Raw genomic sequence first — 57,671 nt, forward strand, 5'->3', positions numbered from 1 at the left:
TACTATGTTGGGAGCATATCAGAGAACCTTAGAGTGGGTCACTTCTTTTTTCTTTCGATGTATGTTAAGAGCGTAATAATAAATGCTGCAAACATAATGACATCTGAAAAAGAGAAGTTCATACGGTACACCTCCTTTCTGGAGGAGACCGCACCCACTCAAGGTGTGTTGTACAAGCTAAATTATACCATAGGGGTCTGCATTGAAGCAGGCTCTTTTTTAATTCTATGAGAAGGAGTGGGTCACCTTGGCAATAATTAAAAAAATCGATGTTCAAATTGACTTAACACAACCCGCAGAAGAGCTTATAAACGTGATATCCATAGTACTTGGTTATTTTCCACAGCAATCTGAGCAAATTCTGTTATTCTTAGATCAATCTGTAGGAGAAGCCTTGTTAGCCCTTCAACGTGACGAGGAAAGTAATGTAAAAACTCTGAATGATGAATCATCTCAATGAAGAACCAGAAGTGCTTGATTAAAGGAGATAAACCTATACCTTCACTTGCTACTGCTTCCAACAGTAACAAATACAAAAAAGCTGAACGGAAAACCTTACATTTTCCGGCCAGCTTTTCTAGTTCCCTACTAAATATTGTTACTAAAATATCCCCTTACTTTACCTCTAAATCCTTAACCTCTTCATAAATCGCTTTGAACTCATCGTTAAATTCCTCTGCAACTGCTTTAAAAGCAGTGATGTCAAATTTGGAATCAGTGTCTAGTGGTTTGATGGGGTTATCCTTTGCTACTTTAAGTAGTTTATCTGTTTCCTCAGAAACCTTTGCCCACAATTCTGCTGCTTTATCAAATTTAGGACCTAATTCAGTTATTTTTTGATCATACTCTGCTCTATTTTCAATTGCTTTTTCTATATTTTGAATGACAGTATCGATATCTATCTCTTTGCCATAGTTCCCTGTTCCTTGCTGTAAATACGCTTGAATTTCCGTAAATCCATTATTCGCAATGTCTCTCACTAGAATATTTCTTGCATTTGACATAATGAGTAGATCTCTTTGAATTCGCGCAGGCGAGTTAGGATCATAATCCTCCATACCTTTGCCTTCAGTATTGTTGTTGCTGTCGCTGTCGTTATTGCTATTGCTAGAACTGGTGGACTCCTGATTTGATGATGGAGTATTTGCAGACGATTCTTTAGAATTTCCACAACCCGTTGTTAACACAAGCATACTAGCAAAACAAATAAATAAAATTTTCTTCAATGTTGAAGCACCTCCAAAATATGTATTTGGTTATACTACCAGTATTAGGAGGAAAGTACCATGAATTTTTTGGGTTAAAATGAGAATTTAGACATAAAATCTATGAATGACGAACTATCAATTACAATTACTCACTAAATTTGCCCACAACTTGCCCACAAACCTATGCTGAAATTACATCTTTTATGCCGGATTGCTATTGCAAAAGTGCACAATAATATATTTTTTAAAACTTAGTTTATTCACTTTACAAACTAAGTTCCGCGTGTTACGATGAAGTTGTTAGAGGGTAAGTAATTGGTGTGTTGTTAAATAACAACATACTTCCATAGAACAACTATGAAAGGGCTTACCTAAACCCAAATAATAAATAGGGAGGACTCTATTGTGAGTTATTTCAAGAACGTAAGCAAGATTCAATTTGAAGGTGCAGGCTCCAAAAATCCGTTAGCATTTAAGCATTACAATGAAAATGAAGTTGTAAATGGTAAAACAATGAAGGAACACCTTCGTTTTGCGGTTGCATATTGGCATACATTGACAATGGATGGTAGCGATCCTTTTGGTAAAAGTGTAATGGTTCGTCCTTGGGAAACTGTAAGTGGTCTTGACTTAGCTAAAACTCGCGTAGAGGTTAACTTCGAATTCCTAGAAAAATTGGGCGCTCCATACTACTGCTTCCATGATCGTGATATCGCACCAGAAGGCAGCAGCTTAAAAGAAACAAACGAAAACTTGGATGTTATCGTTGGTAAATTAAAAGAAGGCATGAAACAAACAGGCGTGAAATTGCTATGGAACACTGCAAACATGTTCTCTAACCCTCGTTTTGTTCATGGTGCAGCAACTACTTCTAACGCTGACGTATTTGCTTATGCAGCAGCACAAGTGAAAAAAGGTTTGGAAACTGCTGTAGAGTTAGGTTCTGAAAACTATGTATTCTGGGGTGGACGTGAAGGTTACGAGTCCTTGTTAAATACAGACATGGGTCTTGAGCTTGACAACTTAGCTAGATTCTTTAACATGGCAATCGACTATGCGAAGGAAATCGGCTACACTGGTCAATTTTTGATCGAGCCTAAACCAAAAGAGCCAACAACTCACCAATATGACTTTGATGCAGCAACTACCATTGCATTCTTGCAAAAATATAACTTAGACAAACACTTCAAATTAAACCTTGAAGCTAACCACGCAACACTTGCGGGTCATACATTTGAGCATGAGCTTCGTGTAGCTCGTATTAACAATATGTTAGGTTCTGTAGATGCGAACCAAGGCGATCCATTGCTTGGTTGGGATACAGATGAATTCCCTACAGATATCTATTCTGTAACTTTGGCAATGTATGAAATTTTAGAAAACGGCGGAATTGGTTCTGGTGGTGTGAACTTTGACGCGAAGGTAAGACGTGGTTCATTTGCTCCAGAAGACTTGTTCTACTCACACATTGCTGGTATGGATACCTTTGCTAAAGGCTTGAAAGTAGCAAGCAAATTAATCGAAGATAAATTCTTTGAAAACCTACTTGCTGAACGTTACGCTAGCTTCAAGACTGGTATTGGTGCGGACATCGTTGCAGGCAAAGCAAACTTCAAAACATTAGAAGCTTATGCTCTTGCACAAACTGGCGAAATCCAAAACAAATCCAACCACTTGGAATTAACTAAAGCTCAAATCAACGAATACTTGTACAACACAAAATAAATTTTGGTTGAATTAACTTTGTTCGACTTAATGCAATCATATTGCTTATACAAACTATAAAAGAAAAAGAGGACGCCTGTCGTCCTCTTTTTTAAAGATTAGTGACCTTGATACAGATAGATATAATTAGATAGTCATAGATATAAAGTATAGATATGCACATAGACTTAAATATATAGATATAGATATAGATATAGATATAGATATAGATATAGATAGAGACATAGAGATAGAAATAATAACGGAGAAAAATAACTTAATGCGCAAAAACTTGAGCCTAAAAATATAAAAGGTTTTAAAGTTTAAAGTTTTTTTGGATACAAAATGGAGCGGAGAAACACTTAATTTGAACGGAACAGTTATTTTTAGATGGAGAGTGAAAAAGTATGAGTTATGTGATTGGGATTGACCTTGGAACAAGCTCAGTAAAAACGGTACTCGTTAATAAGCAAGGGGAAATAAAAGCAGAAGCAACTCGTCCATATCCATTAATTCATGAGCGTCCTGGCTACAGTGAGCAAGATCCTCAGGAATGGGTAAACGGCTCGATTGCATGTTTGCAGGAGCTTTTGAAGGAAAATGCAATTTCTCCTGAAGAAATTGAAGGGGTATCCTTTTCTGGACAAATGCATGGCCTTGTATTACTAGATGCGGACAACAATCCACTTCGCCCAGCAATCTTGTGGAATGATACACGTACAACGAAGCAATGTCGTGATATCGAAGCAAAATTAGGCTCACAGTTGCTTGAAATTACAAGAAATGCAGCATTAGAGGGTTTTACCTTGCCAAAAATTTTGTGGGTGCAAGAAAATGAGCCTGAAATTTTTGCTAAGGCAAAGCAATTTGTATTGCCTAAAGATTACTTACGTTACCGTATGACTGGTAAGGTAGATATGGAAATTTCCGATGCAGCGGGAACGTTAATGTTAAATGTTGCAGAAGGAAAATGGAGTGAAGAGGTTGTTACTGCATTTGGTCTGCCAGAAGGCTTTTGCCCGCCAATCGTAGGAAGTACAGAGCTTACGGGTACAGTAACACCAGAATTTGCAGCACTTAGTGGGTTGTCTACTTCGACCAAAGTATTTGGTGGTGGTGCAGATAATGCATGTGGCGCGGTAGGTGCAGGTATTGTCCGTAAAGGGGATGCACTTTCTAGTATCGGTACATCTGGTGTTATTTTGACCTATGAAGAAGATAAAAATAAAGATTTTGCAGGAAAAGTACACTTCTTTAACCATGCACATCCAGGTGCATTTTATGCGATGGGCGTTACATTAGCGGCAGGCTATAGCCTAAGCTGGTTTAAAGAAACATTTGCTAAATCGATTAGCTTCAACGAGATGTTAGCACCTGTTGCTGATGTTAAGGCCGGTTCAGAAGGTCTATTGTTTACACCTTATCTTGTAGGGGAACGTACACCTCATGCAGATCCTGCGATCCGTGCAAGCTTTGTGGGTGTGTCTGGCACACATGAATTAAAGCATTTTGCTCGTGCAGTTATGGAAGGAATTACATTCTCACTCCAAGAGTCCTTGGAGTTGTTCCAACAAGCAGGAATTACAGTGGAGCGTGTCATTTCCATCGGGGGTGGCGCAAAAAATCCAACTTGGCTACAAATGCAAGCTGACATTTTTGGTAAAACTGTAGTTTCCCTTAAAAATGAGCAAGGCCCTGCGATGGGTTCTGCAATGATGGCGGCTGTGGGCTGTGGTTGGTTCGATAGCTTAGAGGCTTGTGCAGATCAATTTATTGAATATGGCGCAACCTATGAGCCTAATGCAGACAATGTAGCAACCTATGCGAAGCTATTTAAATTGTATCAACAGGTCTATACCCAAACGCGTGAGTTGAATGAAGGGTTACAGGAATTCCGTTAAAATATAGGAAAGCTTCTACTAAAATGAGTGGCTTTGAGCTTCAAATTTTAAAACTCAAAAAAACCTTTAAGCCTATTTTGTAGTAGGCTTAAAGGTTTTTTAATGACCTTTTTTACATTAAGATAAGTTATCTTTTTATCTAGCCAAATTAGCATGCTTACACATTTTATTTAGTATTGACATACAGTAAATTTTACCGATTCTCCACGTACCCCAGATTATATGAAATTTCTTTAGCAGTGGATAAAATGTGATCTACAGTAAATCCCTTTTCCTCTTCTTTATACAGATTAGAAGGGATTGCACAAATAATACTCCCTATGACTTTGCTGTTGGCATCAAAAATAGGAGCCCCAATACCGATAGACTCACTTTTACGTTCACTAAGCGTGTAGGAATAACCCTGCTCTCTAATCTCCTGTATGTCCATCCATATCTGTCTACCTTCTTGAGATGAGACTTGCTCCTCCTTCAAAATTAAAGTAATTTCATCCTCACTTAAATAGGAAAGTATCGCTTTGCCACTTGCACCAATATGGATAGGATGAAGCACACCTAAATCTAATCGATATTGCAAAGCGTTTGCGCTATGAACGCCAGCCACAAATGAAAGTTTCTTATGTTGCTGCTGATATAAAGCTAAGTAAACAGAATGATTTACCTCTTTGGCAAGTTCTCTTATATAGGGCTCGGCTATAGACTTTAAACCGAAGTTTGCACTTATAAAAGAAGATAGTCTCATCCATTCATTTCCAATTGTGTATTTGTTGCTCTCAGGAATCACCTGCAAAATATGCTCTTCTTTTAGTGTCTTCAAAATGCGATGAATAGAGCTAGGCGGACTTTCTAAATAACGGGCTAGTTCATTCACGCCCCATACCATTTGTTTATCAATAAAAGCCTTCATTACATTTAATGTTTTAAGTGTTACGTTCGATTTATTTTCCATGTGTACACCTTTCTAAATTCCGAAAACTGTATATTGATTATAATGTAAGCGTATGCTAATATCCTAATTATAATCTTAATCAGTTCCACAATCAAGAATACCATTCCGTTATTCGGAATNNATTCCGAATAACGGAATGGTATAAATTTTTTTACAACAGGGGGATTCATATGAGGTTAGTGAAGTTTCATTATGCATGGGTCATTTTTATTGGATGCTGTCTTATTTCATTTGTTGGATTTGGGCTGACAATTAATACGGCTGGATTATTTTGGGGAGGCATGAGTGCTGACTTAAATTTATCGAGAGCTGAAATCGCTCTCAATGCTACATTTGGTGGTATAGCAGGTGCGATATCTTTATTATTTGCAGGGACACTTTTTAAAAAAATAAATACAAAGCTTCTTTTGACCACTTCTTTTGCAATTACAGGTTTATGCTTTATTGTGTGTTCTTTTATTCAATCCGTAATTCCCTTTTACTCTATTAAAGTCGTATTAGGTGTAGTGCAACAGATTTCGATTATTATTTCTATCCCTATCCTGCTTGGAAATTGGTTTGAGAAAAAGCTAGGCTTGTTATTTGGAATAACCGGAGCATTAACGGCAGTTGGTGGAGCTGTTTTTAATCCTATCGTCAGCTATTTTATTTTAGAATATGGTTGGAGAAATGCATATATTTTTGTGGGTGTAGTTAACCTTCTTTTATTATTACCAGTAGGTCTGCTTATGAAATTCAAACCAGAGAATGGTGTATTACCTTATGGGAAGGAAGTAGTACAAAACGAGGATACTAATCAACATGTACAGCAGGATGAAAATCAAGGTGTGGAATTAGAAGGTATTACATTTAAGCAAGCTTTAAAAATGCCTACTTTTTATTTATTCATTTTAGCAGTTATTTTCTTGCAATCAGCAGGTTCCTTAGTTCAGCATTTACCAACCTTAATCCAAAACTTTGGTTTTGAGCTGACCGTTGGTGCTAGTGTGATGTCTGCCTTACTTATTGGAGCCGCAGCAGGTAAATTTATTATGGGATTTATGATTGATCATGTAAAACCTGTAACCGCTCTCATTGTCTTCACGTTAATAGGTGCTCTAGGATGGTATAGTACTGGAGTGTTTAAACAAGCGATGTATTTGAATGGATCTGGATTTGCCAGTGGTATGGGTCAAGCTATAAGTCTTATTGCTTTGCCGTTATTGATTAGATATGCATTTGGCTCAAAGGATTATAGTCAAATTTTATCCGTTACTTTAATGTTTGGAGCTTTTTCAAATGCGATATCAGTGTATATCCATGGATCACTATTTGATCACTTTGGCTCCTATTCAGTTTCAATTATCATGAATATTACTGCCTATATTTTAGCATTTTTATGTCTTGTCCTAGCTATGAAGATCAGTAGCAAAAATAAAAAGGTTTAGTTTGGAGTGGATTCTGGGATCAGTAAAGGGAGGGGGCTATTATGAAGAAATTTAAGATAGAACCACAGTTATTACCAATAGTAGAAACAATTCAAAATGAAACGGGTAAGGGGGAATATGGAATTGAGGGGGTAGAGGAAGTTATGGTTCCCATGTCTGATGGGATTAATCTACACACCTACATTTATGTTCCGAAACAAGGAAACACTTGGCCTTGTATTCTAATTAGAAATCCCTATCCTCACAATCAACAGTTTCTTGAAGCCTGTTATACGCAGTTTGTGGAGCATGGTTATAGTGTTGTTATTCAGAGTTGCCGCGGAACAGGTGCATCACAAGGAGAATGGGAGCCATTTGCTAATGAACGTCAAGATGGAATAGATACTTTACAGTGGCTTATCAAGCAAACGTTTCAGAATGGAAATATCGCTTTATTTGGTCAATCCTATTGCTCGTTTACAACTTGGGTGATGGCAGACGCTTTTCCTCCAGAGGTTAAGACAGTTTTTTTAGACCTTTTTGGTATTGATCGTTACGGACAAATGTATATGAATGGGATGTTCCGTCATGATATTTATACTTCTTGGGCATTTGCTAATTCTGGGGTTCAGACCCAGTCTGATCCTGGTGAACTGTATCATCAAGCGTTGAAGATTACTCCGCACAATATGGCGGATTCAATTTTGCTCGGTAAGGAGTTACCTTTCTATCAAAACTATATTTCAGAAACGAATCGAACCTCACCATATTGGCAAGAGGGGTTATGGGCAGATTTGTTAAAAATTCCTGCAAAAATCAATATTCCTGTTTTTATGGTTGAAGGTTGGTTTGATCATCATCTTGAAGGAGCAATAAAAGGATATGAACTACTTTCTCCAGAAATAAAAAATGTAAGCCGATTAGTAATTGGACCTTGGGATCATATTGGAAATTCGCCTGGAGAGCTTGATTACCCCAATGCAAATATTTTAGGAACTGCACGAATTAAGGCTGGGCTAGAATGGTTTGATATTCATTTGAAAGGGAAAGAGTCTCAATTAAGTCCAGTCACCTATTATAGGATAGGGGCGAACCAATGGGAAGAACTTGATTGTTATTCAAATACAAGGAAGTCATTGCGAATGTATTTATCCCAAGAAGAGGACTTGCCTGACATAGGGCTCAAATTAACTCATGGTATTCCATCTTCTCCAACGTCGGTTTCCTATGACTATGATCCATCTAATCCTATTGGTACGTATGGAGGCAGTGCGTTATTAGCTTGGATTATGCCAACTTTTAATGGTGCTCCTCATGGATGTTTGTGTCAACCAAGCTACTCTGATCGAAATGATATTCTACGATTTGATTCTGAACCTTTAAAAGAATCGCAATTCATTACAGGGAAAATTAGGGTGAAATTAACAGTGAGTACAGATGCTGAAGATACTGCATTTAGTGTAAAAATACTGGAAGTATTAAGCGATGGTCGTGCATTTAACATCGTGGATGGCATCACCTCCTTAACATACCGCAATAACAGTGATGAGCCAATAGATTATGTACCTAATGAGGCGGTTTCTGTCCTTATAAATATGTGGCCTACAGCTTGGAAGCTACAAGCAGGATCTAAGATTAGGGTTGAAATTACTTCTTCTAATTTTCCTGCCTATCATGTTCATTCAAACATAAAGGGGCAATGGGCATCAATAAAGGAGCACAGAGTAGCTAAACAAACCGTGTATCTCAATACTAAACATAGTTATGTTGAGCTTCCCAATTAAATAATTAATGATAATTATAGGAGAATATGCTTATGTATTTTGTATTAGATATTGGGGGTACATTTATAAAATATGCATTAATGAATTCTGCTGGGGATATTGTTAGTAAAAATAAAACGTTGGTACAAGGAACCAGCCTGCAGGAGCTGCAGCATACCCTTTATTCAATTATTGATTCACAAAACCTTAAGGATATTAAGGGAATTGCACTTAGTTGCCCTGGCACGATAGATGTGGAGACGGGGATGGTTTATTATGGGGGCTCTTTTCCTTCTCTTCATCAGGTTAATCTCATTAAGCTGTTTGAAGATCGTTATCATATGAATGTATCGGTTGAAAATGATGGAAAATGTGCTGCATTAGCAGAGTTGTGGCTTGGTAGTGTGAAGGATGTTAAAGATTCAGTGGTTTTAGTGTTAGGGACTGCCATTGGTGGTGGCATTATTATAAATGGTGAGTTACATCGGGGGAAAAACCTATCTGCTGGAGAGGTTAGTTATGTCATGAGCAACATGTCTGCAATAACCCAGCAAGCAACATTTTTTGGATTGGAATGCTCCACAGTTAAAATGATAGAGGAAATTGGCGCATTAAAAGGGATGAGCCCTCCTATAAGTGGTGAGGCTGTATTTGATTATATTAATGCCGAAGATACTGATGCTATGCAGATATTTGATCAATATTGCTGGAATATAGCGACACAAATTCTAAACCTACAATATATTTTAGATCCGGAGCTATTTGCGATTGGTGGGGGGATTAGTGCGCAACCTATTGTGATTAAGCGTATTAACTGGGCTATATCAGAAATCAAGAAACAAAATCCGTTTCACGTAGCAAATCCCCAAATAACAGCATGTACATTCAGAAATGATGCTAATCTTTATGGTGCTTTATATAACTTCTTTTTAAGACATGAGAAAAAGCAAAAGCAACGCTGAATGTTTATACTGTAGATGCTCATACTTAGGTAAATAATTAATGCCTTCATGATGAGGTACAACCTGCTATCATGAAGGCATTTTAATTTTCCTTCAATAGCTTACTTATCAAGTAACTTTAACGCTGCATCAAGCACTTTCTCCCCGTTCATCATTCCGTAATCCATCATGTTAATCGTTGTTACAGGAATATCTGGATACGCCTTAGAAAGCTCACCTTCTGCATGACCCATTTGTGGCCCTAACATAATAATGTCAAAAGGCTTTTGACTTTCGATATCACTTTCTGCGGCTGCATCAATGACGATTTCTAGTCGTTTATTTTTTGCCGCTTCTTTCATTCGTTCTACCAACATACTTGTAGAGAATCCACCTGCACATGCCAATAAAATTTTTGTCATCTTATTTCACCAAACCTTTCACGTATTGTTCTAATTCCTTACGAGCTTTAGCTTCTTCCACAAGTTCAACAACCAGTTCACGTACTGTTAAAGCATTCATTAAATGGTCTTGGGCGTGGATCATTAAGATCGAAATATCGGTTTTTTCGCCACGACCTTCAGCTTGGATTAATTGCGTTTGTACTTTATGTGCGGCGGTTAAGTTGTCTTTGGCTTCCTTCAAAAAATGTGCAGCTTGCTCGAAATCCCCTTCGTGTGCAACACGAGATGCTTTCAAGCTTTTACTTCTTGCCTCACCGCTATTTGCGATAATTTGCATAATAATATGTTCATAATCCATATGGCTTCACTCCTACAGTAGGTTCTCTATCTCTTTCATGAACTGCTCAAAGCTGGTTACTTGCAGTAACGTTTTACGAATTTCCTCTTTCTCCATCATCAAGAGCAGTAATTTGCTAATTTCCTTGTGGAGAAACAATTGACCTGCCTTTAGATTAATGATGAAAATAAATTGAACTTGTTTCCCCTCATACACGATTGGTTTTTGTAATAAGGTCACATTAATACAATCTTTAACTGCACTCATTCGCATGGGGTGTGGGCCTGCTACACCATTTGTATAGATCGTTGTAAACTTTCCTTCGCGTGCTAATACCTGCTCTACAAATCCTTCCCCTGCAAATCCATGAGCTACAATTTCTTCACAGCGTTTGGTCAACAAGTCCACGTAATGATCAGGTCCACTTAAATGGAACAATTCAGGTCTGAACAGCTCTTTAAAATCGATAAATTTATAAGAAGGTTGTTTATGATTGATTTGAATTGCAATAATCTCTTTAATCCGATGTAATTCTGAATCGTCCAACAAATGTTTAATATGAATGACGGGTTTATCACTCTTATTCTCTTCAAGAGGAACGGTTGTTAAGATGAGATCAATCGGCTTGGACAAAATTTCTGTAATTTCATTTTCTGAAGCTGTAATGACAGAGGCATTAGGAAACACGGATTCTAGCTTTAGCCTAATTAAGTGTGCACTACCGCCACCAGTAGAGCAAATGACAGCAATACGTTTGAATTGCTCCAGCTTTTGTTTCTTCATCCGTTCTAAATGGGTGGCAAAATGAAGAGCAACATAACCAGCCTCATCTCTAGACATCTTAAAGCCGTATTCCTCCTCAATAATCTCTGCAAAGCGAAATGAAATTACAAACACATTCGCATATTGACTATACACATCTTCAACGATTGGATTACTGAGCTGTAAATTATAGTAGAGACGATTAAGCAGTGGGAACATATGCAGCAACAATGCTTCTCTCAGGTGCTCATCCTCATTAAAACTAGTTAAAAATTCTTGATCAAGTCGCTGTAAAATCGAAGTAATACCTTCTCTAAGCTGCTTTTTCTTATCATGACTAATATGCTCGGTAATGGTTTTTCCTGAAATATGCAATGCTAAGTAATCGATTTCATCACTTGGTAGTGAGATTTGGTAAAACTCATGAACCCAGACCGCGATTTTCCCAGCAATATCCCGATATAAAGGATCAGGGGTTTTTGGCATCGCCTGACCAGAAACAATAAAATTGTGCTTTGTTACCCGATAGAGCAAAATAAATAGATGTGTAACAATGTTATTCAGGAAAACATCAGAAATCTTCAAATCCTTTTCTTTTAACACCTGTAAAAGATAAGCCTGTAGTCTCTCCGTATCAAACTCATGTCGGAATTGTTCATACTGCGCAGATGGCATAATAAATTTATTGTTATTTAGAACAAAATGCGAAAACGCTTTCCGATAATTTTGTTCATCTCCTTCAATCCGCATACCATAGTAGACACGACGATTTAAAGTGAGTGAGAAATTGGCTAGCCGTTGCTCTACTTCTTTGAGATCGGAAATAATTGTCGACTTACTAATCCCCATTTGAGAAGCTAGTTTCCCCATAGAGGTATAACTATTATTTTGAAGCAAATAAAATAGTAGATAACGCTGGCGATCCTCCCTATTATCGGGATCAATGAGCTCTGAATTAAATCGTCCTTGCTTGTAATACTGATTGAACTTGTATTCATCTACAATTTCTAGCTGGTAACCTTGGCCGCGGATCACTTTAATGTTAAAGCCATGGCGTATACCAGTTTTTTCAAGAGAGCGAATAACATCTCGCAAGGTTCTTTCTGATAAACCTAACTGAGCGGTTAACTCTGTCATTTTTACAGGAGAATACTGCGCAGATAGTAAAATGCTAATAACTCGATGTTCCCTCATTTCATTCCCTCATTTATTTGATACTAGTATCGTAAGCAACAACGTGCTGGCCATATGTATATCATGACATGTAAGCGATTAATTTGAATAGCCTGTATTCTGCATTTTATAACGGCAAAATATAGAATATATCTTACTTCGGAAATACATATATGATTTAACTATAAAGTTTTTGCACCTCGTTTTGAAGTCAACGGAGAATAGGAGCTGATGGGGGGCGTTTAAGATTAGATATAGAAAGGAATACGGAGTCCTAAAGGGTACTTATTACTGGCTAAGAAAAACTGAGAGGAAGAATACACATGAATAACACTTCAACAAAATTCAGTAAAGTTTTATCTGCGGTTACTGCTTTTAGTAAAAATAAGTATGTGAAGTCCGTTTCAGATTCGATGATGACTCTGATCGGGATTATGGTATTTGGATCATTTGCCGTTATTTTGAAGGCGTTTCCAATAAAGTCAGTTGCCGCTTTCTTTGAGAATATCGGGATTGCACCTTATTTTGGCGCTATTTATAATTTGACCATTGGTGCGATTTCGATTTATCTCGTATTTCTCATTGCGAAAAATCTAGCTTCAAAATTTAATTTTGGCGATGACAGCACGACGGTTGGTTTGATTGCCATTATGAACTTTTTAATATTAACGCCGCTAGGTAACTTTGTTTCTGGGGAATCCAACGTCACTGCGATCCCTTTAAAATGGTTAGGTACAAGTGGGATGTTCTCCGCAATTATCGTTGGTTTACTTGTAGGTAGAGGGTATGTGTTTATTAAAGAGAAAAAATGGACGATTAAAATGCCGCCAGGTGTCCCCCCGATGGTTTCTCGTTCATTTGAATCATTGATTCCGACAATTTTGTTAGGAACATTATCTGCGATTATTGCCTATTTATTTAGCTTAACTACCTTTGGTAATATGCATCAGCTTATGTTTACTGTGCTTCAAAATCCGCTTCAAGGCATCGGCAGCTCCATTTGGGCTATTATGTTAATTATCGCCTTCCAGCAATTTTTATGGTTTTTAGGGATTCATGGAACAAACATAATTACCCCTGTTGTAGCGCCTATTCTAATGGCATTAAATGTGGAGAACCTATCTGCGTATGAAGCAGGAAGAGAAATGCCACATATCGTTACGCATGCCTTTGTAAACATTGTATGTTGGGGCGGTACGGCACTTGGGTTAGTCATTTTGATGTTATTTGTTGGCAAAAGCAAACGATATAAAGAGCTTGGTAAATTGTCGGTCGTGCCTGCGTTATTTGGGATCACTGAGCCAGTTATTTTTGGGACACCGTTAGTATTGAACTTTAAAATGGCAATTCCTTTTATATTTAACAATTCAATATGTTTAGGACTTGCATACTTATTAACAAAAATTGGATTAGTTGCTCAAACAATTGGTGCGCAAGCCGTATTTGGTTTACCGTTAGGGTTCCATGCGAGTGTTGGTGGCAGTGTTTCCATTATCATTTTGCAGCTTCTTATTCAGTTAGTGTTATCTCCAATCCTATGGTATCCATGGTTTAAAATGCTTGATAAAGAAGCAGTAATCGAGGAACAAAAAATTTTAGCACAGTAGGTGAACATAATGTTATATCCAAAAATGAATGAGACTAGATCGTTAATTGATTTATCAGGGTTGTGGAAGGTGCAGATTGAGAAACAGGGGACGAATATTGACCCACGCAAACCACTTCAAGAAACAATATTGATTGCAGTTCCAGCCTCCTTAAATGATCAAGTCATTGATGAGGAGATTCGTAATCATGTGGGGAACTTTTGGTATGAGACAGAGTTTACTTTGCCTTCTAGCATCTACAATGAAAGAAAAGTAATTCGTTTTGCATCTGTAACCCATAAAGCGACTGTATTTATTAACGGAGAAAAAGTGGCTGAGCATGTTGGCGGATTTACACCTTTTGAGGTGGAAATAGATTCGTATGTAAAACTAGGCATCAACAATTTAAAGGTATGTGTTTCTAACATATTAGATGAAAGTACACTACCGTGTGGATTTTATCAGGAAATTAACGGCAAACCCTATGTCACACCACGATTTGATTTTTATAATTATTGTGGGATTCATCGTCCTGTTAAACTGTACACCACCAATCACACTCATATTGATGACATCATCATCCATTATGATTACAAAGATGGAGAGACGAGCGTTACACCAGAAGTAGCGATTAGTGGTGAATATGACAAGGTGACGATTGAAATTTTGGATGAAAATAATGAGGTTGTTGCCAAAGCTAACAGTTTAAATGAGGGCTTAATCATCTCAAATACTCATTTGTGGCAGCCATTACAAGCTTATTTATATAAATTGAGGGTTTCCTTATATAATGCTAACGGTAATTTACTCGATACCTATACAGAGGAATTTGGCGTAAGAACGGTAAAGATCGAAAACAATAAATTTTACATTAATGACAAGGAATTTTACTTCAAAGGTTTTGGTAAACACGAGGATTTCCCTGTGTTAGGCAAAGGCTTTAGTTACGCTGTTACCAATTTAGATAAAAATCTGATGAAGTGGCTTGGAGCTAACTCTTTTAGAACCTCCCATTATCCTTATTCAGAAGAGGAGATGATTTTAGCCGATCGTGAGGGGATTGTTGTTATTGATGAAGTACCTGGCGTAGGCTTATTTACGAATTTTCATGTTGATGTGAACCTGAATACAAATACAAAAAATACGTGGCAAACGTTGCAAACCCATGACAATCACAAAAATGTGATTCAAGAATTGGTCAAGAGAGATAAAAACCATGCGTGTGTAGTAATGTGGGCGATTGCCAACGAACCTGCAAGTCATCAAGAGGGAGCAGGACAATATTTTAAACCGTTAGTGGAATTAACGAAGAAGTTAGATCATCAAAAACGCCCTGTAGTTATCCCAAACATTGTTAATGCAACACCAGAGCTGGATCAAGTCACTGAATTTGTAGATATCATATGCTTGAATCGCTATTATGGTTGGTACATTCAACATGGTAACTTAGATTTGGCAATTGAAGGGCTGCGTAATGAGCTGAAAAAGTGGCATGCAAAATATCCGAATAAACCGATTATGTTCTCGGAGTTTGGGGCAGATACGATTTCAGGACTGCATTCGCTATATCGAACCCCTTACTCGGAGGAGTTCCAGATTGATTTTTATAGACGGAATTTTGAGGTATTAGATGAATTGGATTATATCGTGGGAGAACACCTTTGGAATTTTGCGGATTTTGAAACGGCTGCGAATATCCGAAGAATCGATGGGAATAAAAAGGGAATCTTTACTCGGGATCGTAGACCTAAGTCTATTGCATTTGAGCTTAAACGTAGATGGGAAAAGCTGTAGTTAAAGCTACAATATACATTTCAGACACGACCTAGCCTTCGAGTCTACTCTTTGTAGTAGATAGGGGGCTTTTTTTCATATCTACCTTTCTAATGTTTTCTAATGATACCTTTTTAAAATTATGACTTATTATCGGTTTATCATTTTATATTTAATTTAGTGTGATCCGATTAAAATTTGATCTCGTCATACTTTCACCATGTTCAGCCTTTGCCCCCTCCTCCATAATATGGATTAGGGAAACAATCGTTTATACCCTTTACATGTATGATTTATTAATTTCATGCAGGCTAAACTAAAGGAGGAACAATCTGATGACTCAAAAAATCATGTTAAAAACGTTCGTAGATATGGCTACATATATGGAAGGCTTTGAAATCGTATCGTTCAGTTTAGGCGAAAATGGATATATTTATATATTGCTGATTGATAAAATTCCCGAAAGGGAAAAAGGCATGTTTGTACAGACTTCTTTAAATCAATTTCGTACTTACAAAATGCTTATTTTTAACCAATTCCAAATTCAGGATGTAATTTTAACAGGAGAGAAATTTAATTATCACTACCTACAGCCTATAGGTGAAGAACGGTTATTGCTTGTTGGCGCAAGAGCTAGAAAATATCAAAACCAAGCTTCTTATCGAGAATGTGACTATAATGCTAAGGTATGTGATTTTGACGGGAATATAATTACTGAATTTTGCCTCGGAGATGGTATACAAGATGTACAGGTGACAGCAGGAGGAACGATATGGACAAGTTACTTTGACGAGGGGGTATATGGAAATTATGGTTGGGATGAACCGATTGGAGCAAGTGGGCTTATAGCTTGGGATGAGCAAGGCAACAAGAAGTTTGAAAATAAAGTAGCAGTTATTGATGACTGCTATGCGCTAAATGTTGTTAGTGAGCATGAGGTTTGGTTTTATTATTATACTGATTTTAAGCTTGGCTACATTCAAGGAGGGACAGACCAACCCGAAATAACATTTATGGACCCACATATCTCTGGGTCATCTGGATTTTGTACCGATGGTGATTACTTTTTGTTTGATGCAGGTTATGGGAAGCATGGCACCTATATTTTAAAGAAACTAGCCAAGTCCGGAAACCTAGTAGACAAAAAGAGGATTCAGTTTGTAGATGAATCAGGAGAAAAACTTGTTCGCTCATCACTAAGGAGAAATCAATTACTGTTAAATCAGGGTAGCAGAATGTATTTAGCTCAAATTGATCAGATTATAGGATAATTCCAGTGAGTTAGATCGAAGAACTTATCATTAAAGTAGAAGAATGAGGGGGGGCTACAAAACAAATATTTTGTAGCCCCCGCCTCATTTTCCTTATAATTCTTTTTGAGTCTAAATCTTTAAAGGTTAATAAAGTAGTGAGAGTAGTTTCTATGCCGCTTAAGTTAGCTACCTTTAATTCTCTTGCATAGCAAGATTAGCCAACGCAATTGCGCCTAAAAGCCCAGCATTATCACCTAATCCAGGTGGCACGATGTAATTATCGATGTCAACGTTTAAGCTAGGGTGCTGAATATAATTTTTTAATAGTGCTTTTAGTTGAATAGAAATCATAGGGAATAGGTGTGTTTGCTTCATTACGCCGCCGCCCATCACAATTTTTTGCGGAGATACAATAAGCACATAGTTCATGAGCGCTTGGGCTAAATAATAAGATTGCATTTCCCAAGCTTCATGATCGTTAGGTAAATCAGATCCGTGTGCAACCTGCCAGCGCTTCACAATAGCGGGGCCTGCGGCTAAGCCTTCTAAGCAATCGTGATGATAAGGACAAGCGCCCTCAAAGGTATCTTTGGGATGTCTACGAACAAGAATATGTCCCATCTCAGGATGAGATAAGCCATGAATGAGCTTCCCCCCAACCATAGCCCCTGCACCAATTCCAGTCCCTACGGTGATGTACAGACAGTTGTCCAGGCCTTGGGCAGCGCCCCACAGCGATTCACCTAAAGCGGCTCCGTTCACATCCGTGTCAAAGCCAATTGGAATGTCCCAATGGGCTTGAAGAGCACCAATCAGATTAAAATTGCTCCAATGTGGCTTAGGTGTTGATGTGATGTATCCATACGTTGGACTACCTAGAATTGGATCGATCGGTCCAAAGGAGCCAACGCCCATGGCATCAATTGTTTTATCACTAAAATAATCAAGCACGTGCTTCATCGTTTCTTCTGGTGTAGTTGTGGCAAAGCTAACGCGATCTAATAGTGTCCCATCTTCAGTCCCAATCCCACATACAAACTTTGTGCCCCCAGCCTCAATTGCACCTAAGATTGTCACAATAATGAACCCCCTAACTTGATAAGTTTAATAATTTTGGCCCAATCTTGAAATTAGTGCTTGACCGCTAACCCAAACTAGCGAAGAGACAGAGCGATTCTGAAGATTGTCTCTTAAAATCAAATTCCATCCATAAATAGACTTTAATAAAAAGGAATATGATTTTAACACAATCGCAAGAACGCTCTGGATCGTAGCTACCAGCTCCTATCGTTGTCAAGCACTAATTTCTAAGTAGTGCCATAATTACTAACTAATTTTATAATCTTCTATGATTTCAAATGAACGATTGCAAGTGGCGTGAGCATTGGTGTGTTGTTTTCTATATTAATAGTAATACGCTCAACTTGATCTTGACCATCTGGGATAATTAGTGGCGTAATGACAGGATAACCCGCCTGTTGAATTTTATCGATATCAAAGGATAATAAGAGCTGTCCTTGTTTTACTTGATCGCCAACCTTTACATGGAGCTGGAAGCCATCACCTTTTAAACCAACGGTGTTAATTCCAACATGAATCAGCACTTGCACCCCTGTGGAATGCTCTAACAAAATGGCATGTTTGCTTTTCTCCATAATATGTGCGACTTTACCAGAGAAGGGGGCTAACACTTTACCTTCACTAGGCTCAATGGCAAACCCTTCTCCCATAGCTTTACTTGCAAATGCCTCATCAGGTACTTGCTCTATTGGAACGATAGTACCAGCTACAGGTGAAATAATTTCGATTTCTGTAATTTGTTCTTTTTTCTTAAACCAGCCTAACATATCATTTCCTCCAATCGTAGTTTGCAAAAACTTATGTCTAGTTAGTTCACTAAAACTTAATTGTAGAAGCGTAATTGCAGAACATAGCAGTTAGTGTTGCTATTATTATAAAGTATATTAACCATGTGGTAACGTTACCACATTGAATAATTGAAAAAAAAGCAGTTTTTATTAAATAATGTTCATATTTTAGCACACTCATTTTTGTTGTCAACGCTTTCCGCGCTCAACAATTCATAGCTCATGGTGTGGGTTTGTGGTGTTGAGACCCGTTTTTCAATCCATTCTACTAAATTCGTAGCGGCATGAATGCCCGTGGCTTCATAATCGAATTTAATGGTTGTTAAATGAGGTTGCACAATTTGAGATACGTCATATCCACCAAAACCTGTAATCGATAGCTGTTTTGGAATGGAGAGACTTAACCTTCCTGCGGCCTTCATCACACCTAAAGCAATATTATCGGTTGCACAGGCTATAATCGAAGGGGGATTATGCTTGTTATTTGTTAAGAAATTTAGAGCTTTTTGCTTTGCATCATCGATTGAAAAGCTTGTTTCAACAAATGGAATTGAATTTAATCCATGCTCCTGCATCGCCAACATGAAACCTTGCTTGCGTTGAACACCTACTGCTTCGTCGACCTCAGACACACCAAAGTAAGCAATTTGCGTATGACCTTGTGCAACGATATGTTGTGCAATCGTGTAGGCGGCCTGATAGTCGTCTTGGATAACATAAGGGAAATTGGGATGCTGTTGTCCGATCAACATGCAAGGAATGTTGATTTTGTGTAGCGTCTCAAGATGCTGCTTCGTGATTTGGGTTGCTAGCAAAACGATCCCCGCCACCTTTTGGGTAGCAAGGCTATACAAGCTTTCAATTTCTCTGTCCAAAGCCTGTTGGGACGTATGAATAAGCATCTGCATGTCATGATTTTTTAAGGTTGCGTCGATGCCATTTAACATTTTTGACACGGCAAAAGAATCTAACCTTGGCACAATTATCCCGATTAGATTGGAACGCTTTCCTTTCAAATGTTGAGCAAAGTTATTTGGCTTATAGTTTGTTTCCTTGATTGCTTTTTGAATTTTTTCTCTAGATACATCACTAACGTAGCCCCCATTAAGAAAACGGGAAACGGTGCTTGTTCCTACGCCAGCTAGTCTAGCAATATCTATAATCGTAACGTTCATCCTTGAAATCCTTTCCTCCTATTAGCATGCAAAACTTATTTCCGATATTCAGTGTAGCAATTGATGTTTTGCTGATATAGTTTTAGTTGCTATTGTACGGAGTGTTATTGCACAATCTATCATACTTTAAATACCCTATTGCTGATCTAAAAAGCGGGTTGCCTCTTGATTAATCATCTTTAAATCTATTCCTTGCTGAGTGGCAGCAAAAACACAACCACAATAACATTGTCTAAAAATATCGTATTCCTTGCACATTTCAATCGACCGTTTATAGCCATTGTTTTTCTTAAAATCACTAGGTAAATATTTGACATCATATATTTTTTGAACATCTAAGCCAATTTCATTGACGTGTTGACTGTTCTTTTTCGGAGATAATGTAATGGCACTGCCGAAGTAATCAAAATTAAGCTCTAGTGCTTTGAGTGCGGAGGATTCCAGTCGCATCTCGAAGCAGGCGGTGCATCGTTTGCCACCTTCAGGCTCATCTTGTAGCTGTTCCTCCTTGACCCGTTTCATAAAGGCATGTGGCTCATAATCTGCAGCAATAAAACCAACTTCACTCCCTGTGCGGTCATTAAAGTTTTCAACAAATTCCTTTTGCACAATTTTACGACGTTGGTATTCACTTTGTGGATGAATATTAGAGTTGGCAAAATAAATGGTGATATCCGCGTATTGCACCAAATATTCTAACGTATATGTACTACATGGGGCACAACAGCTATGAATAAGTATTTTCGGGCGTTGCTCCGCTTCCTTCCAATTTGACATCATTTTTTGCAATACAGTATCGTAATTAATTTTTTGATCCCCATTCATTCGATTTAAGATTTGTTCTGAATTAATCATAATTACTCCTTAGCCATATTAAAATCACATGCAAGACGTGATATTCGTTGCTTCGTCGTTTTATTGTTTTATTATGACAATAACGCTTTGAATTATGGAAGTCAAAGATAATGGTTATAACGTCAATCTAGACTAAGGTCGAGCATTTTTTCAGTCTATAGAGGGGGGCTGTATCATGTCATCATCTTTTATACTGTTTATAGTATTAGGAAAGAGGGGCTTACCATGAAAAAACAAAGTGCATTGCAGGCATGGATCATTATGCTGTTATCTTTACCGAGAGGGATTATAGCATTTGTTGTTGCAATTACGGGGATATGTATCAGCCTACCGTTAATGATTGTATGGATTGGATTTCCATTGCTAGATATGACGTTACGCATTTGTCAGTGGCTGTTAGGGGAAGAAGAGAGGCAAGTTAATCAATGGCTACACAATGAATCTGATGCACATGACAAACACAATCAAAAAGCTCAACAGGCTCAACATAAACAACAAAATCAACAGAACCCATATTCATATGAACTTGTAGATCAAGTACATAGTGAACAATCTAATCAACAATACAGTGAATTATATAATGAACTAGATCATCAAGCTACAAGCTACAAATGGCAGGGCTTTAGCAGCTTGTGGTCCATGCTACAGGATCGTAGAAGCTATCAAGGGTTGTTTTATTGCATACTACAGCTACCAGTAGGTATCATTAACTTCACTTTTGCACTCGTGTTTCCTTTGACCTTTATCGCAGTGATGTTAGCACCAATTGCAAATTACTTTAGCCTTCAATATTTTTCATTTGACTTATTTGAAGGAAATACCTCACTTCTTACTTACTTATTACCTGCCCTGACTTCATTTGAGCATTCTTTAATCGTGGGTGGAGTGGGCATTGTGCTAGTTTTATTGATTCCTACAATGTTTCGAGCATTTGGGCGCGTGTATACAACTTGGATTAGAATTATCGCAAATTAGAAGAGAATGGAAATGATCAATTAAATATAGTGATATATAGTTTTAATAGAAAAATATAGCCCGTAAGCTTTTCGTTTAGAAATGCTTGTAGGGCTTTTTATTTTGGCAAAATAGGCTAACACATAGCATGAATAAGTTGCATAGGATGTAAGGTGTAGGAATTAAGTTGATTTTTGAAGGGAGCTTGCATCAAATGAACACAGCACATAAGCATTATTTTGTTCGAGGGAACACAGCACTAGGTCTTCATAGTTTAGTGGACTCAGCATATCGTGGACTAGGTACAGTTTATGTATTACAAGGTTATACAGGGGGAACAGCATTAATATTAAAAAAACTAGCGCAGCACCTTGAACACCAAGGACATAGCTTGCACCTCATTCATGATCCTTTAAATAGTGAACTACTAGAGGGGATTATCGTTCCAAACCTGCAAATTGGCTTCATTGATGAGGAAGCCTTACCACAAGAGCCTAATAAGATAGGTGGAGTCGACATACAGGTTGTTCCAGTTAAGGATTGTTATGATGTAGGCAAAATTACTCAGGCCTCACAAGCATTAACTCGCTTACAACAGCAGCTTAACGAAGCTTATGACACTGCTTATGCTTCTTTTCTGAAGACACTAAGAATTCATGACGAGTGGGAAAAGTATTATATTGAGCACCTAGATCGAGAAGTGATGAATGAGCTTGCTACCGTGTGGGGAGATAAATATTTAATTCAGAATGAAGCATTCACGACAGCATCAATAAATCCCGACAATTGTTCTATTATAAATGCTCCTACTACAGTGCATCGTTTTCTTGGTGCAGCAACGTATACTGGAGCTGTAGATTATGTGATGAATTTGACGGATGATCTTGATAAAAGATTTTACGTAAAGGGACGTCCTGGCTCGGGCAAGTCTACTTTATTTAAAAAGCTAGCCTCCATTGCTCAGGAGCGTGGCATCAGTACGGAGATTTATCATTGTGGTTTTGACCCGAATAGTTTAGATATGTTAATTTTCCCCGAATTAAGCTTAGCTATTTTCGATAGTACTGCCCCACACGAGCATTTTCCATCAAGAGATGGAGATGAGATTATTGATGTGTATCCTCTAGCAATTACACCAGGAACAGATGAAAGGTTCGCAGAGGAGCTAACACCTATAAAACAACGTTATGCAACCTCAATGAAACAATCCATTGCTTATTTAGGTGAGGCGAAGGAAATAAAAGATCGGATGGCAGACGTGTATTTGGCTTCTCTTGATCTAGATTTATTAACTGAGTTACAGCAAAAGTTGAATCAGCAATTTGAGATGAAAAACCAAGACTAAATTACAGTAAGAACAACTAGAAATAACACGGACCTAAAGGGGCACTTTTACGAAAAGATGCTCCTTTATTGTGATCAAAATGAGTAAACGAAGAAAATTCACTGAAAATTCTTACTTTTTTTTGTAATGAAAATAATAACTTGAAATATGCAGAAAATTACAAAGAATTTAAAGGGATATTTTTATGTTTTCATATAAACTCACTTGTCATGTAAGGGTTCAAAGAACCAGCTCACAAAATGATATGGTAAAAAAGATGTGTATATTAGTCAGGCCCTAAGAAGTTGAAATGGCAAAAAAGACCTAAACTATAATTACAATTTATTGGAATTAACCCTTAAAATAACTGTAATATCTAACAATTTATTTTATAATCTAGGAGGGTATATCTACTATTTTGTAACTAAATACAGCATTTAGGAGAAGGTATATGTACCCAAGACATCTATGAATTCAATCTAAAATAAGGAGTTTTTAAACATGCAAACATCAAATAAGCCCGATGTAAGAGACTGGTTTCCAAGTGAAGATGGTAACACTCAAAAACGGGAAGAAATGATGAAACTAATAGAACAGCTTATTACAGGTGTAGACGAATTAAAAAATCCTGATGGTGTTAATTTAAAGGGGAATAAGAAGCGAGACGGTAATTTTTATGGAGAGTTAACCAAAGAAAGCTACATACCCCAAGTAGGAACAGCGATGGAGGAGGTGAACACACAATTATTAAAGCTGTTGCATGGTCATCCATATCATACTAAATATTTCTTTACGAACATTTTACCGATGGCTTCGATGCCAGGCATGATGGGAATGCTTACTGCGATGTTAGTAAACGGGAACAATTTGTGGGATGTGTATGGACCTGCAGGTGCTGAAGCAGAGGTTAGAGTGACAGCAATGATGTCAAAGCTGGTCGGCTATGATGCTGAACAAAGTGGTGGCTACACAACGTGGGGAGGACAAGGTGCAGTATTTTCTGGATTAAGAATTGCGATTGCTAAACATGATCCACAAGCACCACAGCATGGCGTTCCAGGAAATTTATACGTCTTTTGCTCGGAGGCAGCACACTATAGCTTGTTCAAATCAGTAGAAGCTACAGGAATTGGCAGCAACCATCTTGTTAAAGTCAAAACGTTATCAGACAGCTCGATGGACACAGAAGATCTAGAACGTAAAATGAATCAGGTTATAGCTAGTGGTGGAATTCCAGTATACATAGTAGCCACTACAGGAACGACAGATGCAATTGGTATTGATGATGTTTCTCTTATTCGTCAAGTTGCTCAAAAGGTAACTGAGCAAGCAGGTTTAGCATGTCCACATATTCATGCTGATTCCGCATTAGGTGGGTTTTTCGCCGTATTTAATGACTATAATTTGAGTAAAAACGAACTTGGATTTAGCGCAGGTGTGCTTGAAATGGTGGCTAAGCTACAAGTGAAAATGAGACATTTACATCTTGCAGATTCCATGTGCTTTGATTTCCAGAAGCTAGGGCAAACTCCGTATGTATCTAGTTTGTTTTTGGTGAAAAATGCAAACGATTTTGGATTGTTAGAGCTTGGAGAAGATGAGACACCTTATGTGGGGCATCGTGGTTATGGTGATTATCACACCGGCTACACATTAGAATGCACACGTATGGCTAGCTCGATTAGCATGTATAGCGCATTGTTAGCCTTTGGAATTGAAGGTTATCAGCGGTTATTTGGTCAATTTTTAGAGGTTAGCTATGAATTCCGTAAGCAATTGGTAGCTAAAATCCCAGAGGTTGATATTGTAAATCCTGATAATTATGCCATTTCCACTGTCTTTCGGATCTATCCGCCAAAAGCTCCAAGGTTCCAAGATGAAGTTAAAGGCACTTGTTCTATTGATGATATCGAACAAACAAACCTGTTAAATGAGCGTCTTTTTGAAAAGCTAGGACAGCAAAGAGACCAAATGTTTTTTGGAGATACAAAAAAGCATTTAATTGTGAACACCTTAGAAGATCAAAGTATTCCATTGTATGTTAGTAAGTTTTTTGTTATTTCACCACATACCAAGCCAGAGCTTGTTACTGAGGTTGTAGACTATTTGAAGGCATGCGTAACAGAAGTATATGAACAATTTGTTAGTACTGTGAAATAAGTCTATCTAGTTATGTAGCTATGATCGAACCTAGGAGATGAAAACAACATGAGGGAAAAAATAAAGAAAAATTTATTTGGTACTGTATCCTCTAAAATTATGATGGGCAGCGCATTAACGATTGTCATCACAGTTGCATGTTTTATCGGTTTATTAGTTTTTACTACATCTACGTTAAGTGGAAAACTAAGTGATGAATTAGAAACGCGCTTAAAAGGCAACATCCATACTGTATCAACACAATTAGAGGGTATAAAGGGCAATTTACTTGAAATCCCTAACACTGATAGCCCAACTTATAAAGAAGCAAGAGCTTTAATGGATAAATTAAAGCAAGAGTATAATTTGCAAAATGTATTTATTTTATCTAATGAGGGTGGAAAAGAGCGTATTATCGCATTATCAGATACACCGGATGACTTTAATATGGATTACACCTTCTCAGCTGATATGAAAAGAATGCTTGAAACGAAGCAACAAACCTTAAGCAAAATTTATGAAGACGAATATGGGATTCATCAATCCATTTTTGTACCGTTAAAAAATAGTAAAGGTGATGTTGAAGGACTGTTAGGTATTGACCTTGATGCAGCGGTAATCCCTAATACGATTTCCAGTGTAACTTGGTATACTGTGGTGATCTCAGTAATATTATTTGGAGTTGGTTTATTGCTTGCTTTCCTACTTGGACGGTTGATTGCGAAGCCAATTAAGAACTTAATGCATGTTACACAGCAATTTGCAGATGGAGATATGTCTCAATCTATTGAGGTAACAGGGAATGATGAGATTGCAAGATTATCACAATCCTTCCAAGTGATGAGCACAAATATGAAACAGCTTATTGGACATATTTCAACCTCATCTAATGAAGTGGCAGGCACAAGCCAACAGCTACAACAAGTAATTGAAGAGTCAAGTGCAAGTGCTCAGCAGGTTGCTGAGTCAATGAACAATATGACGGAGGGAATTAACGAAGTAGTAGAATCTATCGGAAATAGTACGACTTCTGTGCTGGAAATTGAAAAGCAATTGTCCGGTGTAGCTACTGAAGTCAACGACATGCAGCTCATTGCTAGAAGAGTGAGTAAGAGATCCTCAGAAGGACAAGATATCGTTGAGCAAACCTTAGAGCAGATAAATAAAGTTGAGGAGGTTATGCAAAACTCAGAGCAGATTGCAGGGCAATTACAGCAAAACTCCATTAAAATTGGAGAAGTAATTGGTATTATTACCGGTATTGCTGAGCAAACCAATTTGCTAGCCTTAAATGCCTCAATAGAAGCAGCAAGAGTAGGAGAGCAAGGGAAAGGTTTTGCCGTTGTTGCAGGGGAGGTACGTAAGCTAGCAGAGCAATCCGCATCAGCAGCAGCATCAATTACTGGCTTAGTTGCTGGTACACAACAAAATAGTAACCTTGTTATTGAAAGTATTAATGAAGGTAGTCGTGCGATTGTTGAAGGTCAACATCTAATGAATACTACTTATGAAAACTTCCAAGGGATTTTCAAGGGGATTGAAGAGTTTACTAATCGTACAGAACAGCTCTTAAATTCTTTAGTATTAGTAGAAGGATCTTATCAGAGTATATCCACTTCTGTTCAGCAGATTTCTGGTATTACGCAAGAACAAGCAGCTGCATCAGAGGAAGTTGCAGCCTCTTCTGAAGAGCAAAGTGCAGCGATGGAGGAAATTTCAGCAGCAATTGATCAATTATCCTCTTTGGCACAAGAGTTGCAAAAGGCGGTTAATGTATTTAAGCTGTAGCATCAAGCTATGGATGTGATCATGTGATCATCAATATGACACGTCAATAAAAATACTATAATCAAAGAGAGGCTACCATTTTTACACTGGTAGCCTCTCTTTTGTATCCTAACAACTTCTATTGTTGTATTCCTTCTGTTGTCGCGTCTTGCTTTATTATTTCTAGACGTCTAAAGCGATGGGGCTCCTTATCAAGCAAGGTAAACATTACACCATCATGCTCTAACGTTTCCCCTTCTTCCATCTCTGGGTGCATCCCATATAGCCATCCACCAATGGTGTCTACCTCAGCGGAGTCTAGGTTTGTTAACAATGTATCATTAATTTGATTAATGGCAACTTTACCATCTACGATTAAGTGGTGATCACTTAGCTGCTGAATAGGTTGCTCCTCTTCAGTGTCAAATTCATCACGAATTTCGCCAACAATCTCTTCAAGAATATCCTCAATTGTAACAAGACCAGATGTACCACCATATTCATCAATTAGGATCGCCATGTGGCTACCTTCTTGCTGCATTTTCTTCAGAAGTTCATTCACTGGCATTACCTCTGAAACCGCCATGACTGGGCGAAGAATCGAGGAGATTTCTAAATTTGGATTTCCCTCATAAGCTAAGAAAAATTGCTTTGTATTTATAACACCGATGATATTATCCTTATTACCTGATACGACAGGGAAACGAGTATACTGTTGTTCAGTAATAATAGATAAGTTTTCCTCGCGTGTTTTATCTGTATATAAGCAGATCATATCGGTACGTGGAACCATAATTTCCTTAGCAAGCATATTGTCAAAGGCAAAAATACGGTTTACATAGCCGAATTCACTTTGATTAATTTTTCCACTTTCAAAGCTTTCATTAATAATAATTTGTAGCTCTTCTTCGGAATGGGCTTCCTCATGCTCAGAAGCAGGCTTAATCCCTACCAATTTAACTAGCTGATTCGCAGAACCGTTTAATGTCCAAATAAATGGCTTCATTACTTTTGTAAACAAAATAAGTGGTTTTGCAGTTAACATCGCGACTTCTTCTGCTTTACGGATTGCAATAGTCTTTGGTGCTAACTCACCAACAACGACGTGAAGATACGTAATAATAACAAATGCAATAATAAAGGATAATACCCCAGTAATTGCAGTTGGTACTTGTAATTGGTGGAAGATAGGTCCTAATAAAGCTTCTATGGTTGGTTCACCTAACCATCCTAGTCCTAAAGCTGTTATTGTAATACCCAACTGGCAGGCTGATAAATAGCCATCTAAATTTGATGTTACTTGCTTTACTGCTAATGCATTTTTGCGTCCTTCCGCAATTAACTGATCAACTCTACTACTACGTACGCGGACAATCGCAAACTCTACGGCTACAAAAAATGCTGTTGCAGCAATAAGCAATACAACTAAACCCAAATTTAATGTCAAAAACCTGTCACCTTGCATTATAAACATCTACTCCTCTATTATGAATAATTTGATAAAAACTTATAATCATTATAGCGGATAGCGCTAATGAATGCGAATGCCATAAAAGGGGTATATCGTTCATAAATGATTTGTTTTGCACGTCTAACATTATAAAAATTTATACTATATCAACTTTACGTGTTTAATCTAACCATTATGAGTATTTTTGCTACAGTTTTGTTATGTAAGATGCTGCGAAACCAAGTAACGGAAAAAATTGTAGCAATAGCTTAATACCTTTATATTTTGAGCTGGTTGATGATTCAAGTTAATCACGTAATAAATGATAAGAAAGAGGATTAGAATTAACGGTAACATCGATATTGCAATCGGGAAATATAAGTTTGTTCGACCTGCTAACATAATTCGTATATTACGTGATTGAACATCATCAGGGTATTTTTGATGTAGCTTTTGAATTTTACGTGTAGCAAAGCATAAATAAATATGATTGGCCAAACAAGCAAACATCCCTCTTAATAGTAAAAAGACAACAATTAGTTGTGAAATGACAAAAAAAGGATTGATACTATGCCAAACGTAAAGGGTAGCAGAACATAAAAAGGCTAGAAGCAAGGACAAATAAACAATTAAATAAGCGTACATCCCCCGATAAATCAACCAATAGCCACCAAATAAAAACGCGGACCAATTCCAATAACGAGATTTTGTACAATTTTTCATATAAAAATTTGTATTTGTACCTACAAATAATCCAAGCTCATGGTTCAAAAACAAATTTAAGTTAGCGCTTTCATTATTTGAAATGTCCCTTTCTTTTCCGCACATTGGACATGCTGGAGCATCTGCTTCATAAAATTCGGAACAATGATAACAATGCATGGGAGACCTCCGTTTAACTTTAGCACAATATGATTTCATTATACCTAATTTTATGACATTTGAGAAACAAAATTTGACAATTTTCTCGCTATATTGCTAAGTTTTTTTAGCCATAATGCCGTAACGCCAACAGGGTAAGATTTCATATTATGAATTAGAACTAGCCTTTATGTTTTTTGAGCAAGCTATAGGGAAGATCAATCTCATTAGGATTGGGGTGAGCCAATTGTCACTACAGAGGGGAACCGATGTTAGTATACATGATGGTAATCTTGCCGAGCAGTTTGTTTATGATGTTTACGATGGGGATGACTTAGGAGTTACCTATCATCGAGAAGGAACATTTTTTAGGGTGTGGGCACCAACCGCTTGGAAAGCAGAGGTTAGCTTGTACTCAGATTGGTCTTCAGTTTCAGGTGAAAGCTATATGATGCAAAGAGATCAGGGGGGTACATTTGTCTGTTACATTAATCAAAACCTCCGTAATTATTTTTACACTTACAAAGTTTGGATAGGTGAGCAATGTCATGAAGCTGTTGATCCATATGCGGTAGCCGTAGGGGTGAATGGGGATCGAGGAGCGATTGTTGAGTTAGAGAACACAAATCCAATGGGCTGGAAAAGATTAAAACGGGATTCATCATTTAAGCCTGTAGATGCTGTTATTTATGAGTTGCATATTAGGGATGCTTCTTATGATGTTCAATCTGGTATGTCTCCAAGGGGGAAATATACTGCATTAGCACAACTGGGGACAAAGGGACCCTATGGTATAAAGACGGGACTTGATTATATTAAGGCATTAGGGGTTACGCATGTGCAGCTATTGCCTATTTTTGATTATGCTACGGAAAGTGTCGATGAAACGAAGCTGGATCAGCCTCACTATAACTGGGGATATGATCCTAAAAACTACAATGCACCAGAAGGGTCTTATTCAACAAATCCTTATTGTCCAGAGGCTCGGATTCGTGAACTCAAGCTTATGATTCATCAGCTCCATAGTAAAGGTATTTCTGTCATTATGGATGTGGTTTACAATCATATATTTGATGTCGCTAAAAGCAGCTTCAACAAGCTGGTTCCAGATTATTATTTTAGACATTTGCCAGATGGTAGCTTATCTAATGGTTCGTTTTGTGGAAATGAATGCGCTTCCGAAATGCCTATGATGTCTAAATTTATTGTGGACTCTGTCGTTTATTGGGCAAAGGAATATCATATTGATGGTTTTCGTTTTGACCTGATGGGCTTGCTCGATATCGCCACGATGAGTGAAATTCGTAGAAGGTTAGATGAAATAGATCCATCGATTATAATGCTTGGTGAAGGCTGGAATTTGCCTACGGTATTACCTGAAAATAAGCGTGCCGCACAGCGTAATAGCAGTTTATTGCCACGGATCGGACAGTTTAGTGATTTATTTCGAGATGCGATCAAGGGCAGTAACTTTGATGTATCAAGCAAAGGGTTTATTCACGGTGAGGAAGGACTTGAAGCTTCCATTAAAAGTGGTATTGCTGGTGGCATAAAGTATAATAGGCAATTGTCTGGCTTTGCATCTGAGCCTGAACAGACCGTCAACTATGTGGAGTGTCATGACAATTTAACGTTATGGGATAAACTAGTTGCAAGTTGTCCAAATGGAAGTGAAGCAGATTATCGCAAGTTACATCGATTAGCTTCAGCTATCCTTTTAACAAGCCAAGGCATTCCTTTCCTTCATGCTGGCCAAGAGTTTATGAGAACCAAGCAAGGTGTGGAAAATAGCTATAATAGCTCTGCGGAGATAAATGCCCTTGATTGGCAACGTTGTGCTCAGTTTAGTCATGATGTAGCTTATATGCAAAGTCTAATTTCCTTTCGTAAATCACATTCTGCCTTCCGTTTACGTACGTCTGAGCAAATACGTAACCATTTATTTTTTGAACTTTCACCACCTCGTAGTGTTGCTTATACACTGCGCAATCATGCGGGAGGGGATTGGGACCTTCATCTCTATGTTATCTATAATGCAAATACAGAGCAGATTATAGTGCAGTTGCCTGATCTAGGTTACGGATCGTGGAAAATTCGTTATGGTAGCGAGCATGTGGCGCGCCTAACCAAAAATGAAATGGAATTACATGAAATTGGAATGGTTGTTCTTGCATTTGGGTAAAAGCTAAATCCGAACTATTACGGAGTTCAATTAGAATTTCCTGAAATAGTTCGGATTTTTGTTATTTGGTAGTCGGAAGTGGTTGTTCTATTACTTGTTGAGCAGCAAACGTGTGTACATCTTCATAGAGCCGTACTGTAATCTCTGGTCCAGCCTCATGAGTGATGATGACCTTTTCTTGGGACACATGAACTTGCAGTCTAGCATGACGGAACATAATTTTAAAGGAAAATGCAGTCCATGAATGTGGAATAATCGGAGCAAGACACAGCATATCCTTCTGTACCTTCATTCCACCAAATCCTTGTGTAATTGACATCCAAGTCCCTGCCATACTCGTAATGTGACAACCATCCTCTGTATCGTTATTATAGTTGTCTAAATCCAACCTCGAAGTGCGTAAATACATTTCATAAGCTTTATCTACATATCCTAATTCACAAGCTAAAATGCTGTGAACACAAGGGGATAGGGAGGATTCGTGAACTGTAATCGGTTCATAGAAGTCAAAATTTCGTTTTTTTATTTCAATGTCATATAAATGCCCTAAAAAATACAAACCTTGCAAGACATCAGCTTGCTTAATATAACAAGAGCGAAGAATACGATCCCATGACCAATGTTGATTGATAGGCAGATGGGCAGGAGATAGCTCCTTCACAGGGACAATTTCTTTGTCTAGAAATCCATCCTGCTGCAAAAATATGCCTTGCTCTTCATCCACTGGATAATACATGTGATCAATAATATGTTGCCATTGCTTAAGCTCCTCTTGTTGTATTGCTAGTTTATTTACGAGCAGATCATAGTCAGCGGCATGAGATTGACGGAACATCTCTAATGACCGTAATGTGTATTCCAATGTCCATGTTGCTATACGATTGGTGTACCAGTTATTATTTACGTTATTTTCGTATTCATTTGGCCCCGTAACCCCTAACATCACATATCGCTGTTTGACCTTAGAGAATTGGACACGTTCTTCCCAAAAACGCGAAATTTCAATCAGCACGTCTAAGCCATATTGATACAAATAGGCCTCATCACCTGTATAATTCACATAATTATAAATGGCATAAGCAATTGCGCCGTTACGATGTATTTCTTCAAATGTAATTTCCCATTCATTGTGGCATTCCTCACCATTCATGGTCACCATAGGATAAAGTGCACCCTTGCTGAATTCAAGCTTACGAGCATTTTCTTTTGCTTTTTCCAAATGATTATGACGATAAATAAGTAAGTTGCGAGCTACATGCTCATCTGCTGTGCTTAAATAGAAGGGAAGACAATAAGCTTCAGTATCCCAATAGGTGCTCCCACCGTATTTCTCCCCTGTAAAGCCTTTAGGACCAATATTAAGGCGATTATCCTCACCCGTATAGGTCTGATACAGCTGGAAAATATTAAAGCGAATGGCTTGCTGAGCAGCTAAATCTCCAGCAATAACGATGTCGCATTCCTTCCAGTGCTCTCCCCATGCTTGCTTCTGCTCTTCAAGTAAAGCTTCAAAGCCGATTTGAATTGCTTCATTCACGAAATGTAGTGCTTGATTAATGAGCTGTGACGGCTCATAATCTCGTGAGGTAACGTTAGCGACGTATTTATACAGTGTGACCGTTTCCCCTTGTTGCGTAGTAATTTCAGAGCGTACACCTACATATTTATCCTTTTCAATTTGCTCTGAAGGTAAGGGGTGTTTAAGCTGAACATCATTATGAAATAACTTTGTATGCATCGCTGAGGTAAGGTGGAAATCAAGCTTTTTAGTTTTAATAGTTAAATAGCTACAGTTAGCAGCAGTTTGTTTATTTACCTCTACCCAAAATTTTTCATCGTAGTTAGCATCCTTATTAGAGACATCACCATCTAGATAAGAGGTTAAAGCCAGCTTGCCAGAGAAATTTAAAGGGGTGATTTGGTACTTAATAGCCCCGATTTGACGTCTCTTTAAGCTAACAAAACGTGTTGATTTAATTCTAACCTGTTTAAAATTAGGTAACTCAACAGTGCATTCCCTTAAAAGATAACCCGCCTTCATATTTAGCTCTCGTCTAAAAGAGAGAATTTTGCAGGTAGCTAAATCAAGGGTCTGATCATCAATATTGACATCGATTCCAATCCAATTTGTGCTATTAAGAACCTTCGCGAAATACTCAGGATATCCGTTTTTCCACCAGCCCACTCTTGTTTTATCGGGATAATATACACCTGCCATATAACTTCCTTGTAAGGAGGAGCCACTGTACCTTTCTTCAAAATTAGCACGTTGCCCCATGTATCCGTTTCCAATGCTGAAAATACTTTCAGATAACTCATGGTGATTAGGATGAAATCCTTCTTCAATAATGGACCATTCATCTAATTGCAAATACTGCTCCATGCCTATTCTCTCCCATTCCTTTGGTAATAGTTTGGTAATTATTAAGTAATAGTCAAGCTTTCTAATAAAGTGGGTGACATTGCATTTAGTGAAGGAACTACAAGATCGGCGTCTTGTATTATCTCTGGATTTCCTACGCCAATACAATACATTCCGGCACGTTTGGCTGCTTCAACACCCGCTACTGCATCCTCAAATACAACACATTGTTTTGGTTCCACCCCAAGCTGCTGGGCGGCAAGTAGAAATACTTCAGGATCTGGTTTTGCAGACGTTATACATGTTCCATCAACAACAACATCCAGCTTATCGATAAGTTGAGTGAGGGTAAGAATAGTTTTAGCATTTTTACTAGCAGAGCCAAGCCCTAGCTTTAGTCCCCGTTCTCTGCATTCGTTTAAAAACTGCTCTACTCCAGGTAAAAGATCATTTTGATTCATACGTTCTATATATTCCACATACCAACGATTTTTGCGCTCGGCGAATTCATCTTTTTGATTAGCGTCAACAATAATATTACCTTTACTGAGTAAAATATCGAGGGAGGCCATACGACTAACCCCTTTGAGTGCTTCATTATCATGAGTTGTAAATTCAAAGCCAAGCTCTGCTGCAAGTCGCTCCCATGCGAGAAAATGATAATGTGCTGTATCTACTAAAACTCCGTCTAAATCAAAAATACATGCTTTTATCAAATTCATCCTATCACTCCTTAATGCAAACGTTTGAACTGTGAAAGAAAATAGAGAAACCAGTAAGTTCTCTATTGTTGAGGCAAGCTATATATAGATGAGTCTCGAATCATAAGACGATGGGGAATAATGTGTCGTTTTTGCGTAATCCCCTTTCCGTCCTGCTGAATACTTTGAATTAATAAACGTGATGCAGTGTAACCTAAGTTATAAGTTCCAATATCCATACTACTTAAAGGTGGTGTCGCTAGTTCAGCTAATGGAATATTGTTAAAGCTTACAAGGCAAAGATCCTTAGGGACGTTATAATGAAGCTCATGTAATCCTCGCAATACACCAAAAGCTACAACATCATCAATGACAATAATTGCAGTTGGTCGATCTGGTAGACTCATAAAAAATGACATAGCTCGATAACCGCTATCCTGCAAAAAGTCGCCTTCTACAATCCATTCCTGTCTTGTTTCTATCCCGGCATCAGCTAAAGCATTCATATACCCTGTTAAGCGATCTTGAGATACGACAAGCTCAGAAGGACCACTGACAAAGCCAATCCGTTGATGCCCGAGTGAAATTAAATGCTGTGCAGTATCATATGCGGCTTGAATATTGTCGGTGTCCACGGATAATATATCCGGATACTGCTCACTACGCCCAATCAATACAAACGGATAATGGTTATCTCGTAAAAAATCAATGACAGGATCATTAACTCGAGAGTACAGTAAAATGACGCCATCAACTCTACGACCATTTAGCAGTCTGGAAATCCCCTCAAGCTCTTCTTTTTCATTAGAGCCAGAACTTAATAATACATCGTATCCCATTTTTCTTGCATGTGTCATAATCCCTCGAATTAATTCCATAAAGAAAAAATTAGAAAATAAATCTTCGGCTGATTTAGGTAACATAATGCAAATTGTATTCGTTGTTTTAGATACAAGGCTTTTCGCCATTATGTTAGGATGATAACCAAGCTCACTCATTATTTTTTTTACTCTTAGTGATGTTTCAGTGCTAATTTTAGGATGATTAGACAATACACGAGACACGGTGGAGGGTGAAACTCCAGCCTTTTTGGCCACATCCTTTATCGTAACGGACATAAAAATCCTCCTTGTTACAAAAGCCATTAAATCTTCCTTAAATGTAAAGACTAGGCTCCTTCTTCTCTGTATTGTATAGCATACGATTTAATTAGTGCAAACGATATATTCATTTATTCATATCTTAGTTAAGACGTTTCAAGATTACATAGTCATAAGCACCTAGTGTGATTGGCAGCCCTGAGCCTGATGGGCAATTGCTTTTATTATGATGCTTCTTCTGGTTCATAACATCTTGCCATTCTGTATGGTCAACAGGTAGTAAGATAGTTTGCTTCATATCCGAGTTGTTTATTACGACCACAACAACTTCATCATCTAGCCTACGCTCATAAGCTAGTATGTCACCACCAGCCTCAGCGATTAGAAAACGGACGGAACCAGATTTGAGTGCAGGCGATTGCTTACGAACCTCAATTAACCGTTTATAAAACTGCAAAAGTTGTTGATCCTGTTTACTCTCGTCCCACTCCATACATTTTCGACAATCGGGATCATCTTCTCCTGTTAGCCCAACCTCATCTCCATAATATATGCACGGCACGCCAAGATAGGTGAACTGAATCACGGCGGCTAACCTCATTTTGAGCTTGTCATCTTGACAAAGTGTAAGCAAGCGTGGGGTGTCATGACTATCTAGCAAGTTAAAAGTGATCTCACTTGCCTGCTTAGAATAACGCGCCAACTGCTTACCCATTGCATGTGAAAATTGTTCTGCATCCAGCTTATTTTTAGCAATAAAATCCCAAACGGCTTCTGTGAAAGGATAGTTCATTACGGCATCAAACTGATCACCTTGTAGCCATGCAGTTGAATCATTCCAGATCTCGCCTAATATATAGGCTTCAGGATTTGCTTGTTTAACAACATTTCGAAATTCCCGCCAAAATTGATGATCAACTTCATTGGCAACATCCAATCGCCAACCATCAATCCCCACTTCTTTAACCCAGAATTGTGCTACATCCAATAAATACTTTTTCACTTCAGGATGCTCTGTATTTAGCTTTGGCATTGTTGCTTCAAAAGCAAACATATCGTAGCTATAGTTGTATGCGCTTTCCTCTAAGCTTGTAATCGGCCATTGATGGATATGAAACCAATCCTTATATTTCGAGGACTGCCCATGCTCCAGTACATCCAAAAATGGAGCAAACCTACTGCCTGCATGATTAAATACAGCATCTAGCAAAATACGTATTCCTCGTTCATGACACGCCTGAACTAACTTTTTCAATGTTTCAATGTCACCAAAATGAGGATCAACCTTCAAGTAATCGGTTGTATCATATTTATGATTTGTGTTCGCTTCAAAAATAGGTGTGAGATAAAGTGCATTAACACCAAGCTGCTGCAAATAATCCAAATGTAGTAAAATTCCTTGTAAATCTCCACCAAAGTAATTGTCTCTTGCAGGAGTACCACCCCAAGGGAGAACATTTGGAGGATCATTAGTAATATCTCCATTCGCAAAACGTTCCGGAAAAATTTGATAAAACACAGCATCCTTTACCCATTCTGGTGTCGTAAATATATCTACCGGATTAAGGAATGGATATTCAAATAATGGATTTGGTGTTTGAGGACGTTGTGGTGTGAAGCCATGTTCAGTCATCCAAATTTGGTCAGCTTCTGATTTTAACTGAAAAGCATAACGCAGACGACGATGAAGTGGCTTAATCGTACATTCCCAATAATCAAATAGCTCATCAGCAATGAGCTTGTTCATGGGAATAAGTTCTTTCGTTTTGTCCCAAGCATACTTGTCTCCTGCAAGGACTGTGACCTCTTTAAGGTCATTTCGTTTAGAACGTAATCTGAGATGAATGGTCTCTTTATCATACGCATACGACCAATTCAGCTGTGGACGGTGATAAATCGCTTCGAGAAACATTGCACTTCAAACCTCCTTGGCTTTAAAGGGATAATTAGACGTGATCAAGGGTGTAATATTCTAGCTGTTCCATTATTTGCTGTGAATTATAGCATGAGTTCAAACCTTTGCACAAGATAGTAGAAAAGTAATCAATGAGCCATTTTATATAGATAGAGAACTCAAAAAAATATTTTTTTCAATCTAAAAAGTGGAGTAAATTTACGATTAACCTAGTTTTCAAGAGGAAATTTAAGAAATTTTAATGAAAAACGGTAAAAATGACCAATGCAAACGTTTTTGTAATGTAAAATGGTGGTGTATTATATCCTCAAAACATAAAGCGCTTACATATACCATCTATGTTTATGCAATCGTTTGCGCTTATATTTTTAAGTTATTAACCTATCATCATCAATAGGGAGGGGTTAGTTGTGAAGAAAGTGAAGAAATTGAAGAAACTGATGGTTTTAGTCGTTGTTATCTCGTTAATGTCAATGATTTCAGCATGTGGGGTTAAGAGTAGTAGAAATAGTAGTACTGATGCTTCAAGCACTAATCAGAGTGGAGCTAATCAGACTCAAGCTAATGATAGCATCCAATCGGCGGAAGACCTTAAGCCTGAGGAGGGTGCAGAATTACTTGTTTGGGATAGTAAGGATGAAAAAGCCTATACCAATGAGGTTGTGAAGCGTTTTGAACAAAAATATGGGGTTAAAGTGAAAATTGAAGAGGTAGCTCCCCCTGATCAGGTTGGGAAGTTGACTCAAGATGCACCCTCGGGTTTAGCAGCTGATGTTCTCGTTATTCCGCATGATCATATGGGGAATGCGGCCGTATCGGGATTGCTATTAGCCAATGATGTATTTGCAGATGAGACAAAAAAGAACAATACCGAAGCCTCTATTACGGCATCCACTTATGATGGTGTGTTATATGGCTATCCACGCGCAGCAGAAACAACCGCATTATTTTATAACAAATCATTATTGCCTGAACCACCAAAAACATTTAATGAAATTGTGGAGTTCAGTAAAACTTTTAATGACAAAGGTAAAGGTAAATATGCATTAATGTGGGAAACAGGCAACATGTATTTTAACGGTCCCTTTGTTTTAAGTACAGGTGGGTACATTTTTGGTGATAACGGGACAAATAAGGATGACATGGGTCTCGCAAATGATGGAGCAATTGAGGGACTTAAATATTATCAAAGTCTGAAAAATATTTTGCCAATTAACAGTGGAGACATAAATCCAGATATTAAACGAGGCTTATTTAGCTCAGGTGATGTAGCAATGGACATTAATGGACCATGGGAACTAGCTGGATACAAGGAAATGTTAGGAGATAAATTGGGTGTTGCGCCGATTCCTACTGTTGAGGGTAAAACTGCAATTACATTTTCAGGGATGAAGGTGTGGGTTGTGAACTCATTTACCAAATATCCTAATGCAGCTAAACTATTTGCTAATTTTGCTTCATCCAAAGAGGCACAATTGATTTTGAATGAAAAGGTAGGAGCTATACCTACTAATCTTGAGGCACTAGAATCAGATCAAATTAAAAATGATCCGTATGTATTAGCTTTTGCTGAACAAGCCAAAAATTCGATGCCAATGCCTTCGATTCCAGAAATGGCAAATGTATGGGCACCTATAAATGCTGCATTACCAGAAATATGGAATAAGAATGCAGATCCTAAAACTGCAATGGAAAAAGCAGTTACGCAAATTAAGGATTTGAATAATAGTACTTCTAAATAAAGAGGTAGCAAGGAATACCTGCCACGCCATTATGTCTGTGTGTCAGGTATTTCCTTCATTCCTTATGGAGAGGAGTAGCGGAGGGCATGAGCAGGCATCGGTTGAGAGCAACGATTTTGTCAGTGCTAAGCATGGGACTTGGACAAATCTATAATCGGCAAATCATCAAAGGATTGCTGTTTTTTATTTTTGAGATTTTTAGTTTTACTTATTTGTTAAGAAATCTGCCCACAGCAATATGGGGAATAGTCACCCTTGGAGAGGTTCCGAGACGACTTGTAAAGGGAAAGTGGTTAGAGGGTGACCATTCCATATTTTTAATGATTCAGAGTCTCATTGTGTTGCTTTTTTTAGTTGTAGTCATCGTAGCTTATATTATGAATATTCGTGATGCCAACAAGATTGGGAAGCAAAGAGACGAAGGCAAGAAGTCATATAACTTTAAAGAGACAATCCGCTATATATTGGACTATAAATTTGCAGTTACTTTTCTAACTGTTCCAGGTATTGGGATACTTTTCTTTACGATCATGCCAATTATCTTCATGATTTTGCTTGCATTTACGAATTATTCTGCACCCAAGCATATTCCGCCAGCTATGTTAGTGGATTGGGTGGGATTTGATACATTTAAAAGCTTAGTTTCACTTAAAACATGGAGTCATACTTTTTATGGTGTACTCACTTGGACAATAATATGGGCAGTTTTATCTACAGTGACCACCTATTTTGGAGGATTGTTAGTCGCATTGCTTATTAATCAGAAAGGGATTCGCTTCAAAGGTTTTTGGCGGACCATTCTTATTTTGCCTTATGCGATTCCACAGCTCATTTCATTACTTATTATGCGTAATATGTTTAATGGTGAATTCGGGCCAATTAATCAGTATTTTCGTTACTTTGGTTTAGAGGGCTTGCCGTGGCTAACTGATGAATTTTGGGCGCGAGTAACTGTAATTGTTGTAAACATGTGGGTAGGAATCCCTGTTTCTATGCTGTTAATTATGGGGGTATTAACCACAATTCCAAGAGATATGTATGAGGCAGCGGAGGTTGATGGCGCTACAGGCTTTCAAAAATTTAAAATTGTCACGTTACCGATGATTTTATTTACAACAGCTCCAACACTCATTATGCAATTTGCAGGTAACATCAACAATTTTAACGCGATCTTCTTACTTACCGGCGGTGATCCTGTAAAGGGAGATTACCAGTATGCAGGCGCAACAGACTTGCTTGTCACTTGGCTATATAAGCTGACGCTGAGTCAAAACAGATACAATATGGCTTCCGCAATTGGCATCATTATTTTCCTCCTTATCGCATCGTTTTCGATTTACAATTATCGCCGAACCAAGTCATTTAAAGAGGAGGATATGATCCAATGAACATAAGAAAGCTAAAAACGAAAGCTCGTCTCTCTCTTAGTTATATCACTTTAGTTATATTGTCAGTCATTGCGATCTATCCTGCCTTGTGGATTGTTTTAGGATCAGTAAGGCAAGGGCGCTCATTGTATAGCAAGTCACTTATTCCTGAAAGTTTTACATTAGAGCATTATCGCGATTTATTTACGTCTGATACGATTTTGTATGGTACGTGGTATATGAACACCATCAAAGTATCCATATTATCGATGCTGTTAGGCGTTATATTAATCATGCTAACGAGTTATGCCGTTTCACGTTTTCGTTTTCGTGGCCGGAGAGCTGTGTTATCGACAATATTAATATTAGGAATGTTCCCTGGATTTATGAGCATGATTGCCATTTATTTGTTACTCAAGGAATTAAACTTACTTGATACACATCTTGCACTCGTTTTGGTGTATGCTGCTGGAGCCCCGCTTGGAGGCACATTAATTGCTAAAGGCTTTTTTGATACCATTCCACGTTCATTAGATGAAGCAGCAAGAATGGATGGAGCAAGTAATTTTAAAATTTTTTCTTCGGTTGTATTGCCTTTATCAAAGCCAATTATTACTTACCTTGCTCTGACCCAATTTGTGGGTCCATGGGTAGATTTTATTTTTGCTAAATTAGTACTCCGAAGTAAGGAAAATTGGACTGTTGCGGTAGGCATGTGGGATATGGTGAGGGAAAACCAAAACTCTCATTTTACGATGTTTGCTGCGGGTGCGGTCTTAATAGCTGTGCCAATCACAATTTTATTTATGTTTTTACAGCGTTTGCTTGTTGATGGCTTAACTTCGGGAGCAAGTAAAGGATAGCCCTCAGTATGTGAATTCTAAATAATCCAGTAGAAAGGAGGTGTATCGCTTTATCTAAAAATTTGGCTTTTGGCTTGGCTTGTCATCTAGGGGAATTTCACTTGAAAAAAGTATAAAAACCTTGAGAGGCGGCTTGATCCATGAAACAAATGTTTAAAAAATCATTCATGTCAATGAGTACCTTTATTTTTCTCCTTGCATTGTGGCTTAATCCAGTCATCACCGTTCCATCGGTAAGTGCGGCACCTGACACCTCAGTTCTTAATAAGCAAGGTTTTTCCACAGATGTGATTTATCAGATCGTAACGGATCGGTTTGCTGATGGAGACCCATCTAACAATCCAACTGGGAATGCCTATTCCCCCACACATTCGGACTTGAAGTTATATCATGGTGGGGACTGGCGCGGAATCATTAATAAAATTAATGATGGCTATTTTTCAGGAATGGGCATTAGTGCGTTATGGATTTCCCAACCAGTTGAAAATATTTATAGTGTCATTAACTACTCAGGTGTAAACAGCACCGCCTATCATGGCTACTGGGCTCGTGATTTTAAGCGAACCAATCCGGCATTTGGTAGCATGGCCGACTTTCAGAAGCTCATCGATACTGCACATGCACAAAACATCAAGATTATTATAGATTTTGCTCCAAACCATACCTCACCCGCCTCTGAGACGCAACCATCCTTTGCAGAAAACGGAAAGCTGTATGACGATGGTAATCTGATTGCAGGATATACAGGGGATACAGAAGGTATTTTTCATCACAATAAAGGAACAAATTTCTCCTCACTGGAGGATGGGATCTATCGTAATCTGTATGACCTAGCAGATATTAATCATCACAACAACAAAACAGATGCGTACTTTAAAGATGCAATTAAAAAATGGCTCGATATGGGCATAGATGGGATTCGGGTAGATGCAGTCAAGCATATGCCTGCTGGATGGCAAAAAAATTGGATGGCTTACATTGCGGGGTACAATCCAGTATTTACGTTTGGTGAATGGTTCCTTGGCGTTGGTGAGCATGATTTGAATAATGTTAAGTTCGCTAATGAATCTGGTATGAGCTTGCTAGATTTTAGCTTCGGGCAGAAGGTTCGACAGGTGTTCCGTGACAATACGGATAATATGTACGGCTTGAATAATATGCTCACCGAAACGCAAGAAGACTATATGCATATTAATGATCAAGTCACCTTCATTGATAATCATGATATGGACCGCTTTAAGCTTGGTAATAATGATCGTCGTTTAGAGCAGGCGTTAGCCTTCACGCTCACATCACGTGGTGTGCCAGCGATTTATTACGGAACAGAGCAATATATGACAGGCAATGGCGATCCCAACAACCGTGCCTTTATGACCAGCTATGCTACAGATACTCCAGCCTATAAAATTATTGGCAAGCTAGCTCCACTTAGAAAGTCCAATCCTGCTCTCGCCTATGGTACGACCAAGGAGCGGTGGATTAACAATGATGTTTACATTTATGAGCGTAATTTTGGTAACAGTACAGCGCTCATTGCTATTAATCGTAGTGCAACAACTGCAGCTGCGGTATCAGGCTTGCAAACCTCGCTTCCTGCTGGTAATTATAAAGATGAACTAGATGGAATGCTAAATGGCAACAATATAACAGTAGGGGCCACGGGGACGGTTACCGCCTTTAACCTGCCTGCAGGATCTACTGCAGTATGGCAATACAGTGGTGATCAGGCGACCCCAATCATTGGTAACATCGGATCAGACCTCGGAAAAGTGGGTACAAAGTTGACGATTGATGGACGTGGTTTTGGTAATTCAAAAGGTAAAGTCTATTTTGGCACTACAGCAGTGACCGATAATGAAATCTTAGCTTGGGAGGATTCTCAGATTGAAGTTATCGTTCCCCAAGCTACACCGGGCCCTCAAAATATCAAGGTGAGCACTGCAAATTCCTTGAATAGCAATAGTTATGGAAGCTTTAATCTGTTAACCGCAGATCAAGTAAGCGTCCGCTTCATTGTGAATAATGCTCAAACTGCTTTTGGCGAAAATGTTTATTTAACAGGAAATGTTGCTGAGCTTGGTAATTGGAATCCAGATAAGCTTATCGGTCCTTTCTTTAATCAGATTATTACAACTTATCCATCGTGGTATTATGATGTGAGTGTACCGGCTGGAACCGAACTACAATTCAAGTTTGTTAAGCGTAATGGTACAACACTAACTTGGGAAAACGGCAGTAACCACAGTTATACAACGCCAGCTAACGGGGTAGGCACAATCGTGGTTGATTGGCAGCAATAATTGAATTCATTTAGAAAGTATTAGAGTCCAGCTAGTTGATATATTAGCTGGACTTTTTTTAATAAAAAAATTTTTAACTCATAGGTTGATTAAATTAAAATATACTATAAACAGAACAAACAGATATAATTTGAAAACTTTTTGATACTTTTCATTAGGTTCTCCGTATAATAAGAATAACGAAATCAATTTCATTGATTAAAAGATATAAAAGGTGGTGTATATATTAGGATGATGTCATGGATATCAGAGATGGACACTTGGGTCATTTGGCTAATTGTTGTTGCTGTATTGCTGCTTGTTGAAATGATGACGTTAACATTTTATCTGCTCTGGATCAGTATCGGTTCATTAGTTGCATTATTCATTGCACTCGTGTTGCCTGAAGCGTACTTATTACAAATTGGGATTGCTGCCATTATTTCATTAATCTTAACGATGTTTACGAAACCCCTTTCTCAAAGGCTGCGTACCTCACAAGGCTTTAAGGATGAAGGAACTGAATTGATAGGAAAGCAGGGTATTACAATTGAAGCCATTCCACAAGGTGGGTATGGGATCGTAAAGGTTGGCGGAGATACGTGGAGTGCAACATCAACGCAAGCGATTGGTAAAGATCAATTTGTGCGAGTAGTTCATCGTAGTAGTACAATAATTGAAGTACAAAGATGGGAGGAAATAATTTGATAGAACTTATTGTAGCAGTAGCGATTATTTTAGTCGTAATCGTCTTTATTTCATTAACGGTAAAGATTGTACCTCAACAACGGGTGGGGGTAGTGGAAAGATTAGGTAAATTCCACAGATTGCTTAAACCAGGTCTTAACATTTTGATTCCGTTTTTTGACCATGTTCGGGTGTATCACGACCTTAGAATTCAACAAGCAAACGTACCTCCACAAACCGTTATTACAAAAGATAACGTTCAGGTACAAATCGATACGATTATCTTTTATCAAGTGGTAGGTCCAGAAGAAGCAACATACGGTATTTCTGACTATGTATATGGTGTACGTAACATTTCTACAGCAACGATGCGTCAAATTATCGGTAAGCTTGAATTGGATGAGACATTATCTGGTCGTGAAAAGATTTCTACTGAAATTCGTATTGCGCTGGACGAAGCAACTGAAAAATGGGGCGTTCGGATTGAGCGTGTAGAAGTTATTGATATTAAGCCACCAATTGATATCCAAGAAGCGATGGATAAGCAAATGAAGGCTGAGCGTAATAAACGTGCGATTGTTCTTGAAGCAGAAGCAGCCAAACAAGATATGATTTTGCGTTCTGAAGGGGATAAGCAAAGTAAGATCTTGAAGGCAGAAGGGGACAAGGAAGCTCGTATTCGTGAAGCGGAAGGTTTCCGTCAAGCTCAAGAGCTAGAAGCATTAGGGGAAGCTGCGGCAATCCAAGCGATTGCGGAAGCAGAGAAAAACCGGATTCAGTTATTGGTGAATGCTGGTCTTGATGAGCGAGTGCTTGCTTATCGTTCCTTTGAAGCATTACAAGAAGTGGCTAAGGGCCCTGCGAATAAAGTATTTATTCCGTCCAATGCAATTGAAACACTAGGTAGCCTTGGTGCCATCGGAGAATTATTTAAGGCAGGTAAAGACGGAAAATAAGTTAGGGATATCTGAGGTAAGAACAACTTAAACCTTTTAAGTACGACATTATAAAAAGTGGAAGGGCAACACTAGTGGATTACTCCAATGGGTGTTGCCCTTCTTAATTATTTATTGAGCTTTTCCTTCAGGCGTTCGATTTCATCATTTACGGCTAAGCTTTGGGCTGGAGATGGCTCAGTATACGATGTCGCATGATGATAACCCATAACCTGACGTTCAGCCTCCAGCTCTTCAATTTTTTCCTCCATACGGTAGAAGCCTCTTGCTGCCTCACCTTGATGAATACCGTAGCTAAAGCTAGGTTGATCTGTCTGTTTAGCCGTTTGCTCATCGACTTTACGTGCACGTGCAGCAAGCTCTTTGCGTTTTTCCTTTAGCGAAATCAATTCTTCCTTTGCATTAGCTAAATGAATTTCTAGTTCAGCAATTCCTTCCTGCGTAAATTGGATCGCTGAGGTATATTGTTGTACCTTCTCTTCATAGGCTATTTTAGATGCTGCTAAAATGCGTGCTTGCTCCTCGTTGCCTGCTTCAAGTGCTGCTAAGGCAGCAAGCTCTTGTTTTTCACTTGAATTTTTAGCGTCGGCAAGCTGACGTTCTTGAACCTGCAAGCGAATTTGTAATTGCTTTAGACTTGCTTCTGCCTTTTGAATTTCTTGCTCATGATTTCTTAAATATTGACCTGTCATCATTACAGGATCTTCTAATTTGTCTAAAACTTCATGGATGCTTGCTTTGGTAAGATTAGATAATCGTTGTAAAATACTCATAGTGTGTTTCTCCTTTATATTTAGATTTTATCAATTAGTTCAATTAGTTCATGAAGGGATCATCAAATTCAGGATGTGACCAGTGATTAATGGGTTCCTTTGGTACAACTAATGTTGCTGCAATGTACAAGAAAATAAATGTGCCAAAGCTCATTAAAGCAAATACAAGGGCAATTAAACGAACAAAGGTAGCATCCACATTAAAATACTGAGCAATTCCTCCACACAAGCCTGAAATTTGTTTATCCCTTGCAGAACGGTAAAATCTTTTCATCGCCAACACTCACTTTCGTTTTTATTTATTTTAAAATTAATTGTTTAAATGGTCGTCTACACTGTAAAGTGTTTTCCTTATGTACTTATTGTAGCTAGTAATCTTTTTTTACAGAACGGACTAGAGATGGTTTTTAAACTGGACTATAGTCGAGGAGGGAGTTACTTTGCAGGTCGGGGATGGATCATTTGATAAAATATTTTAGGTTGATCTAATATTTTGGGTTTTTGCAGTGAAAAATAGGAAGGACGTGGGACTGAAATGAGTATTGCAGTCATTTATGGTAGTTCAAGAGAGGATGGAAATACAGAAGCATTGGCGGAGGTTACTTTAGAAGGAGTGCCACATGAAAAAATTATACTTAGAGAAAAAAATATTTTGCCCATCCACGATCAGCGCCATGCAGAGGGAGGATTTGATCCCGTAGATGATGATTATGATGCAGTAATCAGCGAGGTTCTTAAGCATGATACGTTAGTATTTGTAACGCCTGTGTATTGGTATACTGTCTCAGGACTGCTTAAAAACTTTATTGATCGTTGGTCGCAAAGCTTACGTGACCCTCGTTATGATTTTAAAGCGTTGTTATCGCAAAAAAAGGCTTATGTCCTTGTCGCAGGTGGGGATGATCCTAGAGTAAAGGCATTACCTTTAATTCAGCAGTTGAAATATACATTTCAATTTGTAGGTATGGAGCTTGCAGGATATGTCATTGGTAAAGCGAGTAAGCCAGGGGATATGAAGTATGATAGCAAAGCATTAACTGAGGCAAAATGGTTAAATCAACAATTCAAAAATTTATATTAAAATATAGAAACGAAAAGCCAGTAGGTAGCTCGCTATTTTCTAAAGCGTTCACTCTGCTGGCTTGTTTTATACATATGCAATTTCTTATTTTGAACGGCGTAACCCAACCCATAACGCGATGAAAGAAAGAAGTAGTGCGCCTGCCGATAATATAATACTGATCCAGGGGGATACTGATGAAGAAGCTTCTTTTTCTACATTACTTGAAGAAGTGACTTTATCAGTACTATCGCCATGATGTTCACTATGGGAATGATTATGATCTGTATTTGTGTCTGAGACATTATTAGATTGATTAGCTGTAGAAATTGTAGTTATAGAATAAGGGGTTGCCGATCCTGCCCCACCCGTCCAGCTGACAGTTGTGCCATCACTATAATATTGAATCGCATTCCAAGCTATCGTTGATGCTTTGTCAGGGTTTTTAGCGATAAACTCGAATTTTTCAAATTCACCGGGCTGAATGCCATCCTTTTTTGCTTCCCATGTGATGGTGCTTACTTGTTGATTTTTTTCATCCTTGCTAATTGTAGCGCTCCACTCTGGCATAGAACGGGTTAGCTCAAGTTGCACACCATTTGGTATTTGGACAGTCACTTTTGTTGTGGCAACCTCCTTTTCGACGGGTACAGTAACAGTGTATGTCTCCCATGTATTTGTGGTTGAAGTTGCTGGCTTTACTGTAACATGCGCACTCGCTCCAGTTGTAAATAAAAATAGTCCAAGTATAAATATAACAACAGCAGTTAATTGTTTCTTCATAAAAAACATAGTAATCCCCTTTTCTTTAGTTTCTTTAATTTATTTAGTTGTAGATTAAATAGAATAGCTTGTCTAGGGTAGGATGTCCATCATTACTTTTATGCAAACAAATCCAAATTGGAAAATAACCTTCAATCAGACCCTAGTTATTTAAAAAATGTCTTGGTTAGTATAAAATAGTAAAGACATATACTGAAGGAGGAATTTTAAGTGGCAACAAACATCAAAGTAGGTATCGTAGGTTACGGGAATTTGGGTCGCGGCGTAGAAAAAGCACTCAAACAAAATCCTGATTTTGAACTGCGCGCGATTTTTTCTAGAAGAAATCCAGATCAAGTGGCAGCATCTCAAGGTGTTGTTCATATTTCTGAGATTGAGAAGTATAAGGGCGATATCGATGTGTTAATCCTATGTGGAGGTTCCGCTACAGACCTTCCTGAGCAAGGGCCGGAATTGTCTGCATTATTTAACACAGTGGATAGCTTTGATACACATGCTAAAATTCCAGAATACTTCGAGCAAGTAAACGCAGCCGCAGTTAAAGGTGGCAATGTAAGTGTAATTTCAACCGGATGGGATCCAGGATTGTTCTCATTAAATCGTTTGTTAGCAGAAAATGTGCTTCCTGAAGGTAAAGAATATACGTTTTGGGGTAAAGGGGTAAGCCAAGGTCATTCAGATGCAATTCGTCGCGTGGAAGGTGTGAAGAATGGCGTACAGTACACGATTCCAGTAGATGCTGCTGTTGAACGTGTACGTAATGGTGAAAACCCAGAGTTATCTACAAGAGAAAAACATTTGCGTGAATGTTTTGTTGTTGCACATGAAGGTGCAGATACTGCAAAAATTGAAGCTGAGATTAAAAACATGCCAAACTACTTTGCAGATTATGACACAGTGGTTCATTTCATTAGCGAGGAAGAGTTAAAAGCAAATCATGGCACAATGCCACATGGTGGTATGGTTTTAAGAAGTGGACACACAGGTGAAAACAGTACTCAAATCTTTGAATTTGGATTAAAGCTGGACAGTAACCCTGAATTTACGGCAAGTGTGCTTGTAGCTTATGCGCGTGCAGTGTACAAGCTATCTGCAAAAGGGGAGTCTGGAGCTAGAACGGTGTTTGATATTCCATTTGGTTTAATGTCACCATATTCTCCAGAAGAGCTTCGTCAAAGATTACTGTAATTAAGACAGTATGTCGTAAAATATGCTAGGCTCTTGGGCTTAGTCTTAAAATAAACATAGGATTCTTTAGTGGAGTTGGGCTAAAAGAATTCTATGTTTTTTTTGATACTTTTTACACCTTCATTCGGTTGTATCATTGTGAGGGGGGAGATTACAATGCATGAGCAGTTTGCTTTCATGTATGACACATTGTTTGATGATGTATACAGATATGTGCTTTTTAAGGTCGGGAATAGGTGGGTAGCTGAGGATTTAGTGGGTGACATTTTTCGTAAAGCCTTTCAGCGGTTTGATGTTGTAGGTGACATTGAGCTTGACCAACAAAAGGCATGGCTGATGACGATTAGTCGCAATACGGTCATTGATTATTATCGTAAAAAGAAGGAAGTTCCTTATGGGCATGATCCAGAAGTCTTTGGTTATGGTGAAATTGTTTTGGATGTGGGAAATTCGAATGATAACAAGCAGGAGTGCCTAGAGCAAAGCCTATCCAAGTTAAACCCACAGGAAAAAGAAATTATTAATCTTAAATATATTGTGGGCTTAAAATATTCAGAAATTAGCGAAATGACTCATAAGCAAGAAGATTGGCTTAAGATGAAGTCGCATCGAATTAAACAGAAAATGTTAATTTTTATCCATCGTTGTATGGGAGGTGCCAACCATGCGTGAGGATCAAGCCTGGAAGGAGATCGTTGAACAGCTGAAGCATAGCTTACCTGTTAATCCGGAGTTTAAGCGTTCCCTGCGAGCTAGCTTGTTGAGTGAAGAAAATATAGGAAAAGTAGACGTTGATCTTCTCCATGAGAATGAGCTAATTGATGAGGCTACTCCTTCGCATGGGAGAAGGCAGAATGAATATCAGCGTACCCGCCAGCGTAGATATTACTGGAAATGGGGTCTGGCGGTTGTTGCCGCGGCTAGTATTCTACTTACTTTCATATGGACAATGAAGGAACAAGACAATCATGTGCTTGCCTCATCTTTACACTTATTCGAACAATATTCCATTCATGAGCAGTTAGGGAATGAAAAAAGTGAAGGTATGGCGGAATATAACGGAATTTTATACTTACCTATGAAGGAAAAAGGCTTATATCAATTAAACGAGAATAAACTGGCAAAGCTAATCGAGGGTAACATTAATTACGTTAGAGTATCGCCTAATGGGGAGCAGCTAGTCTATGTCCAGCAAGATGAGTTGTATCTTTATTCTACAAAAGACCGTCAATCAGAATTATTAATTAAGCAAGGTAAGGGCTTAGGGAAGTTAGAATCCCCTACTTGGTCCGCGGATGGACAGGAACTGTTATTCGTTAGCAACGGAAATAATAGTAATGAAATTATTAGTATGACTTTAGCAGATAGGCAGTGGAAAAAAATAACGACAGGGAAATCTCCTAACTATGTAGCAGGGCAAGAGGGGATATTTTTCGAACGTAATCATCAAATCATTTACTTAAATTTAAATACGAAGGAAGAAAAGGTGCTTGATTCTGGGCAAAACCCTGCTGTTTCTAATGATGGAGATTACGTGGCTTATATCAAATCAGAGGGTGAGCCAGAGGTGCAAAATTTATGGATTGCCGATTCCAATTTTAAAACGAAAAAGCAAATTACTTCAAATCAGCTTATGGATTATGCTTATGACCCTAATACTGGCGAATACATGGAAGGTAAGCAACAAGCAAGATATACACTAGATCAGCCTGTCTGGAGTAATGAAGATAATCGATTATATGTATATAAGGTTTTTCATACCAATGAGACGTGGCGGAAGCTAACAAGATTAGAGCTATCTACAGTGAAGCTTGCCCCAGGTGATATTGTAGGTAATTCCATTGCAGCTTTGATTTATCGGGATGAAGAATTGGCTCATTCATTTTTTAACTTTGATCCTGGCTATTTAAAGGGTACAAATCCAAGACAAATCGGTTATCACATTAATGAAACTATTCAGCAGGGAGCAAAAACGATTGTAGATGCCGACACCTATTTAGCTAACGCTGATCCTTATTATGAGATTGATAAACAACGATATACGGTCGTGGATACGCCAACGGGCTATAAAATTAGTGCATTACAATCCCTAGGTTGGCTAGAGATTACGGATCAAAAGGATGGTATCTACTTAACAAAATATGCACCAGGCGAGGATAAAGTTGTGTCGTCTAATAGTAACGAAAAGCCTAAGGAGAAGTCATTATTACTCCTACACGATCACATTCCACAACAGCAAGGGTGGACAAATGGGGCAGTTACTAGTCTGCAATACAACGAGAAACAACAACATTTATTTTTTGCATTGACTAGAACTGCAGGAAAAGATACAAAGATCGTATTGTTTGACTATGATTTAAAGGAAAAAATATTCAAGGAGTATACGATATGGCAAGGGAGTGGAACAGGTCAAACTGTATTATTACAAATTAATGAGGAACAACGTTACGCTGCGGTAAATATAAGCCTTGAACATCAACGTGGAGACCTGCTTATTATCGATTTGGTTAACAACAAGACGGTTTCGATGGCGGATTATACACAGCAGGATGGAAATGTATTAGTGCCGAGATATTGGAACAACGATAAATTTATTTTTTATGCTGAAGAGGAGAATAGGGATATATTTTATTCTTATCATCCAAGAGAACAAAACCAATCTCATTAAATGATTCACTAATTAATTAAAATTAAATGCATTTCAATGGAAAAATCCTGATTTTTAGCCTTAATTTTAAAGGTTGAAAATTGGGGTTTTTCATTTTTCAAGTGATAAAAATCACGTAATATAGTTTTTATATGACAATTTAATGAATTTATTAAATAAAAAGCTTAATTGTGAACAAATTTCGAAATCGGGTTATTTGGCTGTATTTGGGCTTAAATCGCTGAATTTGAGGGAAAAGTGACAAAAGGGTACGAGTTGAGGTATAATAAATGGAATTAAATTACATAATTTACTTTCTCTATGCTTTGAATTTATTTAAAGGCTTTCATAACATAGATTTTAGCTAAATAATAATAAACATGCAAAAAGATTAAAAATTGATGTTTGTTAAATGGAGAAAGGGGTATCGGTATCTTATGAAAAAGCTGCTGGCTATTTTTTCAGCACTTCTTGTGCTCCTGACCGGTTGTAATTCGCTAGCCGTATTAAATCCGCAAGGTCCGGTTGCCAAAACTCAATCAGACGTTATTATCATGTCTATTTTGATAATGGCGGGTATTTTGCTGGTTGTGTACATTTTATTTGTTGTGTTTCTCACTAAATATCGTGCATCTAAGGCAGCACCAGATTATGAACCACCACATGAAGAGGGGAACAAGTGGCTGGAGATTATTTGGATTACAATTCCTGTCATTATTGTTGCGTTTTTATCCGTTGTTACATTGCGGAGTACCTATGCGGTGGAAAACGTACCAGCTGGATATGAGGATCAAAAGCCATTGGTCATTTATGCAGCATCCTCCAACTGGAAATGGCATTTTAGTTATCCAGAGGAAGGGATTGAGACTGTAAACTATGTCAATATCCCAACACACCGTGCAGTTGAGTTCAGACTTTATTCGTATGGTCCGATTACAAGCTTCTGGATTCCACAGCTTGGTGGTCAAAAATATGCCATGAGCGATATGGTTAATAAGCTGAATTTAGTAGCTGAAAATGCTGGATCGTTTATGGGGAAAAATGCGAACTTCTCTGGACGAGGATTTGCAGATATGGAATTTGAGGCACTTGCTTTGACCCCTGAAAAATATGATGAGTGGGTTAAGGAAGTAAAGCAAACCGCTTCTGAGTTAACAGAACAAGAGTTTAAAATGCTGTTAGAGTCTGAGCATGTTGGACGGAAGACTTACTCTTCTACGCATTTAAGCTTTATGCCACCACCTGAAGGTGAATATGGCGGTCATAACCATGGTGGGGATTCATCTCATACAGGAGACAATGATTCCAAAGATCATTCCGATATGGACATGGATCACTCTGATATGGAGCATAAAGACGATCAAATAAATACCAACGGACAACATGATTCTGATCATAATGGTAGCCATAATGAGGGTCATGATCATAGCGAAGTTGGCTCATCAGATAAAAAATAGTGTGAAGGGGGTTAGCATCATATGAAATGGGACGAATTGCTCGTCACTGGAGAACCGATGATTTATGGCGCTCAAATTAGTATTTTGATTGTGTCTTTAGCCATCGTTATTGGTTTAACCTATTTTAAAAAATGGGGTTATCTCTGGCGTGAATGGTTAACGACTGTAGACCATAAAAAGATCGGTATCATGTATATTATTAGTGCATTAATTATGCTATTCCGAGGCGGCGCAGATGCCATCCTTATGAGAGCACAGCTAGCAGTTCCTGAAAACGGATTGTTAAATGCACAGCATTATAATGAAATATTTACAACACATGGTGTAGTCATGATTTTGTTTATGGCGATGCCATTTGTTATCGGTTTAATGAACGTTGTAGTGCCTTTGCAAATTGGGGCGAGAGACGTTGCATTTCCACGTTTAAATGCAGTAAGCTTCTGGTTGTTTTTTGTAGGCGCAATGTTATTTAACATTTCGTTTGTAATAGGTGGCTCACCAGATGCAGGTTGGACCGCGTATTTCCCACTTGCGAGCCTAGAATTTAGTCCATCTGTCGGAAATAACTACTATGCGATTGCATTGCAGATTTCTGGGATTGGTACGTTACTAACAGGTGTTAACTTTATCGTTACAATTTTGAAAATGCGCGCACCTGGTATGACATTGATGAAAATGCCAATGTTTACTTGGTCTATTTTAATCACCTCCGTCATTATTTTGTTTGCTTTCCCTGTATTAACGGTGGCATTAGCCTTAATGGCCTTTGACCGGCTATTTGGCTCTCAGTTCTTTACGATGGCCAATGGCGGGATGGATATGCTCTGGGCCAACCTGTTCTGGGTATGGGGGCACCCTGAGGTATACATTGTAGTTTTACCTGCCTTCGGTATTTACAGCGAAATTATCGCTACATTCTCACGAAAAAACCTATACGGTTATAAATCCATGGTATTTAGTATGGTTGTAATTTCCATATTATCCTTCCTTGTATGGGCGCATCACTTCTATACAATGGGACATGGCGCTACAGTGAATGGCTTCTTCTCCATTACAACGATGGCGATTGCTGTTCCAACCGGTGTGAAAATATTTAACTGGCTCTTTACGCTGCGAAAAGGGCGAATAGAGTTTACGACGCCAATGTTATACTCTTTAGCATTTATCCCGATTTTCACCATCGGTGGAGTAACAGGGGTAATGCTTGCGATGGCAAGTGCGGATTACCAATATCATAATACGATGTTCTTGGTTGCCCACTTCCACTATGTATTAATTCCAGGTACCGTATTTGCAGTAATTGCAGGCTTCTACTACTGGTTCCCTAAATTGTTTGGGTTCCGTCTTAATGAGAAGCAAGGTAAGGCTGCGTTCTGGACGATTGCAATCAGCTTTAACGTTACGTTCTTGCCGTTATTCTTCTTAGGTCTAAATGGGATGACACGACGGATGTATACCTATTCTGCAAGTACAGGCTTTGGTCCGCTCAATTTGATCGCATCTATTGGTTCTGTAGGCTTGCTGATTGGATTTATGATTCTTGTGTACAATATTTACTGGAGTTTCCGTTACGCACCAAGAGACAAGACTGGAGATCCTTGGAACGCACGTACACTTGAGTGGAGTACACATAGTCCTGTCCCTGAGTATAACTTTGCCATTGTTCCTAAGGTGGAGGGGCTTGATCCATTCTGGGAGCAGAAAAAAGGTGGTAAACAGCTATACGAAGGCGAGCTTGAAGAAATTCATATGCCAAACAATAGCGGTCAACCGATTATTTTATCTGCGATATTCTTTGTTTGGGGCTTCGGGATGGTATTTAGCTGGTGGCCTGCGGTTGTTGTATCCACGATCGGTATTGTAGTGATGTTAGCAATAAGATCATTTGAGAAGGACCATGGTCATCATATTCCTGTTAAGAAAATTAGAGAAACTGAAGAACGATTGCGGGGTGAAAACGCATGAAAGTAGATCATACGCTACCGCTAGAATATAGCACAGAGGATAATAGCAACAAAATTCTTGGATTTTGGTTATTCCTTGGCGCAGAAATTGCGTTGTTCGCTACTTTGTTTGCCGTATATTTTACCCTTTGGAATCGTACAGGTAGTGGCCCAGCGGGTAAGGATATATTTGAGATCACGCCTGTTTTGCTTGAAACTTTCTTGCTTCTAACAAGTAGTTTCACTTGTGGCTTGGTTATTAATAGTATGAGACATAACATGAAAAAGGCAGCAATGACTTTCTTGGTCATCACGTTGTTGCTTGGTCTTGGCTTCCTAGGTATTGAGATTTATGAGTTCGTGACGTATGTACATGAAGGTGCTACGCTTCAGACAAGTGCGTTTTTATCCAGCTTGTTTGTGCTGCTTGGTACACACGGTTTGCACGTTACGATGGGCGTATTATGGGGCCTTGCACTATTAATACAAATTCGTAGTCGTGGATTCAATCCTGTAACCGCGAATAAGACATTTATTTTTTCTCTGTATTGGCACTTCCTTGATGTTGTTTGGATCTTTATTTTTAGCTTTGTTTACCTGAAAGGACTGATGTGACATGAAGAAACTTTTCCCGCTTCAACATGTAATGGGTTATGTGTTCTCGTTGATCCTTTCTGCGGTTGCACTGCTGGCTGTGTTTGGTGATTTGTCCTATACGTGGGGCCTGGTCATTTTGTTAGTATGTGCAATGGTACAAATGGGTGTTCAGTTATTTTTATTCATGCACATTAGCGAGAATAGATCCAGAGGAACGTTGTATGTGAATATTGCTTATGCTATGTTTGTGGCATTAGTTACGATTTTCGGAACATTATTTGCGATGATTTGGGGCTATAATCTTCCTTAATGATGAGAAAAATACCTTTGTTGCTTAAGAGCGCAGAGGTATTTTTTTACCTCTTTACATACCCCTAGGGGGTATAATATAATATGAATATGTGAAACATAGCGGAGAAGGGAGATGGTCTTGTGGCAAACCTTAAACAAAATCCTGAAACCCATTGTGAAAATCACATAGATGAGGTCAGGCATAGTCATCATTCTGAGGCAGTAAAAAACAACCTGATTTCTCGATTAAATCGGATTGAAGGGCAAATACGTGGCATTAAGGGTTTGATTGAGAAGGATACGTATTGTGACGATGTCCTAAATCAGATTGCAGCGGCACAATCCGCACTGAACAGCGTAGGTCGCTTATTACTTGAGGGACATATGAAGAGCTGTGTCATTGAACGGATTCAAGCTGGTGAAGAAGAAGTGATTGATGAATTACTGTCTACAATGAATAAATTAATGAAATAGTATAGGAGGAATGGAAAATGAAATCTGTAACTTTAAATGTAGAAGGTATGAGCTGTAATCATTGTGTAAAATCTGTTGAAGGCGCAGTTAGTGGCCTAGGCGCAGAAGCGAAAGTGGATTTGGCTAATAAAAAAGTAGAGGTTAGCTTCGATGAAGCAAAAACCTCAGTTGAAGACATTAAAGAAGCCATTGAGGATCAAGGCTACGATGTAGTTTAATGATTTCAATCTGTTAGCGATTGAGTTGGAATTAAAAGGACAACTGCGAAGGGAAAGTTTGCAGTTGTCCTTTATTTATTTTGTATGATTAAATCTACTGACAATTTTCAATCCTTGCTTCTGTAGGATTGACTGTGCGTTATAAGTAAATTTATAAGTTGTAAAATTTTTTCGTATTAAGCCTAATTTGCTCACATACCTCATGAAGTGGTCTATGACATAGTTGGGCATAAAAGGAAGCGGATTCATGAATCATAGAAGGGTGTGTCATTTGTCCAGCAAAGGGACCTTCAAATGGCCATGGCCCGTCCGTTTCAAGCATCACTTGTTCAATAGGATAGTGAAGGGCAATCTCTTGGATTTCCTCCTCGTACAAAATATCCGGTGTGAACGATATATAATACCCACGTTGTACCATCCTTTGTAGTGTCGCTTTAGAGCCTTTAAACCAATGAAAATGGGCTTGCTTTATGCCGTATTCCTCTAACAGGTCACAGACGATATCTGCATCTTCATATACAGCATGGAGAACC

50 protein-coding genes (1 of these 50 running past the window's edge) are annotated in these 57,671 nt (G+C 38.3%); 31 read left to right on the top strand and 19 right to left on the bottom strand.

Going from position 1 to position 57,671, the window contains the following annotated elements:
- Positions 1 to 231 (top strand): hypothetical protein (locus tag ABE099_RS01470; RefSeq protein ID WP_430026814.1); only part of this gene is annotated, 231 nt, incomplete at its 5' end.
- A 16-nt stretch (positions 232 to 247) separates the two neighbouring features.
- Positions 248 to 460, top strand: coding sequence for a hypothetical protein (locus ABE099_RS01475; RefSeq protein WP_430026815.1), 213 nt, complete (start codon positions 248 to 250; stop codon positions 458 to 460).
- Positions 461 to 614: 154 nt separating this feature from the next.
- On the opposite strand, the gene ABE099_RS01480 is transcribed toward ABE099_RS01475, so the two are convergent.
- Positions 615 to 1,226 carry a hypothetical protein gene (locus ABE099_RS01480; RefSeq protein ID WP_430026816.1) on the bottom strand — a complete coding sequence of 204 codons (612 nt, stop codon included), beginning with the start codon at positions 1,224 to 1,226 and terminating at the stop codon, positions 615 to 617.
- 363 nt (positions 1,227 to 1,589) lie between these two features.
- On the opposite strand from ABE099_RS01480, the gene xylA reads away from it, so the two are divergent.
- Positions 1,590 to 2,933 carry a xylose isomerase gene (gene xylA, locus ABE099_RS01485; protein ID WP_342453962.1) on the top strand — a complete coding sequence of 448 codons (1,344 nt, stop codon included), beginning with the start codon at positions 1,590 to 1,592 and terminating at the stop codon, positions 2,931 to 2,933.
- Positions 2,934 to 3,319: 386 nt separating this feature from the next.
- On the top strand, positions 3,320 to 4,813 hold the full coding sequence (gene xylB, locus ABE099_RS01490) for a xylulokinase (protein ID WP_430026817.1): 1,494 nt from the start codon (positions 3,320 to 3,322) through the stop codon (positions 4,811 to 4,813).
- A gap of 193 nt (positions 4,814 to 5,006) precedes the next feature.
- Here the strand turns inward: xylB and ABE099_RS01495 are convergent, their stop codons facing one another.
- Positions 5,007 to 5,762, bottom strand: a complete 756-nt coding sequence (locus ABE099_RS01495) for an IclR family transcriptional regulator (RefSeq protein WP_430026818.1) — start codon at positions 5,760 to 5,762, stop codon at positions 5,007 to 5,009.
- A 170-nt stretch (positions 5,763 to 5,932) separates the two neighbouring features.
- On the opposite strand from ABE099_RS01495, the gene ABE099_RS01500 reads away from it, so the two are divergent.
- The 3 genes from ABE099_RS01500 to ABE099_RS01510 are packed head-to-tail and all read left to right on the top strand — an operon-like array spanning position 5,933 to position 9,893.
- Positions 5,933 to 7,189: an MFS transporter gene (locus tag ABE099_RS01500; RefSeq protein ID WP_430026819.1), complete on the top strand. Its 1,257-nt coding sequence runs from the start codon at positions 5,933 to 5,935 to the stop codon at positions 7,187 to 7,189.
- Positions 7,190 to 7,230: 41 nt separating this feature from the next.
- On the top strand, positions 7,231 to 8,952 hold the full coding sequence (locus tag ABE099_RS01505) for a CocE/NonD family hydrolase (protein WP_430026820.1): 1,722 nt from the start codon (positions 7,231 to 7,233) through the stop codon (positions 8,950 to 8,952).
- Between the two features lie 32 nt (positions 8,953 to 8,984).
- Entirely contained in the window at positions 8,985 to 9,893 is a 909-nt protein-coding gene (locus tag ABE099_RS01510; protein ID WP_430026821.1) for an ROK family protein, read from the top strand.
- A gap of 101 nt (positions 9,894 to 9,994) precedes the next feature.
- On the opposite strand, the gene ABE099_RS01515 is transcribed toward ABE099_RS01510, so the two are convergent.
- Genes ABE099_RS01515 through ABE099_RS01525 form a run of 3 tightly spaced genes read right to left on the bottom strand, consistent with a single transcriptional unit; the run spans position 9,995 to position 12,569 of the window.
- Complete coding sequence (locus tag ABE099_RS01515; RefSeq protein ID WP_430026822.1) at positions 9,995 to 10,294, bottom strand: PTS sugar transporter subunit IIB; 300 nt, start codon at positions 10,292 to 10,294, stop codon at positions 9,995 to 9,997.
- A 1-nt stretch (position 10,295) separates the two neighbouring features.
- Positions 10,296 to 10,634 (bottom strand): PTS lactose/cellobiose transporter subunit IIA, encoded by a 339-nt coding sequence (locus tag ABE099_RS01520; RefSeq protein ID WP_210089670.1) that lies wholly within the window; start codon positions 10,632 to 10,634, stop codon positions 10,296 to 10,298.
- A 12-nt stretch (positions 10,635 to 10,646) separates the two neighbouring features.
- On the bottom strand, positions 10,647 to 12,569 hold the full coding sequence (locus ABE099_RS01525) for a BglG family transcription antiterminator (RefSeq protein ID WP_430026823.1): 1,923 nt from the start codon (positions 12,567 to 12,569) through the stop codon (positions 10,647 to 10,649).
- A gap of 302 nt (positions 12,570 to 12,871) precedes the next feature.
- Between ABE099_RS01525 and ABE099_RS01530 the strand changes: the two genes are divergently transcribed.
- The 3 genes from ABE099_RS01530 to ABE099_RS01540 all read left to right on the top strand — a co-directional run bounded on the left by ABE099_RS01530 (position 12,872) and on the right by ABE099_RS01540 (position 17,178).
- The gene (locus tag ABE099_RS01530) at positions 12,872 to 14,155 is read left to right on the top strand and encodes a PTS sugar transporter subunit IIC (RefSeq protein WP_430026824.1); all 1,284 of its coding nucleotides are present in this window, start codon (positions 12,872 to 12,874) and stop codon (positions 14,153 to 14,155) included.
- Positions 14,156 to 14,164: 9 nt separating this feature from the next.
- Positions 14,165 to 15,928: a beta-glucuronidase gene (gene uidA / locus ABE099_RS01535; protein WP_430026825.1), complete on the top strand. Its 1,764-nt coding sequence runs from the start codon at positions 14,165 to 14,167 to the stop codon at positions 15,926 to 15,928.
- Positions 15,929 to 16,242: 314 nt separating this feature from the next.
- Complete coding sequence (locus ABE099_RS01540) at positions 16,243 to 17,178, top strand: hypothetical protein (protein ID WP_430026826.1); 936 nt, start codon at positions 16,243 to 16,245, stop codon at positions 17,176 to 17,178.
- Positions 17,179 to 17,352: 174 nt separating this feature from the next.
- On the opposite strand, the gene ABE099_RS01545 is transcribed toward ABE099_RS01540, so the two are convergent.
- The 4 genes from ABE099_RS01545 to ABE099_RS01560 form a co-directional block, all read right to left on the bottom strand.
- Complete coding sequence (locus ABE099_RS01545; RefSeq protein ID WP_430026827.1) at positions 17,353 to 18,237, bottom strand: ROK family protein; 885 nt, start codon at positions 18,235 to 18,237, stop codon at positions 17,353 to 17,355.
- 269 nt (positions 18,238 to 18,506) lie between these two features.
- Positions 18,507 to 19,007 (bottom strand): PTS sugar transporter subunit IIA, encoded by a 501-nt coding sequence (locus ABE099_RS01550; RefSeq protein WP_430026828.1) that lies wholly within the window; start codon positions 19,005 to 19,007, stop codon positions 18,507 to 18,509.
- Positions 19,008 to 19,189: 182 nt separating this feature from the next.
- Positions 19,190 to 20,203, bottom strand: coding sequence for a LacI family DNA-binding transcriptional regulator (locus tag ABE099_RS01555; protein WP_430026829.1), 1,014 nt, complete (start codon positions 20,201 to 20,203; stop codon positions 19,190 to 19,192).
- A 135-nt stretch (positions 20,204 to 20,338) separates the two neighbouring features.
- Positions 20,339 to 21,058, bottom strand: a complete 720-nt coding sequence (locus ABE099_RS01560) for an epoxyqueuosine reductase QueH (RefSeq protein WP_430026830.1) — start codon at positions 21,056 to 21,058, stop codon at positions 20,339 to 20,341.
- Between the two features lie 225 nt (positions 21,059 to 21,283).
- Here ABE099_RS01560 and ABE099_RS01565 point away from each other — a divergent pair, with 225 nt between their 5' ends.
- The 4 genes from ABE099_RS01565 (at position 21,284) to ABE099_RS01580 (ending at position 27,263) form a co-directional block, all read left to right on the top strand.
- On the top strand, positions 21,284 to 22,033 hold the full coding sequence (locus ABE099_RS01565) for a sensor domain-containing protein (protein ID WP_430026831.1): 750 nt from the start codon (positions 21,284 to 21,286) through the stop codon (positions 22,031 to 22,033).
- A 193-nt stretch (positions 22,034 to 22,226) separates the two neighbouring features.
- Complete coding sequence (locus ABE099_RS01570; protein WP_430026832.1) at positions 22,227 to 23,357, top strand: hypothetical protein; 1,131 nt, start codon at positions 22,227 to 22,229, stop codon at positions 23,355 to 23,357.
- A gap of 480 nt (positions 23,358 to 23,837) precedes the next feature.
- On the top strand, positions 23,838 to 25,496 hold the full coding sequence (locus ABE099_RS01575) for a pyridoxal phosphate-dependent decarboxylase family protein (protein WP_430026833.1): 1,659 nt from the start codon (positions 23,838 to 23,840) through the stop codon (positions 25,494 to 25,496).
- A gap of 48 nt (positions 25,497 to 25,544) precedes the next feature.
- Positions 25,545 to 27,263 carry a methyl-accepting chemotaxis protein gene (locus tag ABE099_RS01580; RefSeq protein WP_430026834.1) on the top strand — a complete coding sequence of 573 codons (1,719 nt, stop codon included), beginning with the start codon at positions 25,545 to 25,547 and terminating at the stop codon, positions 27,261 to 27,263.
- A gap of 118 nt (positions 27,264 to 27,381) precedes the next feature.
- Here the strand turns inward: ABE099_RS01580 and ABE099_RS01585 are convergent, their stop codons facing one another.
- Positions 27,382 to 28,707 (bottom strand): hemolysin family protein, encoded by a 1,326-nt coding sequence (locus ABE099_RS01585; RefSeq protein WP_430026835.1) that lies wholly within the window; start codon positions 28,705 to 28,707, stop codon positions 27,382 to 27,384.
- 204 nt (positions 28,708 to 28,911) lie between these two features.
- Positions 28,912 to 29,574, bottom strand: a complete 663-nt coding sequence (locus ABE099_RS01590; RefSeq protein ID WP_430026836.1) for a DUF2628 domain-containing protein — start codon at positions 29,572 to 29,574, stop codon at positions 28,912 to 28,914.
- Between the two features lie 226 nt (positions 29,575 to 29,800).
- Here ABE099_RS01590 and pulA point away from each other — a divergent pair, with 226 nt between their 5' ends.
- Positions 29,801 to 31,735, top strand: coding sequence for a type I pullulanase (pulA, locus tag ABE099_RS01595; RefSeq protein WP_430026837.1), 1,935 nt, complete (start codon positions 29,801 to 29,803; stop codon positions 31,733 to 31,735).
- Positions 31,736 to 31,796: 61 nt separating this feature from the next.
- Here the strand turns inward: pulA and ABE099_RS01600 are convergent, their stop codons facing one another.
- The 4 genes from ABE099_RS01600 to ABE099_RS01615 form a co-directional block, all read right to left on the bottom strand.
- On the bottom strand, positions 31,797 to 34,118 hold the full coding sequence (locus ABE099_RS01600; protein ID WP_430026838.1) for a glycoside hydrolase family 65 protein: 2,322 nt from the start codon (positions 34,116 to 34,118) through the stop codon (positions 31,797 to 31,799).
- A gap of 41 nt (positions 34,119 to 34,159) precedes the next feature.
- Positions 34,160 to 34,819, bottom strand: coding sequence for a beta-phosphoglucomutase (gene pgmB, locus ABE099_RS01605; protein WP_430026839.1), 660 nt, complete (start codon positions 34,817 to 34,819; stop codon positions 34,160 to 34,162).
- 62 nt (positions 34,820 to 34,881) lie between these two features.
- Positions 34,882 to 35,916, bottom strand: a complete 1,035-nt coding sequence (locus ABE099_RS01610; RefSeq protein ID WP_430026840.1) for a LacI family DNA-binding transcriptional regulator — start codon at positions 35,914 to 35,916, stop codon at positions 34,882 to 34,884.
- Between the two features lie 124 nt (positions 35,917 to 36,040).
- A complete protein-coding gene (locus ABE099_RS01615; RefSeq protein ID WP_430026841.1) occupies positions 36,041 to 37,810 on the bottom strand; it encodes an alpha-glycosidase in 1,770 nt (589 codons plus the stop codon).
- A gap of 422 nt (positions 37,811 to 38,232) precedes the next feature.
- Here ABE099_RS01615 and ABE099_RS01620 point away from each other — a divergent pair, with 422 nt between their 5' ends.
- From ABE099_RS01620 to ABE099_RS01645, 6 genes are all read left to right on the top strand, one after another.
- Positions 38,233 to 39,555, top strand: coding sequence for a sugar ABC transporter substrate-binding protein (locus ABE099_RS01620; protein ID WP_430026860.1), 1,323 nt, complete (start codon positions 38,233 to 38,235; stop codon positions 39,553 to 39,555).
- Between the two features lie 86 nt (positions 39,556 to 39,641).
- Positions 39,642 to 40,943, top strand: coding sequence for a carbohydrate ABC transporter permease (locus ABE099_RS01625; protein ID WP_430026842.1), 1,302 nt, complete (start codon positions 39,642 to 39,644; stop codon positions 40,941 to 40,943).
- Complete coding sequence (locus tag ABE099_RS01630; RefSeq protein ID WP_430026843.1) at positions 40,940 to 41,785, top strand: sugar ABC transporter permease; 846 nt, start codon at positions 40,940 to 40,942, stop codon at positions 41,783 to 41,785. Before ABE099_RS01625 ends, ABE099_RS01630 begins: the two co-directional genes overlap by 4 nt.
- 140 nt (positions 41,786 to 41,925) lie before the next feature.
- Positions 41,926 to 44,085 carry an alpha-amylase family glycosyl hydrolase gene (locus ABE099_RS01635; protein WP_430026844.1) on the top strand — a complete coding sequence of 720 codons (2,160 nt, stop codon included), beginning with the start codon at positions 41,926 to 41,928 and terminating at the stop codon, positions 44,083 to 44,085.
- Between the two features lie 231 nt (positions 44,086 to 44,316).
- Positions 44,317 to 44,772 carry an NfeD family protein gene (locus ABE099_RS01640; protein ID WP_430026845.1) on the top strand — a complete coding sequence of 152 codons (456 nt, stop codon included), beginning with the start codon at positions 44,317 to 44,319 and terminating at the stop codon, positions 44,770 to 44,772.
- Positions 44,754 to 45,707, top strand: coding sequence for an SPFH domain-containing protein (locus tag ABE099_RS01645; protein WP_430026846.1), 954 nt, complete (start codon positions 44,754 to 44,756; stop codon positions 45,705 to 45,707). Before ABE099_RS01640 ends, ABE099_RS01645 begins: the two co-directional genes overlap by 19 nt.
- A gap of 107 nt (positions 45,708 to 45,814) precedes the next feature.
- On the opposite strand, the gene ABE099_RS01650 is transcribed toward ABE099_RS01645, so the two are convergent.
- Together ABE099_RS01650 and ABE099_RS01655 are read right to left on the bottom strand one after the other, a co-directional pair.
- Positions 45,815 to 46,480, bottom strand: a complete 666-nt coding sequence (locus ABE099_RS01650) for a PspA/IM30 family protein (protein WP_430026847.1) — start codon at positions 46,478 to 46,480, stop codon at positions 45,815 to 45,817.
- Positions 46,481 to 46,523: 43 nt separating this feature from the next.
- A complete protein-coding gene (locus ABE099_RS01655) occupies positions 46,524 to 46,754 on the bottom strand; it encodes a PspC domain-containing protein (protein ID WP_430026848.1) in 231 nt (76 codons plus the stop codon).
- Positions 46,755 to 47,015: 261 nt separating this feature from the next.
- Here ABE099_RS01655 and ABE099_RS01660 point away from each other — a divergent pair, with 261 nt between their 5' ends.
- Complete coding sequence (locus ABE099_RS01660; RefSeq protein ID WP_430026849.1) at positions 47,016 to 47,561, top strand: flavodoxin family protein; 546 nt, start codon at positions 47,016 to 47,018, stop codon at positions 47,559 to 47,561.
- 84 nt (positions 47,562 to 47,645) lie between these two features.
- On the opposite strand, the gene ABE099_RS01665 is transcribed toward ABE099_RS01660, so the two are convergent.
- Positions 47,646 to 48,323, bottom strand: coding sequence for a YcnI family protein (locus ABE099_RS01665; RefSeq protein ID WP_430026850.1), 678 nt, complete (start codon positions 48,321 to 48,323; stop codon positions 47,646 to 47,648).
- A gap of 210 nt (positions 48,324 to 48,533) precedes the next feature.
- Between ABE099_RS01665 and ABE099_RS01670 the strand changes: the two genes are divergently transcribed.
- The 9 genes from ABE099_RS01670 to copZ all read left to right on the top strand — a co-directional run bounded on the left by ABE099_RS01670 (position 48,534) and on the right by copZ (position 57,138).
- Positions 48,534 to 49,511 carry a diaminopimelate dehydrogenase gene (locus tag ABE099_RS01670; RefSeq protein WP_430026851.1) on the top strand — a complete coding sequence of 326 codons (978 nt, stop codon included), beginning with the start codon at positions 48,534 to 48,536 and terminating at the stop codon, positions 49,509 to 49,511.
- A 156-nt stretch (positions 49,512 to 49,667) separates the two neighbouring features.
- Entirely contained in the window at positions 49,668 to 50,183 is a 516-nt protein-coding gene (locus tag ABE099_RS01675) for an RNA polymerase sigma factor (RefSeq protein WP_430026852.1), read from the top strand.
- On the top strand, positions 50,176 to 52,179 hold the full coding sequence (locus tag ABE099_RS01680; protein WP_430026853.1) for a TolB family protein: 2,004 nt from the start codon (positions 50,176 to 50,178) through the stop codon (positions 52,177 to 52,179). The genes ABE099_RS01675 and ABE099_RS01680 overlap by 8 nt, the downstream gene beginning before the upstream one ends.
- 416 nt (positions 52,180 to 52,595) lie before the next feature.
- Positions 52,596 to 53,615 (top strand): cytochrome aa3 quinol oxidase subunit II, encoded by a 1,020-nt coding sequence (gene qoxA / locus ABE099_RS01685; RefSeq protein WP_430026854.1) that lies wholly within the window; start codon positions 52,596 to 52,598, stop codon positions 53,613 to 53,615.
- Positions 53,616 to 53,636: 21 nt separating this feature from the next.
- On the top strand, positions 53,637 to 55,580 hold the full coding sequence (qoxB, locus tag ABE099_RS01690) for a cytochrome aa3 quinol oxidase subunit I (protein ID WP_430026855.1): 1,944 nt from the start codon (positions 53,637 to 53,639) through the stop codon (positions 55,578 to 55,580).
- Positions 55,577 to 56,173, top strand: a complete 597-nt coding sequence (gene qoxC / locus ABE099_RS01695) for a cytochrome aa3 quinol oxidase subunit III (RefSeq protein WP_430026856.1) — start codon at positions 55,577 to 55,579, stop codon at positions 56,171 to 56,173. Before qoxB ends, qoxC begins: the two co-directional genes overlap by 4 nt.
- A 1-nt stretch (position 56,174) precedes the next feature.
- A complete protein-coding gene (qoxD, locus tag ABE099_RS01700; protein WP_210089705.1) occupies positions 56,175 to 56,465 on the top strand; it encodes a cytochrome aa3 quinol oxidase subunit IV in 291 nt (96 codons plus the stop codon).
- A gap of 122 nt (positions 56,466 to 56,587) precedes the next feature.
- Positions 56,588 to 56,920, top strand: a complete 333-nt coding sequence (locus ABE099_RS01705) for a metal-sensitive transcriptional regulator (RefSeq protein WP_430026857.1) — start codon at positions 56,588 to 56,590, stop codon at positions 56,918 to 56,920.
- Between the two features lie 17 nt (positions 56,921 to 56,937).
- Complete coding sequence (gene copZ / locus ABE099_RS01710) at positions 56,938 to 57,138, top strand: copper chaperone CopZ (protein ID WP_430026858.1); 201 nt, start codon at positions 56,938 to 56,940, stop codon at positions 57,136 to 57,138.
- Between the two features lie 151 nt (positions 57,139 to 57,289).
- Here the strand turns inward: copZ and ABE099_RS01715 are convergent, their stop codons facing one another.
- Positions 57,290 to 57,671, bottom strand: the final stretch of a protein-coding gene (locus ABE099_RS01715) for a TatD family hydrolase (protein ID WP_430026859.1). It continues 410 nt past the right edge of the window; the window shows 382 of its 792 coding nt (coding positions 411–792); its start codon lies beyond the right edge, outside the window; its stop codon occupies positions 57,290 to 57,292.

This window comes from Paenibacillus turicensis (assembly GCF_050461185.1).
GTDB lineage: Bacteria > Bacillota > Bacilli > Paenibacillales > Paenibacillaceae > Fontibacillus > Fontibacillus turicensis_A.

Bases quoted from the DNA above. Each gene is read 5' to 3' on its own strand.
- xylB (WP_430026817.1), top strand. From the start codon at position 3,320: ATGAGTTATGTGATTGGGATTGACCTTGGAACAAGCTCAGTAAAAACG.
- ABE099_RS01495 (WP_430026818.1), bottom strand. From the start codon at position 5,762: ATGGAAAATAAATCGAACGTAACACTTAAAACATTAAATGTAATGAAG.
- ABE099_RS01500 (WP_430026819.1), top strand. From the start codon at position 5,933: ATGAGGTTAGTGAAGTTTCATTATGCATGGGTCATTTTTATTGGATGC.
- ABE099_RS01505 (WP_430026820.1), top strand. From the start codon at position 7,231: ATGAAGAAATTTAAGATAGAACCACAGTTATTACCAATAGTAGAAACA.
- ABE099_RS01510 (WP_430026821.1), top strand. From the start codon at position 8,985: ATGTATTTTGTATTAGATATTGGGGGTACATTTATAAAATATGCATTA.
- ABE099_RS01515 (WP_430026822.1), bottom strand. From the start codon at position 10,294: ATGACAAAAATTTTATTGGCATGTGCAGGTGGATTCTCTACAAGTATG.
- ABE099_RS01520 (WP_210089670.1), bottom strand. From the start codon at position 10,634: ATGGATTATGAACATATTATTATGCAAATTATCGCAAATAGCGGTGAG.
- ABE099_RS01525 (WP_430026823.1), bottom strand. From the start codon at position 12,569: ATGAGGGAACATCGAGTTATTAGCATTTTACTATCTGCGCAGTATTCT.
- ABE099_RS01530 (WP_430026824.1), top strand. From the start codon at position 12,872: ATGAATAACACTTCAACAAAATTCAGTAAAGTTTTATCTGCGGTTACT.
- uidA (WP_430026825.1), top strand. From the start codon at position 14,165: ATGTTATATCCAAAAATGAATGAGACTAGATCGTTAATTGATTTATCA.
- ABE099_RS01540 (WP_430026826.1), top strand. From the start codon at position 16,243: ATGACTCAAAAAATCATGTTAAAAACGTTCGTAGATATGGCTACATAT.
- ABE099_RS01550 (WP_430026828.1), bottom strand. From the start codon at position 19,007: ATGTTAGGCTGGTTTAAGAAAAAAGAACAAATTACAGAAATCGAAATT.
- ABE099_RS01555 (WP_430026829.1), bottom strand. From the start codon at position 20,203: ATGAACGTTACGATTATAGATATTGCTAGACTAGCTGGCGTAGGAACA.
- ABE099_RS01560 (WP_430026830.1), bottom strand. From the start codon at position 21,058: ATGATTAATTCAGAACAAATCTTAAATCGAATGAATGGGGATCAAAAA.
- ABE099_RS01565 (WP_430026831.1), top strand. From the start codon at position 21,284: ATGAAAAAACAAAGTGCATTGCAGGCATGGATCATTATGCTGTTATCT.
- ABE099_RS01570 (WP_430026832.1), top strand. From the start codon at position 22,227: ATGAACACAGCACATAAGCATTATTTTGTTCGAGGGAACACAGCACTA.
- ABE099_RS01575 (WP_430026833.1), top strand. From the start codon at position 23,838: ATGCAAACATCAAATAAGCCCGATGTAAGAGACTGGTTTCCAAGTGAA.
- ABE099_RS01580 (WP_430026834.1), top strand. From the start codon at position 25,545: ATGAGGGAAAAAATAAAGAAAAATTTATTTGGTACTGTATCCTCTAAA.
- ABE099_RS01585 (WP_430026835.1), bottom strand. From the start codon at position 28,707: ATGCAAGGTGACAGGTTTTTGACATTAAATTTGGGTTTAGTTGTATTG.
- ABE099_RS01590 (WP_430026836.1), bottom strand. From the start codon at position 29,574: ATGCATTGTTATCATTGTTCCGAATTTTATGAAGCAGATGCTCCAGCA.
- ABE099_RS01600 (WP_430026838.1), bottom strand. From the start codon at position 34,118: ATGGAGCAGTATTTGCAATTAGATGAATGGTCCATTATTGAAGAAGGA.
- pgmB (WP_430026839.1), bottom strand. From the start codon at position 34,819: ATGAATTTGATAAAAGCATGTATTTTTGATTTAGACGGAGTTTTAGTA.
- ABE099_RS01610 (WP_430026840.1), bottom strand. From the start codon at position 35,916: ATGTCCGTTACGATAAAGGATGTGGCCAAAAAGGCTGGAGTTTCACCC.
- ABE099_RS01615 (WP_430026841.1), bottom strand. From the start codon at position 37,810: ATGTTTCTCGAAGCGATTTATCACCGTCCACAGCTGAATTGGTCGTAT.
- ABE099_RS01625 (WP_430026842.1), top strand. From the start codon at position 39,642: ATGAGCAGGCATCGGTTGAGAGCAACGATTTTGTCAGTGCTAAGCATG.
- ABE099_RS01630 (WP_430026843.1), top strand. From the start codon at position 40,940: ATGAACATAAGAAAGCTAAAAACGAAAGCTCGTCTCTCTCTTAGTTAT.
- ABE099_RS01635 (WP_430026844.1), top strand. From the start codon at position 41,926: ATGAAACAAATGTTTAAAAAATCATTCATGTCAATGAGTACCTTTATT.
- ABE099_RS01640 (WP_430026845.1), top strand. From the start codon at position 44,317: ATGATGTCATGGATATCAGAGATGGACACTTGGGTCATTTGGCTAATT.
- ABE099_RS01645 (WP_430026846.1), top strand. From the start codon at position 44,754: ATGGGAGGAAATAATTTGATAGAACTTATTGTAGCAGTAGCGATTATT.
- ABE099_RS01650 (WP_430026847.1), bottom strand. From the start codon at position 46,480: ATGAGTATTTTACAACGATTATCTAATCTTACCAAAGCAAGCATCCAT.
- ABE099_RS01655 (WP_430026848.1), bottom strand. From the start codon at position 46,754: ATGAAAAGATTTTACCGTTCTGCAAGGGATAAACAAATTTCAGGCTTG.
- ABE099_RS01660 (WP_430026849.1), top strand. From the start codon at position 47,016: ATGAGTATTGCAGTCATTTATGGTAGTTCAAGAGAGGATGGAAATACA.
- ABE099_RS01665 (WP_430026850.1), bottom strand. From the start codon at position 48,323: ATGAAGAAACAATTAACTGCTGTTGTTATATTTATACTTGGACTATTT.
- ABE099_RS01675 (WP_430026852.1), top strand. From the start codon at position 49,668: ATGCATGAGCAGTTTGCTTTCATGTATGACACATTGTTTGATGATGTA.
- ABE099_RS01680 (WP_430026853.1), top strand. From the start codon at position 50,176: ATGCGTGAGGATCAAGCCTGGAAGGAGATCGTTGAACAGCTGAAGCAT.
- qoxA (WP_430026854.1), top strand. From the start codon at position 52,596: ATGAAAAAGCTGCTGGCTATTTTTTCAGCACTTCTTGTGCTCCTGACC.
- qoxB (WP_430026855.1), top strand. From the start codon at position 53,637: ATGAAATGGGACGAATTGCTCGTCACTGGAGAACCGATGATTTATGGC.
- qoxC (WP_430026856.1), top strand. From the start codon at position 55,577: ATGAAAGTAGATCATACGCTACCGCTAGAATATAGCACAGAGGATAAT.
- qoxD (WP_210089705.1), top strand. From the start codon at position 56,175: ATGAAGAAACTTTTCCCGCTTCAACATGTAATGGGTTATGTGTTCTCG.
- copZ (WP_430026858.1), top strand. From the start codon at position 56,938: ATGAAATCTGTAACTTTAAATGTAGAAGGTATGAGCTGTAATCATTGT.